This is a genomic window from Fibrobacter sp. UBA3718 (assembly GCF_002371935.1).
In the GTDB taxonomy this organism is placed as follows: domain Bacteria; phylum Fibrobacterota; class Fibrobacteria; order Fibrobacterales; family Fibrobacteraceae; genus Fibrobacter.
In genome coordinates this window covers 1-49,153 of the sequence record NZ_DFHR01000002.1, presented here as the reverse complement: position 1 = coordinate 49,153, position 49,153 = coordinate 1, and the positions used below count along the sequence as shown (strand labels likewise).

The following is a 49,153-nucleotide window of genomic DNA, read 5'->3' as shown; positions in this document are numbered from 1 at the left end:
GTAGTGCACCGTATTTTCGCCACCAAGCATTTCCACGGAATAGCCGTCGGCACGCAGGTACCACATGTCGCCACCGTTCCTAAAGACGAGCACCCAGTTGTTCCAGTTTTCGGCTCCGCTCTTTACCTTGTTCCTGAATTCAAATTCCGTGACAAAGTTCCCACTTACCTTCACGGACTCAAATTCGTCATAGGCATCCCATGCCGTGCTAAAGTCCTTTTTCCCAACGACCTTCACACTGTCGCCGTAATAGCGGGCATCCTGCAACACTTCGGTTTTCGGCACACGGTAACCCCAGAAGGCACGGTTCCCCGCCTTGTTCATCGCCGAGAACGTAAGCGTCCGCTTGCTCATATCGTTCTGCAACTGGTCAAGCACCACACCCTCGTAGACAGTTCCACCCAGAGTAAGCGTCACGTAGCTCCGGCCCTTCGCATAGTCGTAATCCCAGGTTCCCGTGTAGGCGCCTGTCACCGTACCGTCGGCATTGAGCTGCATGTTCTGTTCCTGGTTCACCGCCACGGAATCTTCCCAGGTCTGCGGATTGTTCCTGGGCGGGTTATGCATAATCACCTTGTACGGGCCCGCGATATCGCTGCGGTCGAGCGCACGCGCCGGTAGCCCGTAGCCCTCGTGATACTCGAAAGGTGCCGCCACAATCCAGCCCATCCTGTTAAAGAACAGCTGGTGAGTCTCGACATTGTGCCAACCCGTATGGTTGTTGAACTTGCGGTGATAAACCAGATACATGCCGCCATCGTCGTCGCGCAACAGCGAATTGTGCCCATCCGCAATTTCGGCCCGATCTTCGGCCCAGAAACTCCAGCGGTAATTCGCGACAATCGGGAATCCGCGGTCGGTATTGCCCCAATAGTTCAGGATAAACTTTTCAAAAATCGCAGGAGTCCCATCCACATCGACATAGGGTCCCTTCACGTCCTTGCTGCGGAACACGCGCATGGTGTAGCCGCCCTCGGGCGAATAGAACCCGTAACTCACGAACAGGTAGTAGTAGCCATTGCCATCCGCATCCTTGAAATACTGGATGTACGAACCCTCGCCACTCACATAATAACCGCCACCCACGTGGATGCCCATGTAAGGGTCCTCGAGCATCGAAGTCCCGCTCCACTTGGCAGCGCCATTGTTCCCGTACTTGTACGAATAGTCCCTGAGACCGGTAGACTCATCGAGCTTGACCAGGAAAAGCCCGCCGCTCCACGAACCGTACAGGAGCCACAGGTTTCCGTCCTCGTCGTAGAACACGTTCGGGTCGATGCAGCTGGAACCATAGCCGCCATCCCACTTGCCCAAATTAGTGACACCGTTGTTCGCGATATAGTAACGCTCGTCGATTGTCGAAGAACCGGTCACCTTCGCGTAGTCGGCATTGGCGGCAGAACCCGCCGTCTGCTTGTCCATCCCGCCGTAGACGACCGCACCCTTGTACTCGTACGGCCCCTCGATCTTGTCGGATGTCAGGAGTACAATGGAACTTTTCCAGTCCTCGCCCGCCATCGAAAAGTACAGGCACCACTTTTTCAGCTTCTTGTTCCACACGATATCGGGCGCCCACAGGTTCCCCTTGGCGGTCGCGGAATTCGTATGTTCCGCATAGTCGGCTTCCGCCTTGAACACGCTGTAGTAATCGTCCTTGGCCTCGTTGCCAGTGACATACACCGTGCCGCCCCTCGAAAGCTGCGGCGTAAACGGGGTCCAGTCCAGCATATCGCGAGAATATGCCGCTCCGTTCATTGTCCCGAATATGTAATAATACTTCGTCCGCGACTTGGCCGCATCGTTTTCAGGATACGAATTCCCGCCCGCGTCCTTATAGACCACAATGACGGAAGGATCGTGAACGGCGACCGAGGCCGCAAATGCGGCAACAGCCGCGAGAGATAAGGCGACACACGCCGCCCTGAATGTTTCCAATACACCCATACCACACTCCTTTCCAGAGAATATATAAAAAATCTACACTTTTTGCAATTAAAAGTCAATAGTTTTACAATATATTAGAATAATATGATGAGATTTTAACAACGTTTTGCATAAAAAAAGTCCACATTTCGCAAGATGTGCCACGAAAGGCGCCTTAAACGCCCGTTTATTCCCTTATAACCGCATATTGCAGGGCGTAGAAGAGCCGCATCCAGTTGTTGGACTGCGTACCGTCAAAGAAGAATACCTCGTCAATACCGCCGCGAAGCCCGCCGTAGCCGATCGAGGGGTTGAATGCGGCAGCAAAGCCTTCGCCCGAATCGAACTGCCTAGATTCCAGCAGCGTTCCGTCAATGAACGTGGTCACGCTATCGCCATGAATCTTGAACGAGTAGTTATGCCACTTACCGTCGAGCACCCCGTTTGCGCGGCCGAACAGGGCGTTATACGCCCCCGTCCTGGTATCGAGCCTGAGGTTCACCGCACCCGTAGCACCGCGCTTCTGCAGCGCAAAACCCGTACTGTCATTCTTGGCCGAGATAATCTGCGCGTACTCGCTCACCTGCATGGAATCGATATTGAACCAGATGGAAAGCCCCATGTAGCAGCCGTCTTCGGAGAAGGGCTTGAAATCGGGAATGTAGAACCAGTTGTCGGTAGAATCCACCCAGCGGGAATTCCCGAGCACAGACGCAAGCTCGTTGCCGGTAGCGAGCACCGCCTCGGAAGGTTCGAACGAATCAAAATGCTCCACATGACGTGCAAGCGCGAGGTCAATCCGGTCATTGGACTGGCACGATTCCACCACGTCGAGAGACATGGCATTGTTCTCATCGAAGGCAACCTGCGGCAGCACGCCCCAATAAACAGCAGAATCGGAAACCTTCGCCGTAGGGGCATCCGCAAGTTCGGCACGACTGAGGCGCACCATGTTGCCGTCAGCATCCAACAGGCATGGATTCTTTACTTCCGGGAGCCGGACCGCGAAGGGCACGCTTTCGAACACTTCATCCGACGAAGCCAAATCTTCGAACCCCTCGGGAAGCACGAGCGCGACAGCGCCCTTGAATTCCGCATCCAGCGCACGGTCGATATTCGTGGAATTTTCCTCGACATTCCAGGATACCGCCACGGAACGCACGTCACCTTCCAGAGGGTGCACCGAAACGGATTCGTAATCGCCCACGGGCAGGCTATCGAGCGACATCACGCCCGATGCGCACTCGATCGAGGTCGCCACATGCCTGTAGTCCACCGTATCTACATACAAAGTATCTCCCACGGTATCGGCACTCGCCTTGAACACCACGACCGTATCGCCCGCGACAACATCCAGATTTTCGGTAGAAACAAGAATCCGCGCAAGCCCCTTGTTACCGGTATTCGTCTCAATCAAAATCCCCGCGGAATCCGTAGAAGACGTATTGCTGCAGCCCGCAAAGAAGGCGAGCACGCACACCGCGGCAAAAGCGAACGCGAGTCGCCCCGCATCAAAGATATTCCTAAAGCATCCCATAAACGCCTTCCTCCCTACGCCTCGCCCGTTCCGGACGGTTTATTGTTTTCGCGGATGTTGCTGAACACGTGCAGGTTCACATGTTCCACGACGGTCGGCGTCTCGTTATCGGCCATCACGATCTGGCGCACCTGCGCCTTGAATTTTTCGGCAGCCTTTTCGACCTTCGCCTGCGCGGTTTTCGATACCGCAAACGTGAACGTGGTCATATCGCGGGACTCGCTCCCTTCGGATTCCAGCGCCTGCTTCGAAAGTTCCAGGCACTGCTTCTGGAACTGGAGCACCATCTGACTCTTGCTCTGCTGCACCGTGGCAAGGCTATCCTTCGTCGGCTTCCAGAACCCGCGTTCGTCCTTGCGCACGAGCGACATCTTCTGCATGAGTTCAAGGCTTGCCTTCAGGCGCTTCTCGGACACGGGCGGGAAAATCTTCGCCGCAAGTTCCGACACGTCATCGCCCACATCCATCACCTCGAGAATCGCGTAGACCGTGCTGTTGTACCAGTTGCCAAAGAACTCGTAGCTATCCGGGTCCACAATCGCCTGCGGGTTCTTGTTCAGGCGCATCATGGCATCGAACGCCGCCTCGCGCACCTGGGCAGTCTTCCCCTGGTCAAAATCGACCATCGCCTCGAAATACCTCGCCTCGTTCCCCTTGAGCCCGATGACATTTATAAAGCGTTCGCGCATGTTATCGGTCACGCGCTTGCCCTGCACCACGTCGTTGAAATAGCTGCGGGTATTCGGGAGCCCCAGCAAGTTGCAGAACTCGGTACGCGAAAACGAAGGCTCCGCTGCCTGACGGCGCTCCTGGTATTCGGCCAGGAACTTGCGGAACTTGGTAAACTCGAAAATGTTTACGAAGGTATTCATGATATTAAATATACATAAAAACATAGTACATGGTATAGTAAAAACAAAGATATATGCTATTTACCTTTTTTTTTTGCTAAAAATTGAGAATTATTTATTTTTTTTCTTGCATTTTATAAATTTTTATAGTACATTTTGTAGTACATTAACGATAAAAAGGTAGTACACTACGTAGTATCGTCATCAGGGATGTTAAAAAAAATCAAAAAGGAGTAACCCATGTTACGCAAGACCCTTCTCGCCACATGCATTGCCGGGGCAGGCATTGCAAGCGAATCTCTCGCCGCAGGCGAGGCTCTCGTCAAAAGGCAATTTGAATACCTGGACAGGGGCGTTGTCGCCGTACGGCAGAACAATTCCAGCGCACTTGTCAGCTGGCGAAGCCTCGCCACCGACGAAAGCGGCCTCGGATTCAACGTTTACCGAACAACCGACGGAAAAACCGTCAAGTTGAACCAGACCGTACTTACCAAGGGTACAAACTTCACCGACGGTACCGCCGACTTTTCGAAGGCCAACACCTACTCCGTCAAGAAGGTACTGAACGGCGTAGAACTCGGAACAAACGGCAGCTACACCATGCCCGCGAACAAGGGAATCGGAGCGTATGTCACCGTTCCCGTCCCAAATATCACATCCACCGTCCATTTCGTGTGGGTGGGCGACTTTGACGGGGATGGCGCTTACGACTACCTGCTCGACCAGCCCGCACTCGACCACCAGCAACTGCAGGCATACTCGAGCCAGGGAAAGCACCTGTGGACTCTTGATCTTGGCCCGAACAGCGAGAACAAGAACAACATTACACCGGGCGCATCAACGCTCGACGTGGGCATGTGGGACGGGGCAACCGTCTATGATATCGATTCCGACGGCTTTGCCGACGTTATCGTGCGAATAGCCGACGGCGTCACCTTCGGTGATGGCAAAAAATTCACGCTCAGTGGAACGAACGCCCAGGCCATAGCCGTCCTGGACGGGCGTACCGGCGCACTGAAAACATACGCTCCTGTCCCCGATGACTACATCTCGATCGGTCCGATGGCCTGCATGATGGAAATCGCCTATCTCGACGGAAAAACCCCGAGCGTCGTCACGTGGATAAAGAACAGGAACGCGGACAAGAGCTTCAACAGCATGACCGTCGCCTACCGCGTCGAGAAGGGAAAGCTCACGCAGCAGTGGAAGCACGATGCGCGCAAAAGCGGCGGCGGAGCCGAAGCGCACCAGATTAGAATCGCCGATGTGGATTACGACGGCAAGGACGAAGTGTTGCACATGGGCTACGCACTGAACGGCGACGGAAGCCTGCGCTACCAGATTTCCGAGGTCGTTCACGGTGACCGCTGGTACGTAGGGGCATTCAACAAGGACGACAAGGTGATGATGGGCTACGGAATACAGCAGGACCATCCGAAAAACCTGCTCGAATACTACTACAACGCCTCCACCGGCAAGGTCATCTGGACCCACTACGGCGACGAGTCCTGCGCAGGCCAGTGCGACGTCGCACGCGGGAACATCGGTGACATCGACCCCGATTACGACGGATTCGAAGTCTGGAGTTTCCAGGGAACCTACAACGGCGCCACCAACAAACTTATCGCCAGCAACTACCTGTACCCCGTACTCCGCTACTGGTGGGACGGGGATCTCGCGGCAGAAAGCTACAATGACGGAAAAATCGAAAAGTGGGATTACAAGAACAAGTCGGTTGGCCGCGTGGCAACCACATGGAAAATCTACGGCAGCAGCGGGAGCGAGAGGGGCGTGGGAATGTTCCACGGGGATATCTTCGGTGACTGGCGCGAAGAATCAATCCTCGTGAACTACGACACGAAGGAACTCGTGATATTCACGACAGACATCGCAAGCGAACACCGCTTCTACTCGCTGATGCAGAACCCCTGCTACCGCATGGGGACTACTGCGAAGGGCTACGTGCAGGCAAGCATGCTCGACTACTTCCTCGGCTACGGCATGGACATGCCCCCGAAACCGGATATCGAGATTATCGGAGGACTACGCGAAGAATCCTTCGCCGACGTCAACTCCTCAAGCGCAGAAATCGCCGGGCCACAGTCTTCCAGCGCAGCAGAAGGCATATCTTCCAGTGCGGAAGGAACCGAGGGCACCACCGCCGTCGAATCCTTGACACCGCGCAACGCAATTAGCGGCCATATCGACGGTAACACGCTCCTTCTTGAGGGCATCGACGGAGGCGCGCACGACATCAGCGTCTTCGACATGCAAGGCCACCGCATCGCGGAATTCCGCGCAGTGCAGGGGAGCGAACTCCACGTAACCCTACGGCAAGGCGCCTATCTCGTCAAGGTCGCGCAAGGCAACCGGACTCTCGGGATATTCAAGGCCGTAAGGCGATAACTCTCTCGCAACAACACACCTCCAAAAAATCCCCGGCCACCTCGGCTGGGGATTTTAGACTTTTGAGAATGACTGCGCGGGTTTAATGCGCCAAAAATGACCGCGAAGTTTACGGCACTTCCACAGAATCGAGAATCTTCTGCACGACGGTTTCGGCAGAAACTTCTTCCGCTTCGGCCTCGTAACTGAGGATAATGCGGTGGCGGAGCACTTCCATCGCAACGGCCTTCACGTCTTCCGGCGTCACGTAGGCGCGGCCCTGAATGAACGCATGAGCCTTCGAAGCCTGGGCAAGGCCGATAGAAGCACGCGGAGAAGCGCCCACTTCCACAAAGCCCACCAGGTCGCTACGCTTGATGCTGCCCGGATCGCGGGTCGCAAGCACCAGGTTCACGATGTATTCGCGCACGCGTTCGTCCACGTACACCTGCTTCACGAGCTGGCGGGCGGCAAGGATATCTTCCTTCGTGGCGACAGCCTGCGGCTGGCGCAGCCCCGCACCGGCAACGGCGTCGAGAATCTTCATTTCGTCGGCCTTGTTCGGGTAGCTGACCTTCACCTTCAACAGGAAACGGTCCACCTGGGCTTCGGGCAGCGGATACGTACCTTCCTGCTCGATGGGGTTCTGCGTGGCAAGCACCAGGAACGGCTCGTCCAGCTTGAACGTCTCGTCGCCAATCGTGATGTGGCGTTCCTGCATGGCTTCGAGGAGGGCGCTCTGCACCTTCGACGGAGCACGGTTAATTTCATCGGCGAGCACGAGGTTCGTGAAGAGCGGGCCCTTACGGGTTTCGAACTTCGCTTCCTTCGCGTTGTAAATCGTGGTACCCAGCAAGTCGGCCGGCAACAGGTCGGGAGTGAACTGGATGCGCTTGAAGTCCAGCGACACAGCATCGGCAAAAGCCTTCACCGCAGTCGTCTTGGCAAGGCCCGGCAAGCCTTCCAGCAGCACGTGACCGTCCGCCAAAATACCCGTCAGAATGCTTTCGACCAGAGCCTTCTGGCCAATCACCGTCCCTTCCACTTCACGCAGCAAATTCATGCAAAAAGCACTCTGCTGGCGCACCTTTTCCGAAAGTTCCTGAATATCCATTAGTGTACCTCCGTGAGCAAATTACAAATTTTTCGGATTTTAAGATACAAAATTCCACAAAAAAAGGCAAATGAGACTAGAAAGTGGTTAGTGATTAGTGATTGGTGGTTAGGAAAGGGGAAAGCCTCCCCCTGGTTCGCACTCCGTTGCTCTCCACCCCCACGCCTAAGGGGACACCCCCTAACACCCCCGCAATCAATCACTCTTCTGCTCCATTCTGTCTTTTCTCGTATTCTTCCAAGGACTCCAAATCCCTTTCCTTTTGGCGTTCTTCCGCAGCCTTTGTTTCCCTTTGCGTTTTTTCTTGTTTTTTTATTGAAGATTCAATAGACTTAGACGTACTTATAATACTTATCGTTACAGAAAACCTGTCCATTTTTGAGATTTTTTCGTACTTTCCCGAGTAATAACTATATTCCCTGCGTTCATATGTCAAGTCCCTTCCATAACGGAATTCTACACCTATCCTTAGCGATTCATTCGGTTTAAAGGAAGCATAACCACCACAACCAATCTCGTCGTAAAAGACAGGAGCCGACCGGCCCACTCCAATAACCATAGCCCCCTGCCTTGCCGTATTGGCTTCCCGCCCATTTCTAGACAAGTGCTGGGTCAGTCCTATCCGGAAATTATCCCCAATCGGCAATTGTTCTATCAGCGATACACCTCCGCCCCATTGGAAATACTTGTGTTCCACTTTTTCCAACTGCCACAACCATAAGTTGCTCCACCCCATCACACCGAAATAATCAGAAACAAAACCCGCCTGAACATAGGGTGTCAAAAAGTCAAAGCTCAAGCCGTACTTGAAATACCCCTTATTCCTTTGAAGAGAGAAGTTTCCTCCCAAAGACCATTCCTCGTTTCTATAATACCATTCGTCATGCCAGTCAACCGACCTTTCTACTTCCTTGATACCGTCGGCAACATAATCAACGCCAGCTTCATCATCGACAAGATCTCCAAAAAACGCCGAAGCAGAGGCCCCCACCACATAATCTCCGTCACTTTTTTCCATAAACGTAGCAGCAGATGGCGGATGTATAATGGCAACGCTGCACCCCGCAAGCAACAGGGCACACACCATCAAAGCAATCCATAAAATTCCGCGAGCCATTAAAAACTATCCGTCAAATTCAAATGAATAATTCACCATAAGATAAAAGCGATTTCTCGGTTCATCAATTTCCCGACCATACCGAAACTCTGCTGAAAAATCCTTATACGCCAAATAAATTCCGGTACCAAACTCATGATAAAAACCCGTAGCCGGAGAACCTAAACCAGCTTCATTCTTATCTACACCGTGGGCATTACGCGAAATGTGTTCACTTAGCCCCACTCTAAGATTTTTACTTACAGGATATTCTTCGATCAACATCAATCCGCCGTAAATAGGGACTTGCTTGTCAACCACTAAAACAGACATACCGAACCAGCCTTGAATTCCTACATATTCCCATCGGGAACCAGCAAGGCCGCTTATCGAATAAAGATTTTCCGAATAAAGTCCCAGAACCAAATGGCTGTATCTAAACAAAAGAGAAACATCTAAATCACCAAAGAGTTCTACATCAGAATAGTCACTCTGCAACCGATTCTTGCCTCGATGGAGGTCTCCGATTTTAGCGGTCCCTCCAACAACAATATCACCTTCGTCTTCTTTCACATTCATGAACTGCGCCGCAGAAGGCGGATGACTTGAGCACCCCGCAAGCAGCAGGGCGCACACCACCAACACAATCCATAAAATTCCGCGGGCCATTATCTATAAAATAGAATATCTAGGCAAAACCCGGATTCATCCCATCCAACAATTCGTGGACTTCATCAAATAAAACGGACTTACAAATACAATCCAAATCGGATGTCGCACTTGACGCCGGCAAAATCGGCGTAGTTCATCCACACGGCGCAACCGGCGCTCACGCCGTTGATAAGCACGTCCTCGTCCTCGATGATGTTCTTGCGGCTTTGCAGGGTATGCTCGTAGCGCACGCCCACTGAATAATGGTACAAGGGTTCAACATAATCGTCGCTATCGAACGGCTCATAAGACGTGACGCCAATACCGACTTCGGGCGCAATTTTCCAAATACCGTTCATGTCGATTGGCGGCCTGTAAAAGACGTTTGCATCGACAAATGCCATCGATAAATTAGTGCCGCCACCAAACGACATAAAAAGTTCACCAAACCGGGAAACAAAAGCCCAAACAAGTTCCGCACCTCCCGCCACATCTTTTTCTTCAGCAAAGAAAGGCATGGTCAGCGCAATTCCCAAGTAGCCCGTCTTGTAATTTCGATTCTTCTCGCGCCATTTTTTCTGATTTTCCTTGGCTCGGCGCGCATTTTCATCATTTTCGCGCTTGTGATATTCACCTTGGCGCTTTTTACAATCATAATCGTCGTCTCTGCACGAAGTCGCCCATTCGGCAATACCAAAAATCACATCCAGCACAGAAGGCTTATCATCACTGTTCGAATTCGAGGAACCCGCCCATGCCGGAAAAACAAGCATGCACACGCATGCTAGAACAATCCGCAAATTGTGTTTCGGCGAGAACATACCTAACCCCCATATCCATGAAGATATATTAACGCACTTGAAAATGAGCGTAGGTTATCAGCAAATTCCGTGCGTTCGTCAGGATTATAGATCCCCGCCTTCTCCCCAAAGAGGATAACTCTACTATGGCAACAAGTTGCCAAGTATCGTATAGCGGGGATGACAAGTAAAGCGGCGGGAATGACATTCTATCGGCTCTTCGAGCCTCCAGAATGACATCACTTCTTCTTTGATGGCTTTGCGGCGGGGAGTTCCGGCAACATCGCGTCAAGCAGGCGAACCAGCAAATCGCTGTCTTCAATCTGTTCGTTGGTCACGCGGAGCATGGGCTTCGCACCTTCGTAGGGTAACTGCTTTTTCGCGTTCGGCAACAGCTTAAGCGCCGCCGGCACGGGCTTCACCAGCAGGCGGTCATCGTAAATCCCGCCGAAGATTTTCCCGTCGGCATACAGAATGTACTCGCCCATCATCTTGCGGGTGGTCACGCGGAAACCACCTTCAAGCAGCTCCCCATTGAACTGCTCCAAAACGTGGTCACGAAACTTCTCTGAACTCGGCATGGTTACAATATAACAATTAATTTGTATATTCTCCCTATGCTCAACTACGTATTCCTTATCCTCGCCATTGTTGCGGAAGCCGCCGGCACCACACTGCTCAAGATGTCGGAACAGTTCACCAAACTCGTCCCTTCCATCGCATCGCTCGTCTGCTACGTGGCGTCGCTTTATCTGCTAAGCCTTTGCATGCGGACTATCCCCATCGGCATCGCATATGCCACCTGGTCGGCGCTCGGCATCGCGCTCATTACCGTCAGCGGCATTTTCTTTTTCAAGCAGATGCCGGATTTGGGCGCCATTATCGGGCTCGTCCTGATTATTTCCGGCGTTGCCGTGCTGAATCTTTTCTCGAAGATGGATATCCACTAGAGCTAGAATTCCGGCATGCTGAAATCGCCGTAAAGCTCGCGGCCGTCGAATACCCAGACAACCATCTTTTTGCCTTCCAGGAATTTTGAACGGCCCTTGAACAAGGTCGGTCCAAAATTGCCTCCACCGATTCGGCTGCGGGTAAAGGTCTTTATCCCTGTCGCCTGCGCTATGTAAGCGCCAATATTGGACGAACTGTTCCAGCCAAAATCGGCATTGCTGTCGCCGATAACCACGATGGGAGCGTCCTTGGAACCATGGTAGCGTTTACCTTCGGCATCTACGGTCTTCAGCACACGCACGTCGTAATCGGGATAGCTGTTATACTTCAGGTGGTAAAGATTCCCGGAGCCGGGAACAACCGTATCGCGCAGGAACCATTTTTCCCTCGGAACATCCAAGTCCATTTCGTTGATGGAATCGGCTATCATCTGGGCAAGAACCTGCCGGCCGGCACTTGTATAATGGCTTTCGTACGCTTCGAACATGGGCGTTTCCTCATTCTTTTCGAGAAACTCCTCTACCGCATCGACAACGACAACACCTTCGTCTTGCAACGCATCTACCCATTCCTCATATTGCGGGGCGACAATCCCTCCCGACAATTCTTCCGAATAATGTTCCGCCTCGATTTGCAGTTTATCCGGAACAGGCACCACAACCAGTTTGATACCACGCGCTTCCAGTGAATCATTGAAGGCGACAAAAGAATTCAAGTTTTCTTTCCAGTCCACCACCAGATTGACAAGACTTTCCTGCAAGAAAATCCAGCCGTCTTCGCCACTTACCGCACAGCGGGCCTCTTTCAGTTCACCGCCGCATTTTTCAAGATCGTCTTCAATCTGTTCCTGAACTTCCGGTGGGATTTCGGGGCGCAAAGACCACCAAGCCGTGACAAGCATCGCCGCCACCGTCGCAAGCCCCAAGGCTACCATCAGACATTTTCGAGAAACCATTGCAGTGTCAAATTTAGTTTTTATATTTGTTTATTGCACACAAAATACTTGTAGGAGAAGATAATATGAACTTCAAACGCTCCAGCAGCATTGTAATCGCGGCTCTTGCCTTCGGGATTGCGCTTGTCGCCTGCGATTCCGATTCGTCTTCCGGCCCGCAAAATGACCCCGCCTCTTCGAATGCGTATGACCGTGCCAGCGATGGCCCTACTAGTTATGGCGAAATTATTTTGGTTTCAAGTTCCAGCGCCACACCGAAGGACGTCGTTCTGAGTAGTAGCGAAAAATCGAGCAGCAGCGAGACAAGTGTGTCCAGTTCATCTAGCGCAGCCGTCTCGAACGTGGAATACGGCACGTTCACCGATGCGCGCGACGGCAAGAGCTACAAGACCGTGAAAATCGGCAACCTCACGTGGATGGCCGAGAACCTGAACTTTGACAACAGTGCTACTGCCACGGGTTCCATCGATTCCAGCTTCTGCTACGACGGTATTCCCGCGAACTGCGAAAAGTACGGCCGCCTCTACCAGGAATACGCCGCGACGGCCGTGTGCCCCGAGGGTTGGCGCCTCCCCACTGCGGACGACTGGCGCGACCTGACCACTACGGCGAAGAGCGAATTCGGCGACAACAACGGCTCCCTGCGTGCCGTGGGTGAGTGGGAAGACACGATTTTTGGGGACAACGTAACGGCTACTAACGCAAGCGGATTCTCCGCCCTCCCGGCTGGTTACCGCGCCAAGACCGGCGAATGCGACGGCGAGGGCACCAAGGCCTATTTCTGGGGCGAAGACAACATGAATCACTACGCCTGGATACTCTCGAACCAGTACGACATGGAGAAGGAATCCCTGCAGCGCGGGTACTTCGCCTACGCCGTGCGTTGCGTCAAGGACTAGTAAATCAGGAAGCGCGGACTAGGAACCGCGTTTCATCTCGGCCATGACCATTCCCGCGACAATCGCTACCGCACCCGCGATGGCGACAGGCGTGATGCGTTCCCCGAGGGCGATGACCGCCGTGATGATGGTGACGAGCGGGATGGCGTAGATGTAGTTGCTTGCGAGCACCGTGCCGAGCTGCTTCAGCACCTTGTTCCATGCGAGGTAGCCGAGCAGCGACGAGAAAACCGTGAGGCAGACGAAGTTGAACAATACGACCGGCTCCGCGAAGTTCTGCCACGGGATATCGAACGTTTTGTGGATATCGCCGCCCGCCTCGAAGAATAGCGCGGGTAGCGACATGAGCGCCCCGTAAAAGAACATCTTGCGGGTTATGAACAAAGTAGAATACACGCCGTTGAACTGGCGCACGACCAGCGAATAGATGGCCCACATGACGGACGAGGTGAACGCGAGCATGTCGCCTACGGGCGAAAGCTTCAGGATGAACTTGCCGTTCAGCACCACGAGCACCATCCCGACAAACGTAATCAGGCACCCGAGAACCTGCCGCTTGCCGAGGCGCTCCGCCTTGTACAGGATGCCCCCGAAAATCATGGTGAGCAACGGGTTCGTGCACACGATAAGCGAGACGTTGCTGCTGGGTGAAAGCGAGAGCGCCGTGTTCTCGGCCCAGAAGTAGAGCGTACAGCCCGTGATACCGCAGATGAACAGGATGAATTCGTGCTTCCAGTTTTGGCAGCGGAATTGCTTGTGGGATGCCGCGAGCAGGATAAGGTAGGTGACCGCGAACCGCAACGTAAAAATCTGCACGGCGCTGAATCCGTGGTTCAGCAGCACCTTCGTGCTCACGAAACTCGTGCCCCAGAACGCAATCGTCGCGATGGCGAGGATATGCCAGAGGGCCATGTTGTTGCGCGCGGGTGTCATCGCAGCCAAAGATAGAAAAAGGGATGCTTCGCCGTCGGTCGATTTTAAATTTATGCAAATATTTGCATAAATGCATTGACAAGGTATAGTCTTTTTCTATATTTACCTACCGAAATGATATGCTAAGGCGGCCTTTTTCGAAGACCTTGTTGGTAAGAACATCTATAGTCTTTCGTCTGCCGTCTTTCGTCTATCTATATTTTAAGGCTATAACAAACAAGAGGCAAATATGTCCAAGATCGAAACTTTGTGCGTACAGGGCGGCTGGCAGCCGAAAAACGGCGAACCGCGCGTCCTTCCCATCTACCAGAGCACCACTTTCAAGTACGAGTCCAGCAACGCGATGGCCGACCTGTTCGACCTGAAGGCCAGCGGCTACTTCTACACGCGCCTGCAGAACCCGACCAACGATGCCGTGGCGTCCAAGATTGCGGCTATGGAAGGCGGTGTCGCTGCGATGCTCACGAGTTCCGGTCAGGCGGCGAACTTCTTCGCCGTGTTCAACATCTGCGAGGCGGGCGACCACTTCATCAGCACCAGCGCTATTTACGGTGGTACCAGCAACCTCTTCAGCGTTACCATGAAGAAGCTCGGCATTGAGTGCACGTTCGTGGACCAGGATGCGAGCGATGAGGAAATCGAGAAGGCTTTCCGCCCGAACACCAAGTGCTTCTTTGGCGAGACGGTGGCTAACCCCGCCGGCAAGATTCTGGACCTGGAACGTTTCGCGAAGCTTGCCCACAAGCACGGCGTGCCGATGATTGTGGACAACACGTTCCCGACTCCGATTCTTTGCCGCCCGATTGAATTCGGCGTGGACATCGTGACTCACTCCACCACCAAGTACATGGACGGTCACGCGATGGCTGTGGGTGGCTGCATCGTGGATAGCGGTAACTTTGACTGGGAAGCCCATCACGACAAGTTCAAGGGTCTCACCGAACCGGACCCGAGCTACCACGGCCTTGCCTACACGAAGGCTTTCGGCAAGGGCGCCTTCATCACGAAGGCTACGGCCCAGCTGATGCGTGACCTCGGCAGCATCCAGGCTCCGCAGAACGCGTTCCTCCTGAACGTTGGCCTTGAAACGCTCCATCTGCGCATGCCGCGCCACTGCGAAAACGCTCTCGCCTGCGCGAAGTTCCTGCAGAACCACCCGAAGGTGGCCTGGGTCGATTACGCGGGCCTCGAGGGCAACAAGTACCACGAACTTGCCAAGAAGCAGTTCAAGGGCGGGCTCCCGTGTGGCGTGCTCACCTTCGGTATCAAGGGTGGCCGCGAAAAGAGCATCCAGTTCATGGACAACCTCAAGATGATCTGCATCGTGACCCATGTGGCCGATGCCCGCAGCTGCGTGCTGCATCCGGCAAGCCACACGCACCGTCAGCTCAGCGACGAACAGTTGATCGAGGCAGGCGTTGCTCCGGACCTGATCCGCTTCAGCGTCGGTATCGAAAACGTCGAAGACATCATCGCGGACCTCACGCAGGCTTTGGACAAGGTGTAATTCCCGAAGATGAGAACCTCCTTCGTAAAGGTAATCGCGAATATCTGCGCCGTGGCTCTGGCCACGGCCAGTTTCGCGTTTGCAAAAGGGAACGCACAGGCGGCCGAAGACATCAAGATTGTCAAGATAAACGACAGCAACTTCGAGAAAGAAATCCTGCAGTCGAAAAAGCCAGTGATTCTGGACATCACTTCCACAAGCTGCCCGCCCTGCCTCATCATGATTCCGACCCTCATCGGCATCGCCAAAAATTACAGCGACATCAAGATTGCGACCGTGGGAATCGACGAGCCGAACATAGACAAGATAAAGGCTTCACTCCCGATTCAAGCGTTTCCGACATTCTTCTTCATCCGCGACGGAAAGTTTATCAACCAGCTCGTCGGGGCCGTCAAGGAAGAAGACCTGCTGAACGCCCTGCAGTATACGCCGGACCCGAAAGCGAAGGCAAATGCGGCAAAGCCGAAAAAGGTCAAGAACACGCAGAAGAATCTCGTCTGCAAGGTAAACGGCCAGTTCAACGGTCTCAAGAATCTCGTCACCATTTCGTTCGTGTTCGGTGACTACGAAATCAAGAATGTCGACATCGTCACCGACGTGTTCGTGCCGCCCGAACTGAGCGACAGGCGCGAACAGATGATAGAACACGTGCGTGCAAGCGGCAAGGGCGAGGTCGAGCCGACCATGACTGGATTCCGCATGCACATCGACAACGATTGCCGATTCATGAAGGCGATGGACATGAAACGCACTTCGACCTATGGCGAAATGCGTGCCGGTCTCGAATTGCAGGGTTTTTCCTGCAAGTAGCGGCGCAGGGCTATTTTCCCGTTTCGTTTCCAGTAAAATAATATAGATTTGAAGAGCGTATGCCAAAAAGAAAGACGAACCAGACTCTTCTCGCAGGCATCAGCTCCGTCATGCTGATGCTCACGATGGTCGCCACCGTGGCCATCATCAAGCTTTCCTCCGTTCTGGGAGCGTCCGCCTACCTCCTCTTCATCGCGCTCGTCCTCATTATCTCCGTAACCGGGTTCCTCCTGTGGACCCGCTACCGTTCCACCGAGACGGCGCAGCAGGTTGCCGACCTGATGAAAGAGGTGATGACATCCCCGATGGAGAAGAATCTTTCGGGAGATTCGCAGTATGCCGTTGCCGTGAAGCCGAACGGCCAGATAGACCCGAGGCTCACGAAATACATGACGAAGCTTGCGCCCACGGTAAACGCCATCGCAAGTTTCTTCAAGGATTTCATATATTACGACGGCGTGGCCGAAAAGTTGCGCAACCACTTTGAACTGGGCGAAGGCAGCGACACGTTCCAGGAACTTTCGACCATATTCCTCTCGGACATCAACTACCTTTCCGAAAAGCTCGGCCACGAAATGAGCCTCGACTCGTTCGAGTCCTGCGGTTTTGTTTCGCTACTGCTGCGCCTGCGGACAAACGCACCCGCCACGACGGACTGGAACCGCCTTGTTCTCCAGTCATTCGTCGACAAAGAAATCGAGATGGGTCCCCTGGTGCAAAACCTGGAAAGGAACCACGCCCAGATAGAGACCACCGGAGAGATATTCCTGTTCAGTTCGATATTCGGAGGATTTTCTCCCGATGCCGTCCGCAAGTACTCACGGCTCCTTTATGACTATTCCGCGGCGCTTGCAAACATCGACGGCAAGCTCACTCCGGACGAGGTGCAATGGCTGCAGTACCTGGAAAGGCACATCGGGAACAACCGCTCGGCAGCATGGCGCCCGGGATTCGTGAAGTGCTCGACGCGACCGGTGAACTACAAGAACACGCCTCTAAAAGAAGCCGTCTCGCGCAACATGCGACCCGCAAAGGAAGAACGCGTCCCGCAGGGCGAAGCGGTGAAGCAGCTCGATTCGCTCATCGGCCTTTCGTCGGTGAAGAAGGAAGTCGTCACGTTCTACAACTTTATCCGCGTGCAGAACGAACGCAAGAAGAAAGGGCTTTCCGTTCCGCCGACCTCGTACCACCTGGTGTTCTCCGGAAATCCCGGCACGGGCAAGACGACGATCGCGCGCATCATGGCCGAAATTTTCAAGGACCTGGGCGTTCTCCGCAAAGGCCACCTGGTAGAGGCGACGCGGGCAGACCTGGTCGCGGGCTACATGGGACAGACGGCCATCAAGACAAACAAAGTAATAGACGATGCCCTGGACGGAGTCCTGTTTATCGACGAAGCCTACACACTCGCGCGGAGCGCCGAAAACGACTACGGGCAGGAGGCCATCGACACGCTCCTCAAGCGCATGGAAGATGACCGTGACAGGCTCGTGGTCATCATCGCCGGCTACACGGACGAAATCAAGCGTTTCGTGAACTCGAATCCCGGCCTCTCTTCGCGATTCAACAGGTACATCAACTTCCCCGACTATTCGGAAGACGAGCTCGCGCAGATTTTCAGGTCGTTCCTCGCGAAATACGACTACAAGATAGGCAAAGCCGCAGAGGCCGCCATGAAACGCTGCATCGCCGATGCCGTCAGCAAGAAAGACAGCCGGTTCGGAAACGGACGCTACGTGCGCAACCTGTTCGAAAAAGTCATCGAGAAGCAGGCCAACCGCCTTGCAGCCTCCCCGGATCTTGGTAGGGTCGACGTAAGCGACCTCATCGCGACCGATTTCGAGCAGGCCGCCGCCGAAAAATAAAGTTATTTCCCGACAATGACCTTATAGAATTCAAGGAACTGCGAAGGCGAAAGTTCCTCGGCACGGACCGTCGTAGGATAATCCAGGAGTTCGATGGCTTCCTGGATTTTCTTCTTGTCGTAGGCGCGACCGAAGGAATTCGCGAGCGTCTTCCTCTTCTGCGTAAACGCGGCCCGCACGAAGTCGAAGTAACCCTCGGGGGCCTGTAACGGGCATTCCTTGGGCGTGAGGAGCATCGTGGCGCTATCCACGTTCGGACGCGGCGTAAAATGTTCAGGGCCGATCTTCCTCAGTATCTGCGTGTCGGCGAACGCGGACACGAGCACGGAGAGGCTTCCGTAATTGCTGCTGCAGGGCATGGCGCAGATGCGTTCAGCGACTTCGAGCTGCACCATCCCCATGAATCCCCTGGTCAGATGAAGCTTCGGCATGAGCCCCGCGATAATCGCCGTGGAAACGTTGTACGGGAGATTGCCGGTGACCCACGGTTTTGCGTGCGCATCCAGGAATCCCTGCAGGTCGAACTTCAGGAAGTCGATATTCTCGATGCGGAAGTTTTCCCGGCCCCGGAATTTCTGTTCCAGAAATTCCACGCACTGCTCGTCGATCTCGACGGCAGTGAGTTGCACGGCGCGCTCGAGCAGGTGCTCGGTCAGCGCCCCGTGCCCGGGGCCAATTTCAAGCACGTAGTCTCCCGCCTCTGCAGGCAGGTCCCCCGCAATCATCTGCGCGGTAGGTACATCCAGAAAATTCTGGCCGAATTTACGGCGGCGTGCTCTATCCATACCGAAAAATTAGCAATTCGAATCCGGCGGAGCAATCCTATTCCTGCGCAAAGCGGAACACATGGCGGTTGCAGCTCGTGGTAAGCAGGTAATGCTTGTCGCGCTGGACCTTCATGAACATGTTCACGAGGTAGGCACGAAGTCCCGTCACCGAACGCTCCAGGTCCGTCAGGTCCATGAGTTTCCCGTCGTCCTTGATGACAAGCAGGAATTCGCCCTGCAGCACCTGCAGCGAGACTTCCATGTAAACCTTCCGTCCCGCATTGCTCTCGTAGACGGTCATGCCGAGTTCCTCGAGCAGGAGCATCGCCTTCACGATTCCGGCGTCATCCACGGACGCATCCTTCAGCTTCTTCCCGATGATATCGCGGTACTTGACCAGGTTTTCGGGATTCAGCAACAGATCGTACATATACCAGTGTCCCGTTTCTTCAGTTTCTTCGAGAAGGAGCGGGAAGCCGGATCTACCGTAGAGCACGAGCTGGACGATGCAACACACGGCAAAAGCAACAAACGGAGAAACGCCAAATCCGAGCCACACATTACCATCGCCCCAGAGCGGCACACCGCCCAGGACACAGGCTACCGGGCCGAGGAACACCGCGACAAAGATGAACAGGAACGAGAGAATCGGCTTTTCGTGGACATGATAGGCCGCATATATCTTCACAAAAGCGAGCGGACACAGCCCGACAGCGCAGGCGCGAATCGCAAAGGCGAGTTCGTCCGCGGCGCTTGCCGAACTGATGTGGAACAGGCGCGCGAGCAGGGGCGCAAACGCCAGCAGAAGCGCGGTAGCGACCAGAGTCTCCTTGATCGACACCCAGTTCACGAATTCCATCATCTGCGCGACCCCGTTGCCGTTTTCCTCGCCTCGGTAGATGTTGATAATCGGCTCGGCCGCCATCCAGATGCCATTGAATACGACGCTGAGTTCAAGGATTTCGTAAATAACCGAGAGGATGGCAATCCTGTCGCTGCCGAAATGGGTGACGAAGTAGAAGTTCATGACTGCGGCAAACAGCGCGAAGAAAAGATACTCGCACGCTTCCGCCATGCTGAACCGGACAACCTTCGCGACATCGCGGATCTTGAAATACCACACAAACTTGAGCGTATTGCCCTTCCGCATAAAGTGCGAACAAAGCACAAGGATGCTGAGAACAACGGAAAGCACCGTCCCGAGCGCGATTCCCGACATTCCCCAGAACATGCAGAACACGCACGAGAAGACCAGGTTTCCAAGCAGCAGCACCGCATACGAGATATTGCATGTCTTCATGTCACCGTCGACATACACCATCTCCTGCAAGATATTGTTCAGCGGGATTACGAAGGCAAGTCCCAGGAACCATCCGTAAAACTCGTTCACGAATTTCAGCTGTTCGGCATCTATTCCCGACGTGTCGAGGAACAGGCGCCCGACAGCAAAAAGAGCCACCATCAGGATCCCGACCGCAAAAGAAAGGATTATCCCCTGTCCGAAAAAACGGTCCGCACGGTGCTTGTTCAGGCGCCCCAGCTCAATCGAATAGCAGACGAGGCTCCCCACCATGACCATCGCGCTCAGAAACAGGATGAACGAGAACATCGGCGTGAAGAAGGATATCGCCGCCAGCGCATTTTCGCCCAGGAACCGGGCCGCGACCACCTTGTCGATGAAGATGTTCACGAGTTCAGCACAGACCGAAAACGATGCCGTAAAGAGCATCGACGTAAACCGCCTTCCGCAAAATGTCTGGCTGATGCGCATACGGAATGAAATAATAGAATTTTTACTTCAGGCCGCGCAAGGTCTTCTTCTGCGCATCGGTAATGCGGTAGCTTTCGCACGCCTTCTGGATCGACTTCGCATGAATCCACGGCGAAAGCTTTCGGCCCTTGATGTAGGGGAACGTCGCATCCCACTGCTTGGCAAGCGCGGTCGCGAAATACCAGGCGATAACCATCTGCACGTAGTAGCGATCGGTGGGGCATTCCGCGCGGCCGTCGTCATTAAACAGAGATTCATCAATAGCCGCGACCCACTTCAAAAACTTCTTGTCGAATCGCACGTCCAAAAAGAACGTCATGAGCATGTTCACGCCGAAGCGCACCGTGTAGGGCTCGCGCGACTTGAGCCATTTTTCGATGCACGACACGAACCGTTTTTCGTCCTTGAGCAATGCCTTGGGCGATTTGCCATCGCATACGGCCCAGTTGTCAATGTAGGGCAAGAACTGTTCGATGCGGTACAGGCATTCATCCGCATCCTTGATGCGTTCGACCACGAAGAGGTGAACCTGGTTTTCTTCAAAGTACTTGTGCGGCAGTTTGTCCAAAAACTTGGCGACATCGGCCGCCGCGAACTCCTTCGCAATCTTTCGCATGGTAGGCACGCGCACGCCGATAATCGATTTCTTGTCGATGTTCGGCAACAGCGATGCGTGAAAGTCGCGGTACTTCAGGTCCTGTTCGGCCTGCAGTCGCTTTAGGAGTTCGGCATGGGTCATGGGCTACCTTTTTAGCATCAGCGTCTTTCCGGCGACGCGGCCGTTCACCTGCAACACGCCCACGTAGCGCCCGCGCGCAATCGCACCGGCATCGAGCGCTTCGCTATACGCACCCGCGGCACGCAGCCCCAGGTTGAACGTGCGCACCACGCGGCCCTGCATATCCATGAGCGCGAACTTCACCGCACCCGCGGCAGGAACATCGAAGCGGAGCGCGACATGCGGGCCACGGAATGCGGCACCGAACCCGAGTCCAGACGCAACCGCAATTTCGGGGTTCCCGACCGTCTTCTCGATTTCAAGCTGCATCGTAGCGGGCTTGCTCCAGAGCGTGTCGGATCCGAGCAAAACGCCCACGCGGTAGGAGACTTCGAACTTCCCGGACGGCGCCTTGGCATTTTCGAGCGAATCGAGCAGAGCCTCGCTTGCAGAATCCAGCGCGAGAACCTTCGTTGCCGCCGTATCCATCACGAAGGCATCTTCGAGAAGCTTGGCGCGGACATTCTTTGCAATCCCGGTGTTGCTATTGTACACGGCATTCTCTTCTGCAAGCATCGGCGGGTTCGGCATGCCGCGCAGCAGCGGATAGCTCACACCCTCCTTGATGTACCACACGGAATCGAAATCGAACGCGGAGAAGAACTTCTGCCTACGCATTGCCGAGGGAGAAAGCCCGGTACTCGTCGCCAGTGTATCGATACAGCCGTCGGCAAGGTAGTAGAACTCATCCGAAGGCATCGACCCTCTGGGCAAGTCAACGCAAAAACGGTTTCCGTCCTTAACGGCCGTTCCGGAAGCATACCCCCTCACCTTCGTAGCGCTACCGTTGACACTGGCAAATCCAAAGCCATATGGCGTTTCATTCGCCGACACATCGCCCGTCGAATAGCAATCTTCAATTACAGCCTGATTGATATTGGCAAAACCGCCAGCCTCCTCTACATTTCCCGTAGAATAGGACCGCCTGATAGTTCCATCATTTTCGCCGACAAAACCGGCAGCCGCGCTTGCATTCCCCATCGCAAACGAACGCTCAATCACGCCTTCGTTCTTGCCGACAAATGCTCCAGAATAGGAATAATTTCCACTCCCCTTGACATTTCCGGCAGCATAGCTTTCAGAAATAGTCGCCTGGTTCAAGCCCACAAAGCCACCGACACAATACATGCCCCCAACATCGACAGACGCATGCAGCCCTTTCAATTCCTTGCTATAAGCTTTAGCGATCAGGCCACCGACATAGGCCCCATCCTTCGCGTCAATAACGCCCGTTGCAGCAGAGTTCGTAATAGTCCCGCTATCAATCGCGACAAGGCCACCTATTCCATCAATATAAAAATCCTCGTATTCGTAATCCTTTATTTTGTGGTCAACATAATAATACACGCCGCGTTCTTGGATAATCTGTTTCGCATCAATATTTACAGATGCGTCGACTATACGCCCGGTTCCCGTATTCATGGCGGCAATTCCACCAATCGGGCCACGGCCATTATTCAACGACACCTTGGCAGACGAAAGCTTGATAAGTCCCCTGTTGACAAGAGCAATTCCACCAACGAGTCCCGAGCTATCGCTCCAGACAGCATCAACATTCACGTTGAGGACATCGCCATCGTTTATCACGGAAATACCCGCCAAAGATGACCCGCCAAAAATTCCCTTGACTGAACAATTTTCTATAAGCCCCTTGTTATCGTAAACAAGACCCGCACCGTCAAAAGTTTTCTTGAACAAAACATCCATATCAACATGGCTTACAGTCCCCATGTTCACGCCGGCCAAGGCGCCAACTTTATTTACATTTCCTTCTTCTCTGCTTATCTCATACCTCTTGAAGGACAAGCTATCGATTACACCTGTTTTTGCAATCGTATCCACAAGCCCAGTGGGTTCACTGTCCCAGAAGTCCATATAAAGGTCGCTGATACTGTGACCGCCGCCGTGAATTTTTCCAGTAAACAATCTCGAGGTATCCTGCGGTATATATCCGCCCAAAACAACACCATAGCAATTGCAAAAATCTTCGAGTATTTCAATCTTGCCAATAGGGTTGAATCCAATGCCTCGCCCGCTGAAAAGGGTTTGGGTCTTTGAGGCAGAAGCATCGATATCATTAGCCACACGATAGACGGACGAAAGCTTGTACTTTCCGTACCCGATTGATTTCAAGTCACCGTACGTCTTGATCAGGAACGGATCGCTCTCAGTACCGGAGCCAGCCATTTTGAGCATCGTTTGGTCAACATCCAGATTCGGATAGACTTTTTCCTTCATTGTTTTGGATATACGGTAAGCCGAAGTAAACCAAGACAAATAGGGATAGGTTGTATCTGCAGCAATGCTCCAAGTTGAATCGAAATCCCAATCCTTGTAATTTTCCTTCGTAACCATCTGCCGCGTAGTGCGGAGTTCCCCACCAGCCGTTACATTAATAAACCAAAGAGAGCTATCGCCATACACCGACGTATAAGTCGACTTGTCGGCATCCCCTGCAACAACTCCCCATTTAGAAGACCCCACTACACGGCCTGCGGCAAAGGAGTTTTTCACAGCCGCATTGTCGGAGTAGCCAAACAGGCCACCGATATTCTTTGTACCCACGACATTCGCAATCGAATAGCAATCCGCTACGCTAGCCGCGCCCAAATGCCCTACGAGGCCGCCCACATTTTCGTTTCCCGAAACGAGGAACCTGGATGCGCTCTTTGCGAGAGATCCCGAAGATTTCTTACCGACAACGGAGCCTACGTAATTTTCGCCAGAAACATCATACTTTACAAAGATTTTTTCGAGCGTAGCACCTTTATCGACACCGGCGAGGGTACCGACATAGTTCTTGCCATGGATGGCACCCCTAGTATCCGCAGGCCCATACGAATTATCTTTTCCAAGATACGAAGCCGTATCAAAGACGACGCCGCTCACCTTGGCACCCGCCGCCAGAGCCCGGAAAAGCCCTACGGAATCCTCGTCGGGGCGGTTGATGTTCAAGCCCGCAATAAACTTGTTATTCCCGTCAAACCCGCCACTGAATTCGCCAATCGGTTCGAAGCCCTTGCAAAGAGTGCTGTCGGCATTGCAGTTTTCCTTGAACGAAGACGATGCATTGATATTGCTCATCAGCTTGTAATACTTGTCAAGCCCGTATTCGTACTTGCCGATATACTTGAGGTCATCGTAATCATAAATCTTGTAGGGGTTCCTTTCGGTACCGGTACCAGCGAGCATATTTACCGTCCCGTCGTCTTCGAGCGTGCCCGGCAATATCGGGTCCATGCCCTTGAAGTACGGGTAAGAAACGCCTTCCTGGATAGCCCACACGGTATCGAAGTTGAAACCTTCGTATGTTGACTGTTTCAACATTTCTTCGGTGGTATTTCCTCCGTACACGTTTCCTGTAACAGTACTGTCGAAATAACATGATTTCTTGTGTTCGCCCGACCCGAAGAAGTTTCCTCCGATAATTCCTTCCGGGTCGGGAGCCTTCAGGATACTCGCAGAATAGATGTTCTGTTGCAAGGTGCCCGATGAAAACTCATCCGAAATGCCCATAACGCCACCCACGTTCTCGTAACCCTTGACGACATTCACCGAGAACGCGTCTACGACCCTCGAAGCGGAAGCGCCAAAAATTCCACCGACAATATCGCCCGACGTTACATAGCCGGTAGTCCCGACCACATGGATTTCACTTATGCGGGTAGCACCCATCAATCCGCCGACAAACGACATCCCCGACACGTTCCCGTTCAAGGAGACAACGTTAGTGACACGGGAGTTATCGATTTCACCCGCCAGCGCACCGACATACCAATCCCCTTCGACTTTCGCGTTTTCAAGTTTCAGGTTCTTGATGTCAGCGCCATCCGCCACCCCGAACATTCCCGCAAAGTCACGATACGGGTCGACAATCGTCAGGTTCTTGATGGTATGGTTTTTTCCGTCGAAGACTCCCGCGAACACATGCACGCTATCGCCGATGGGCCTAAAATTGACCCCGGCAGCATCGATATCGGCAGTCAGTTCGTAACTTGCCACCAGCGGGTAGGCCATGTCGTTTCCGATTTTCTGGAGTTCCGCAAGTGTAGAAATCTTTATCCCGTTGGGTACAGCCACGTAGCTCGACGTTCCCCAGACGGTATCGCCTTCGTTTACCACGCCGATTCTATAGCCATAATAGAGCGTATCTCTCCTTAATATAAAACTTGTATAATCGCCACTAACGGTATCATATTTATCGCCCAGATTCACCCAGCCAAGCCACTTGCCGACAAGTTCGCCATCGACCTCGGTAAGCGAGGCAACAGGCGGCTGCTCTTGCCACTTTGCCGCCACAGTCGGAGTCGCAATCGGGATAAACGACTTTTGCGAATAGGGATTGAGCGCTAGATACGGAAAAGACTTGCCTTCGTCTATTTTCCAGATATTGACGTAGCTACCCGTAGCATGATGGCAGTATCCAAAAAGCAAATAGGAATCGCATGTATCCAGATAAACCGGAATGAAGCCATCGTAACCCAGAGTGTCCCAGCCCGCAAACGACGAGAGTTTCATCATCTTCGCGGTAGAAAGCCCCGTGCCGCCTGCACTCGTATCGAGTCCCGAAATTTCGGTATTCCAGTAAGAGCTAAAAATTGTATCGGGCGAATATCCAATAAGCCCGCCTACAAGCGAATCGCCCAAGACCTTGTTTGCCGCATAGGAATTGAAAATGGAAGCACCGGAGCCTGCAACGCCACCGACCTTGTTGTTTCCGCGCACCTCGCCCATGGCGAACGAACTCTGTACAAAGCCACCGCTCCCGACAACACCACCCACATAGCGTTCTCCTTCTACCTTTCCGATGGCATACGAATGGGATACCGTTCCCTTATCGTTATCGCCAACAATGCCGCCAATATCTTCATCAAATTCATAGCCGTAACGTACCAAGTCCATTGTAGACACGCACATTTGAACATCACCTTCGGATTCTCCGGCGATGCCACCGACATTATTCACATCGGATTCTCCCGGGACAATCGTTCCCTTGGAACGGCTGTTAGTAATACGCCCGTCATTGAACCCGACAACACCGCCGACACGCCCGTCCATAGCAATGATATTCACATCGGCAACGGCGCTATCGATTGTCGCCTCGTCTGTTTCACCCACAATTCCGCCAACCCGTTCCGTACCCTTGATTTCTCCTTGGAACGAAACATCCTTCAAGGCGGGAATCATACCGGAATACCCGATAGCCCTCATCGCAGCACCCACAATGCCGCCGACACGCTTCTTCCCTTGAACAAAACCGTTCGTCACATGCACATTTTCAATCGTACCGACAAGCCTTGCGACAACGCCACCCACATGGTCGGTTTCGCTCACCCTCCCCGTCACATGGAGATGGTCAAAATTCAAGTTCTTGACAGAACCGACAAGTGCGTAGATAAAGCCCACATTCTGTTCACAGGGTAGCCAGATTGTTAAATTGAGAATCGTGTGGTTCTGGCCGTCGATAGTTCCCCAAAACGCCACGCTGTCGGCTGCATCCTTGTTCTTGCCGATAGGGATAAAGCCGTTGCAGCCGCCCTCGTCACTGCACATCTCGTGCGCCGAGGCCGAAGCGTCGATATCGGCAGTCAGCACGTAGTTCGAAGAATAGAGGTAAGTGCCCTTGCCTATCGCCTTCAGGTCTTCGTAATCCTCAATCTGGAAAGGCTTTTCGGCGGAACCATCACCCTTCATGGTGCCGTTCGCCGCGAACGAATGGATCGCAAGCAGCGACAGAACGGCAGCGAAAACAAAACGTAACTTCATCATCTTTCTCTCTCCTAGTCTCTAGCCATCAAAACTTTTTCCATCACCTTGCCGTTCACCTGCAACACGCCGATGTAGCGGCCTCGGGCAATCGCACCGGCATCGAGCGTTTCGCTATACGCACCCGCGGCACGGTTGCCCAGGTTGAACGTGCGGACGACACGGCCCTGCATGTCCATGAGCATAAACTTCACGGCACCCGCGGCAGGAATTTCGAAACGGAGCGCCACATTCGAGCCTCGGAAGGCGGCACCGAAGCGGGCTCCCGACGGGGTGGCAACCTTGCTCAAGCCAACCGACTTCAGGACACCGAGTCTAGCTACGGCTTCGTCGCTCCAAATCGTATCCTTGCCGAGTACCATGCCCACGCTGTACAAAATCTCAAACATCCCGGAAGGGTTCTCCGCCTTTTCCAGAGAATCAATCAGGAAGATACTCGTAACATCCAGATGGACCACCTTCGTCATCGTCGAATCCATCACGATGGCATCTTCGAGTATCTTGGCGCGGATCCTATTTTCGAGGGACCCGTTCCCTTCAAGCTTCAGATTCACACTCGCAGGGAATGGCATGTTCGGCAAACCGCGCAGCATCGGTGTCGAGAAGCCTTCCTTGATGTACCACACGGAATCAAAATCGAAACCGCGGTACTCATCCTGCATGTACATGGAGCCCATGGTAGTTCCCTGGGGCGTATGGTAATTCGTACCATCGACAGGCTTCCCGTTGTCGGACTGTTCCACAAAATACCTCGTCTTGAGAGCATACGAATTTTCGATGGAACCCTTGTTCTCGTATGCAAAGGCGCGATAGCCCTTTCCGACAGAATAAGACTTGCTGATGACACCCGTATTCAGATAAACAGCCGAATAGGCGGAATCGTTCATTCCGAGCACATCACCCATCGAGAACGAATTTTCGATTGTCCCGTGGTTCTCCACGGCAAAGCCAGCTATGACATACGGCATATCCCGTTCGACATCCGCATTAACGTAGCATTCCGATATGGTTCCCTCGTTGATATAGACCAGGCCACCCCCGCGAGGGCCGAAACGCCCGTAACCGCCAAAGAACCCCTCGAAGGAACTCTGCCGGATGGTACCCTCGTTCCGGTAGACAAGCCCCACATCGGCCTCCAGATTGTCGCACTTGACATTTACGTTGTCTACAATTCCCTTGTTCACATAGGCAAGGCCTGCTGTAACGCCGGAGAACTCCACAAACCTTATTTCAAGGCTATCCACGATTGCCGAAGAATCGATAGCAAGGAAGAATCCCGAATTGCGGTACGCTTGGAGCGTACAGATATACAGGTCATGTATCACGTGGCCGTTCCCGTGGAATTTGCCCGTAAAGGTCGTATCCGTCCCGTGTTCGTAGGAACCCCCGAACAGGCCCTTGGAATTTTCGCGATACTTCCCGATAGACGGGAAACCGATGGTGAAATTCAGCTGCGGATGGCTGGCAGAATCCACATAATATAATTCATCCGAGGAGGCCGACGCATCGATATCGTTTGCAAGACGGTAAACCGCCGAGAGCTTGTATTTCCCATAGCCTATCGCCTTGAGGTCGTCGTATGTCTTGACGAGGAACGGGTCTTCCTCGGTGCCGGAACCTTCCATCTGGAATTTCACATCGTGTGTCCTGACAGGGTAAATCAACTTGACACCGTCTGTCCATGCGAGGATGGGATAGGCATCTGCGGCATGTTTCAGCCACACCGTCCCGAATTCCCAGCCCTCGTAAGAAGCCGAATCCAGCATTTCGGCCGTCGTGAGCGACTTTCCGACACTGCTGTTGTCGAACTGCCACACTTCGCCATCGTAGTAGACCGACTTGTAGGTCGACTTCTCGCTTGATCCCGCCAGGTTCCCGACATTTTCGTTTCCGCGCACTTGGCTTATGCTGTAGATGTTCGTGTACGCCGAAGCGGAATCGATACCGACAAAGCCGCCGACATTGGCATTGCCCTGAACACTCGCCCAGGAAAGGTTGTCTGTATAGGAAGCGTTCTTGGAGCTTCCGGCAAAGGATCCGACATAATCGTTGCCTTCAACCGTACCGTTGACATGGTCGTACTTCGCGGTACCACCTTCCTTCGCCCCGACAACCATACCGACATAGTTGTTGCCGCGAACGACCAGGTCGCGTTCCGTACCCATGCTCTCAAGGTCGGCACCCTTGTCCAGCCCGGCAATACCACCCACATAGTTCCTGCCGATAATGGTGCTCTCGCCCAACCCTATTCCCGAAACCTTGGCACCGGGATTGAGTTTCGTGAACAAGCCGACGTAATCCTCGTCGGGGCGGTTGATGGTCAGCTTGAAAATGCCGTCCCTGTGTCCGATGAACGTCCCGCTGAAACCTTCGGTTCCGCCGATGGGTTCAAAACCGGCACACACGCCGTCGACGCAGTTGTCCGTCGCGGATTCGCTTGCATAAAATCCCTGCAATTCGTAATGGGCGTCCAGGCCGAATTCATGCTTGCCGACATTCTTGAGGTCATCGTAGCTGGTAATCTGGAACGGTTTTTCCGCCGTACCTTCGCCCACCAGGGCATAGCTCGTTCCGTCATCGACCAATGTTCCCGGAAGCGAGGGGTCCATTCCCTTGAAATAAGGATACGACACGCCTTCCTGGATAGTCCACACGGACTCAAAGTCGAACCCCTTGAACGTGGCCCGCTTCAGCAGGGAATCAGTCGGGAGCGCTTCACCCAACTCGTACCGATCGACCTGCCATTCGGAAGGCATAAGCGTGCTGTCGAAGTATATGTCCGCATACTTCTCGTCGTAGTAGGAATTCTCCACGGATCCGGCAATTCCCTCGATACGCTTGCGGGGGCCCTTCACAAGGCTCGCGGAGTAAACATTGAGGACGGTATCGGCATTATGGAAATCCAAATTCGCACCGCCCATAACGCCCCCAACCCAATAATGACCCTTGACGACATTCACGGAATAGGCATCTGTCAACTTCGACGCGAACGCCCCGAAAAGACCTCCGACACAGGTATCTCCCGTGACGGCGCCCGTACTTGCAAGGCGCTCCATGTCGTTTGAGAACGCGATACCGATAAGCCCACCGACATTGCTATGGCCATTGACCGTTGCGTCATACGAGACAACGTTGCTCACAATCGACCCGTCAATCTGGCCCGCAAGCACGCCAACTATTTTCTTACCATTGACATTTGCGTTCCTGAAAACAATGTTCCTGAAGACAGCCTTTTCCGCCTTCCCGAAGAGTCCGGAATAATCCTTCTTGCGGCCATCAATCCTGAATCCACTGATGGTATGGTTCTTGCCGTCGAAGCCACCCGTAAACAAGACACGCTCGTCACCGATAGGTTCGAAATCAACCCCGGACGCATCGATATCGGCCGTCAGCTCGTAATTTGCAAACAGCGGGAAGCCGACATGCCTGCCAATCTTCTGCAGGTCTTCGAGAGTCGCAATCTCGATACGGTTCGGGACCGCCATGTAGCTCGACGTACTCCAGACGGTATCGGATTCCTTGACGTAGCCAATCTTGTAGCCGTAGTAGATGGAATCGCGCGCCGCATTCAGGTAGTTCGCGCCAGTCCATTTGCCGAACAATTCACGGCCGGTATCGTCTTTCGCGGCGACAACCGGATTTTCCTGCCACTTCGCTGCCGTCGTGGGAATCGCATAGACGACAGCATCGGGCTTCTTGCCGAACACAGCCAGGTAGGGGTACGATTCCCCCTCGTCGATAGTCCAGATTTCGGTGTCCCATCCGAAAAAGCTTTCGAACTTTTTCATGGCGGCATCGGAAAGTCCCGTCCCGCCGCTGCTTGTATCCAATCCGGAAAATTCCACGTTCCAGTAGGAGCTGTCCGCATCTCCCCAACCAATCAGGCCGCCTACCTCCTCGACTTCCGTCGTATCAAAAATTTCAACAGGCCCGACCGAGTACGACGTGCTTACCGCTCCCGATGCATCGCCAACGAGTCCGCCTACATACCTATTCCCCCTCACCGCTCCCGTAGCAAAGCAATTACGGATAGTCCCATCATAGTTCTTACCGACCAGGCCGCCAATATCGAACTCGCTCCCAGTGACGCTGCCCGTAGCATACGACTGCTCAATAGAACCATAGTTGGCTCCGATCAGACCGCCCAATTTGCTTTTGGGAACCGCAGTAGTCAAAGGCAGAATATCCACAGATGCCCTGGATGTAGTGATGTAGCCACCGCTTATGTTATACCCCACAAGCCCGCCGACTTCGGTGATTGAACTTCCGGCAATGGGGAGGATTAAACCAGCCGCTTCGCTTTTTTCAATATCTCCTTTATTTTCGCCAACAAGGCCACCAATATCGCTTCCCTTCGCATAAATCTCGACATCTGCATTGCTATCGGTAATCCTACCACGGGATCTTCCGGCCAGCCCCCCTACACTGGATCCGCCCCGGACAACGCCCTCATACGAGACATTATCCAAATTGGCCGTCGTCTTTTCCATGTCGCCCACGATACCGCCCACATACTCACGGCCCTGCACTTCGCCTTTTGTAACGTGCACATCGAGGATATACCCGGTAGCCGTGCCCGCAACGGCGCCGACATATTTCGAATGGGGCGCATAGATATCATCCAGGCCGCCCCACACCACAAGGGAATCAAAGTACAAATTTGAGACCAGTCCACCCAGGTTCGCGAAAAAACCCACGTTGTGCGCACAGGGCGTCCATATGCGCATATTCCTGATCGTAAATCCGTGCCCCCAAAAATAGCCCGTAAAAACGGAAGCGTCCGCAGCATCCTTCTCAAGTCCCAAGGGAATGAACCCGTTGCACACGCCTTCACTGCACCATTCGCCATACGAGGCCGAAGCGTCGATATCGGCAGTCAGCATATAGGCCGAAGAATACAGGTAGGCACCCTTGCCTATCATCTTCAGGTCTTCGTAGTCATCGACCAGGAACGGGCTTTCGATAGTACCTTCGCCCTTCATGGTACCGTTCGCCGCGAACGAATAAGCCGCAAGCAGCGACAGGATTACTGTAGAAATGAACCTCTTCATGATACTTCTCGCCTCAACCCTTTTAATCAATATATATTATCCTAGTCCTTGACGCAACGTACCGAATGCCCGTTGTTGCCAGGAGAACTCTTCAAAGTGACCGAATTTCCGCTCCCGAAAAGCACCGCGTAGCCCGCAAAGCCGCTTTCGTCCTGCGCTTCGGCGGAACTCCAGAAATAGGCCTTGAGCCCCTCGGAATCGAACGAGCCGCTACGGTAGCGTTCCCCGCCCGCGACCGCCGAGAATCCCGAGCTGTTCGTGCCGCTCCCGTCGTCCCAGCTTCCCTGCGACTTGAGCGCAGCGGCATCGCCGTCCACTGCGGCAATCAGGGCGTTCCATTCCGTCGTATCGGGCAGATGCCAGCCGTCGGGGCAGACCGATTTCATAGCCACGACCCAGGCGTAGAGGCGGCCTTTCGTCGCGCACGTCGCGGGGTTCTTGTCGTAGCACCAGCTGCTGTCCTTGAGTCCGGGCACCGCCACGGTATCGAAGTAGTTCAGGTTCTCGGCCATCCACGTCTGGCCACCGATTTTTATCGTCGCGTAGGCATGGCCGTCGCGGGCATCCACGAGCGTCCCGTATTCCACTTCGGGGTTTAGGTAGGGGTTCCTGGAAACTTCCTCGACAATCTCGTCCACGTAGCTTTCGAACGACGGCGCCACGCCGCCCTCGCTCCAGCTTTCGACATTCCTGCGGATAGCATCGAGCTCGCCGTTCGCTTCGGCCGCGCGCGCCCAGCCTGCCATAGCCTTCTTCGTTTCGGCATCTTCCCACGAGCCAGCCGCGACAAATGCGTCATCGAACTTGTCGAGGCGTTCGGCCAGTTCCGCGACACCGCCATCGGCCTGCATCATCACGCTCACGGCAAGCAGGGCCGCATTGCCATCTCCCGGTTCTGCGATGTTCATGTCCTCGAACTCTTCAAGTTCGCCCGCAATTCCGAACGCCGCCAGAACTTCGGCCTCGGCCTGTTCCTTCGCGTCGTCAAAGTCCATGCCCTTCGCGGTCACCAGGCGCACCACGCGTCCATATTCCATGTGGGTGAACAGGTTCACGTTCACGCTGTTGCGGTCCGTAAGCCTTGTCACCGCGCGAAGAGTAAACTTGTCCGCAGTCCGCTCGCCCGTCAGTTCGTTCAGGTAATAGCCCGTCGCCTCGAATATGGCGCACGATGTAGACAAAGTAAGTTTCGCGAAATTGAATTCGCCCCTGCTGTTCGCGATCGAGCCCTCGGCAATCTCGCCCGTCGGTTCGAGAGTCTCGCAGTCAACGCCCTTCACCTTCACGGGAGTCCCCTCGACAAACGGGCCCTTCTGGAACACGCCCGATACGTCGGCGACAATGCCCGCATCTTCTGTAACGCCGCCCGCAACCTCGCTGTCGCCACAACCCACAACTACAAACGACAAAATGGCCAGAGGCAGCAACAAGACCGGCAATACGCCACCGACACACTTAAACAGTTTTCTTTTCATCATCCGTCCAGCCCCTTTTCAAATAGTCCTTGTCCTTGATGTTTTCGCTCACCGGGAACAGCTGCATGTTCAGGCGATACACCCGCTCCGTCTCGTCGTCTTCCACGACAATGGCCATAATGCGCTTGCGGCATTCCGCAAGTTCGTTCTTTATGCGCTCGTAGGCACGGCTCGTTATCCCCATGGTAAGCCCCGACATGTCGCGTTCCGATAGCGGCAAATCCAATGCACTAACCGCAAACTCCCCCATTTGCCTTTGCATCTCGCGAGCCGCCACCGGAACCGCGTCCACCTTCCCCATGGAGATGGCCTTGTCTGTCTGCTGGTAGTTACCGCTCCCGTCCTTCTTCAGGAGTTTCGCCTTCACCAAAAAATCGAGCGTCTCCGCAACCTCCGCCGCAGAAATCTTCTGCTTGCAGGCACGCGCGATATCGAGCGGCTTCGCGCCGGGCATGTGCGATGCGAGTTCACGGATCACCGGGTTTTTCCACGACTTGAAATAGTCGAATTCCTCGTTGCCCAGAACGCGCACCTTGTGCGCCATCGCGAGCGCGCACCGCTGTTCGAACGCCGCACGCTTCGCCTTGTCGTTTTTCGCGTGCGCATACGAGACCATGAGCACAAAATATTCGGCCTCGAAACCGACAAGCCCCATGGCGCGCGCGACCGAACCCGCAGCCGACACGCTCAGGTTCTTTTTCCCCTCGCTGACATACTTCAGGTACACCGCCGACGAAAAACCGACATCCCGGGCAAAATCTCGCCAGGTAAATGCCGAACTCCGCTTGCGTTCCTCGTAGTAGTCACGAATGAACTTGCGATAATCAGTGTATTCTACAATCGCATTCATCACTACAAATATAGCCTTTTTCCGGGGCTGTGCAACGGAATAGAGCACAAAAATGCCGTTTTTACTTCAAATTTTACACTTTTTGAGAAATCATATAAAATTTCAGCATTCTAGAACACAAAAGCGTGTTCTTGGAACACGGCTGTATTCCTAGAACACAAAAAAGGGCACATAAAACTAGGGATTTTTCTTTTCCTGGCCGCGGAGCATCCGTTCGCGGGTCTTTTCGCGGCTCATCCAAGTGAGCACCAGGTTCTGCCAGATAACGTAACAGGTCGGTGCGAGCGCCACCACCGGGCCTGCGTACAAAGTAGAAACCCAGATGACAAGCGTCGTGTTCTTCTGCCCCATGCTCTGCGACCCCTCGATGGGGCGGCGCTTGCGTTCACAGAACCAGCCGAGCCAGAACAGCAAAATGCAGAGCACCAGCGAGACCCCCGCCATCATCGGGAGCTTGCCGCTGTTCCACAAGTCGGTGAACCCCATCTCGCGGATATCGAAACTCGCCTTCGAAATGATGACGAACACCGAGAACGTCCAGATGAACATCGTGTACTTCTGGAATTTCGCGGCGCGGTCGGCAAGCTCCGGGTAGAACGCGCGCAGGCCCAGCGCAAACGCGAGCGGTATGCTGATGATGGGCTGGATGGTATTGAAAATCTTCATCGCGATTTCGGAGAGGCTCGCATCGGCGCCGGTAAGGTACCCGAAAATGACGGGGATCGAAAAGCACGCGAGCAAGTTCCCGCTCAAAAAAATCTTGAGCGCGAGCGAAGCCGATCCGCCGAGCATCTTGGCCATCGTGGGGGCGGCATTCGCAGGCGGGCAGAGAGCGATGATGGCACCGCCCAGCAGCACCTCGCGCGGGAGCCCGAACAGTTCCACGATACCCCACAGGGCGGCAATCAGCACAAGGCTTGCGACAAACGCGCGGGCCTCGATCTTGAACGTGTAGCCGTGAGTCTGCGGCGGGATCTTCGTGACAAACGTCAGGAACATCATCGAGCCGATAAGGAAGGGCATCATAGGCGAAAGCACGTGCGCCTGCGGGAGCAGAATCCCGAGAACAATCGCCAGCGGCATCAATATGGACCGCAAATTCCTCATAGCGTGCCCAAATGTAGAAAATTGCTACATTTCGCTCCATGCTTCGTTCCAAGTACCAAGCCTTCTCGGATACGACGTCCGAGAACGTCTTCAAACCGAAAAAACAGGCAAACCCGATTACCCTGGTGGTGCTCGGTTATCTTATGCTTATAACCGTCGGCGCGGTACTCCTGCGCCTGCCGGTCTCCACCCGCGAGCCCATCGACTTTCTCCAGGCGCTCTTCACGGCCACATCCGCAGTGTGCGTGACAGGCCTTTCCGTCATCGACATCAGCTCGACCTTCTCGACATTCGGCAACTGGGTGCTCGTCGTCCTCATGCAGCTGGGCGGCCTCGGCATCATGACCGTGTCTACCGTGCTTATCCTGCTTGCGGGCATGCACCCGGGCTTTAACCACCAGTCCGTGCTGCTCGCCGACTTCACGCAAGAGGGAAACGTCGACGCGAAGCGCATCCTCATGGCCGTCCTCCCCTTCACGTTCATACTGGAAGCCATCGGCGGCGTGCTCTACTTTACGCAGTTTGGAGACATGGAGCTCCACGACCGCATCTTCTGCTCGCTATTCCAGGCAGTCAGTTCGTTCTGTAACGTCGGGTTCACGCTGTTCCCCGACTCGCTCGTACAGTTCCAGCTGAACCCGGTCATGAACATCACCACCTGCATCCTCGCGCTGGCCGGGGGCTTCGGGTTCCTCGCCATAACCGAGTTGCAGTATTCCTTCGACTTCAAGCAGCGCAAGTTCCGCAAGATTTCGCTCCATACCCGCATCGCGACGTTCTGCACGTTCGTCATCATCGGCGCAAGCATCGTCGCCTTCATGATAACCGAATGGGGCAACACGCTCGACGGCTTAAGCTTCTTCGACAAGCTCCAGACCACGTTCTTCATGGCCTTCACGAGCCGCACCGCGGGCCTCAACACGGTAGACACCCCGGCCCTGTGCGCAAGCTCCCTGTTCTTCTTCGCCATCATCATGTTCATCGGCGCAAACCCCGGAAGCTGCGGCGGCGGCATCAAGGTAACGACCGCGGCGGTCATCGGGCTGCTCGGGTTCAACCGCCTGCTCGGTCGCGAAAAGACCCAGGTCATGGGCCGTACCATCCCCGAAACCACAGTCGACAAGGCCGTGCGAATCTTCGTGGTCGCCATCGTCGTTATAGCGCTTGCAACGATGGTCCTCCTCATCACCGAGATTCCGGCGGGCACCGGGTTCAACGAGAACGGCACCCCCTTCCTCAAGATCCTCTTCGAGGTCATCAGCGCCTACAGCACCTGCGGACTCTCGATGGGGCTTACCGGCGAACTTTCCACCGTGGGCCAGATTGTCATCTGCTGCGTGATGTTTATCGGCCGTATGGGCCCGCTTTTCCTCATTTCGGCGGTCGCCGGCAGGGTCCAGAACACTACCTGGTATGCCGAAGAAGACATCATGGTGGGCTAATCCTCAATTGATAATTGATAATTAGGGATTGATTACTAAATTATAGCTCATGGCATCGAAGCAGTACATCATCATCGGGCTCGGCAACTCCGCCATCTTTCTGGCCCGTCACCTGACCAGTCTCGGCCACGACGTGCTCGTTGTGGACAACCACCCCGAAAAGGTGCAGGACATCTCCAGCACCGTATCGCAGGCCATGGTCGCCGACTCCACACGCAAGAAGCAGCTCGCGAGCATCCCGCTCCAGAAGGCGGACTCCGTCATCGTCTGTATCGGCGAGAACCTGGAAGCAAGCCTCCTTACCGTACTGAACCTGAAGGAACTCGGCGTAAAGCACATCATCGCGAAGTCCTCTAGCGCCGCCCACTCGAGCATCCTCGAGAAGCTCGGCGTATCCGACATCTTCCACCCGGAACGCGACAGCGCCATCGCGCTCGCCGAACGCCTGAACAGGCCGAACATGCTCGACTTCCTGCCGTTCATGGAAGGCTTCTCCATCGTCGAGGTCGTGTGCCCCGAAAAGTTCCAGGGCAAGACCCTCAAGGACCTCTCGCTCACGCACAAGTACGGCATCCAGGTCATCGCCATCCGCGACCCGCTCGAGACCAAGCCCAAGATAGGCAACCTCGCCGACTACGTGCTCAAGGAAAACGACGTGCTGTTCCTCATGGGCCCGAACGACGCCCTCGACGACTTCAAGGGCTAGCAGGGACCCGCCGCAAGCCGAAAAAACAGAATTCCTGTAATAATTACAAAAATTTATAACAAAACGATTGACAAAGCGCGATCGTGATTTTATAATTTCCATAATCACAGTTACAAACACCCAAACCCCCGCCAAGCGGGACAGGAGACACAAATGAAAGTATGGGTTTGCAAAGTCTGCGGTTATGTCCACATGGGCCCCGAGGCTCCGGACGAATGCCCCCAGTGCCACGCTCCCAAGAGCAAGTTCTTCGAAAAGGAGGACAAGTCTAGCGGCAAGATCGTATGGGCCGACGAACACAAGATCGGAGTCGCCCAGGGTCTCGATGCCGAGGTCGTCCAGGGACTGCGCGAGAATTTCGCAGGCGAATGCACCGAAGTCGGCATGTATCTCGCCATGAGCCGCCAGGCCGACCGCGAAGGGTTCCCCGAAGTCGCCGAGGCCTACAAGCGCATCGCCTTCGAGGAAGCCGAACATGCCGCCAAGTTCGCAGAACTCCTCGGCGAAGTCGTCTACCCCGACACCAAGAAGAACCTCGAACTCCGCGTCGCCGCCGAAGCGGGCGCCACCGAAGGCAAGCTCGCCCTCGCGAAGCGTGCGAAGGAACTCGGCTACGACGCCATCCACGATACCGTCCACGAAATGTGCAAAGACGAGGCCCGCCACGGCGGAGCCTTCCAGGGCCTGCTCGGACGCTACTTCAAGTAAGCGATGGCATCCGCTTCCGTCATGCTTCAAGAATGCGGGATCCGCCCGTCGCTACAGCGGGTCCTCATTCTCGACTACCTGAAAAGCGTCCATTCGCACCCGTCGGTGGATTCCATCTACCAGGCGCTGCTGCCAGGCAATCCCGGGCTCTCGCGGACGACCGTCTACAACACGCTCGAACTGTTCGCGGAAAAAGGGCTCGCCCTCTCGCTGGACTTCGGCGAAGGGTTCCTGCGCTACGACGGCGAGACCAAACCGCACAGCCATTTCCGATGCGAAAAATGCGGCAGGGTCATCGACATCGACAGCGTCCCGGAAGGTTGCGAACAGATGCTCCCCGAAGGCTGTTCGCTCACCGGAGCGTCGCTCTACATGTTCGGGCTCTGCCCGCAGTGCAACAGGGACCGCGACGTGTGACAAAGTTTACATAAGTTTATTTTTTTTCAGAACAAAATAACAAACCCCGCATAGGCGGGGTTTTCTTTTTAACTTATTATCTATCTTAGACTTAGGGGCGAGGTCCGACCTAGAACACCGGCTGGTCGCTTCCCTTTTCCTTGCCCTTCTTCTGCGCGAGCCCTTCCTTCGCGAGGGTGCGGTGCTCCACGTAGCCAAGAACGAAATAGCGGTTGGACTTGCCGACGACAGCCGTAAAGGCGTTCAGGACCTTGACCCCGAACCATTCCTGGTAGTTGTTGCGGCCTTCCTTGATGGCGGATTCAACAAGCGTCGGCGCCTGCGAAGGCTTGCCGTACTTGAGCGTAAACTGTTCCGACATGTATTCCGCAGCCTCGATGGCCTTGAACCTGCGGCTCGCCTCCACCTTGCCCGTGCGGATTTCAAAAGCGTAGAACTTGTCGTTCGCGTTAAAGATGAAAGAAACCTGAACCGGCAGTTCGCCGAAATTGAACATGGGAAGCACAACCCGCTCACCCTTGCCCATCTGGCCGAAGGGCTCGTAGCCCATCTTCATCACCTCTTCAATCACTGTCTCGCGCGAGGCGCCAAAGGGGATACCGGCAAATTCGAGTTCGCCATTGCGCTGCGCGAACGCTTCCATGGAAAGCGCCAGCAGCAACAAGACGATGATATTTCTAAACATGGACACGGACTATCTCCTAAAACCTTTGTAAAAGATAGTAAACTTTCAGCAAAAATGGGCCGTCCGGACGGTTTTAGGGCCTCTTTATCTATATTTTGCAACATGGCTAGCACTTTTGGCAAAATTTTCAGCGTGACGACCTGGGGCGAATCCCACGGTCCGGCAGTAGGCGCCGTCGTGGACGGATGCCCGGCAGGGCTTCCCCTCTGCGAAGAAGACATCCAGTTTTACCTCGACCGCAGGCGCCCGGGGCAGGGCGCGATGACCACCGCCCGCGACGAAAAGGACAAGGTCAGGATCCTGAGCGGCGTTTTCGAAGGCAAGACGACCGGGACTCCCATCTCGTTCGCCGTATTCAACGAGGACCAGCGAAGCCATGACTACGCGGATATCGAGAAATGGTACAGACCGGGACATGCCGACCTCTGCTACGACATGAAGTACGGGTTCCGCGACTACCGCGGCGGCGGACGCAGTTCCGCACGCGAAACCATCGGCAGGGTCTGCGCGGGCGCCGTCGCACGCAAGTTCCTCGCACAGGTCGCCGGAACAGAATTTATCGCGTGGGTCGATTCCGTCGGCAACATCGACTGCCCCGAATTCGACATCGGTACACTCACGCACGAATCTATCGAAGCCTCTCCCGTCCGCTGTCCCGTTCCCGAAGCGGGCATGAAAATGGAAGAAGAAATCCTCGACGCGAAGAAGAACGCCGACAGCATCGGCGGCACGGTGCGGCTGCTGGTGCGCGGCGTCCCCGCCGCACTCGGCGAACCCGTGTTCGACAGGCTCGACGCGCTGCTCGCCCAGGCGATGCTCAGCATCCCCGCCTGCAAGGGTTTCGAGATCGGCAGCGGGTTCGCCGCCGCGCGCATGCGCGGCAGCCGCCACAACGACGAAATCTACTTCGACGGCAAGCAATACCGCACGCGCACAAACAACGCGGGCGGCTGCGTCGGAGGAATCAGCAACGGCGAAGACATCCTCTGCCGCATGGCGTTCAAGCCCACCGCGACAATCGCGCAAGCGCAGAAGACCGCCGGCCGCGGAGGGGAGAACGGAGAACTCGCCGCCAAAGGCCGCCACGACCCGTGCGTCGCGGTACGCGCGCCGGTCATCGTCGAAAGCATGGCCGCTATCGTGCTTGCCGACCTCTACCTGCAGCAGAAACGCCACTGCCTGTAGCATGGCCTACGGCCAGGACGCCGCAACGACATGAACACAATAACGCGCCTCCCGCTCACATGCCTTGCCGCCTTTTACCATGCCGCATACCGGCTCCACCACCGCCTTTGCCTCAAGCCCGGGCAGCCGCTCCAAAATTCTAGCTTGTATGTAATAGGAAGCTTCCGCATCGGGGGCGCGGGCAAGAGTCCGTTCACCGCGTGGTTCGTCCGTTTCCTCCGCGAACAGGGCGCCGGGCGTATCGCTGTCCTTTGCCATGCGAAAGCCCGCGACGAAGCGCAAATGCTACGGCAGCGGCTCGCGCAATTGCCGCAGGTCCAGGTATTCTCGACAGGCAACCGCTACCGCACCGCCCACGAACTCGACGGCGAATTCGATGCGATCGTCTGCGACGACGGATTCGAGGACACCCGACTTTCCGGTGCCATAGTCATCCGCCTCGACTGGGAAGACCCGCCCGTGCACACCGAAAGCCTCGTGCCCGCGGGCATGTTCCGGAGCATGGCAACGGATCATGCGGCGCCCGCAATCGCGCTCCGTTGCGCGAGCACGCATACGGGCGCCGATGCCGATGTCACCTTCGGCATCGCGGGCATCAAGAACGCAGCGGGCAATTCCCTCAGCCGCGACCCGGTCCTCCTCTGCGGCATAGCCGACCCGTCCCGGTTCGCAAGCGACGTCGCCGCTTCGGGAATCCGCGCGACCCGCACCATCGCGCTCCGCGACCACGACAGGCGCCTGCGGCGTATCCTCGAGGCCCTTCTCCGCGATGGCGAACAAGTCGTCATCACCGAGAAGGACTTCGCAAGGCTCCCCCCGGAACTCCAAAATGAACATGCAGTCTTTATCGCCCGCCAGCGGGTTCTCGTCTCGGACTCCGCCAAAAACGCGCTTATCGCAGCCCGCGCGAACACAGGGCGCTAAACGGATGGCCTCACGTTATTATTTTTTATGCAACGCGCAAACCGCAAGAAGGAATAGAAAATGAATCTCTCTACGCGTATTAAGGATTTGATGAACGCCCTCTCCGCAGGCATCCCCGAACGCGAATTCTGTATCGAACTAGCCTTTCTCACGACCATCGTCCGTGAACCGTTCTACCTCTACGGCCGCTCCGGCTCCGGCAAGGCCATCGTCATCGACAGGCTCGTCGCCGCATTCAAGAACGCCAAGGCGCTCCGCATCGGCAGGCGCGTCCAGGAAATTCCCTCCAAGCTCAGCGACTATAACCTTATCGTATTCCAGAGCTACGACGTCACGAACGAGCGCCAAAAAGAGAGCGTGCAGATTGCGCTCCAGGATCGCGCCGGCACGCCGGTCATCATTTCGGGCGACCTGCGCCCCGAAGTGGCCCTGACCCGCGGTGAGATTGTAGACAAGATAGCGCTCACCGTCGCCCTCCCCGACAGCATCTCGGCAAGCGCCCTCTGTCAGCTGCTCACGACCCCCCGCGATGTGACCCTGACCGACATCCCCGCAGAACTCACCATCACGCCAGAAGAATCCGCGGAATGGAAAGAGAAAATCAACAAGATTGCATTCTCTGCCGATGCGCTCGACATGATCGGCAAGCTCGCCGAACTCTGCGACTCAAACAACATCTACGTCTCCATCAAGAAATGGATGGTCCTAAGCAACATCGCAAAGGCCGCCGCCTTCTTCAACGGGCGCACCGAAGCCAGCCTCATGGACACCTTCTTCCTCGGCACAAACATCTGGGGCCGCACCATTTCGAACAAGATTATTGTCGAAGGCTACAAGAAGATAGCCCTCGAAATCCTCCTGAAAAACATCCCGGAAATCCATGAAAAGCGCTACGATGCCGACGACCTCCTCGCCCGCATCGACAGGCTGCTGAACAGCAGCAACAACAAATACGACACCAGGGAATTCAACAACGAAGCCTGCGTTATGTACAAAGTTACAATCGCCGGCGAATCCACGCCGCTCTATGTTCCGCTCCGCTATATCGAAACGGACGGCGACTTCAACCCGTACAACGAACTGCGCCAGGTCGAAAAGCGCGTGCGCTGCAACTATCACGGCACTTCCAACTGTTCCATCGCCATCGACTCCGCAGTCAAGGGCATCGGGCTGCGCACCAACGTGGTCCGTTCCAGCAACAGCACCCTCAAGACAGGCAAGTTCGAAGATTACGCAACGCTCCCGACCTATATCCTGAGCGAAAACGACCCCGATATCATCGCGCAAAAGAAAATCCAGCGCGAAGAAATCCGGAAGGAAGTCAACGCCTCCATGGAACGCGAATCCAAGACGCTCCTGAGCCTGCGCGATACCTACCGCAACCTCAAGCAGAACCGCAACGAGCTGTTCTGCAATCAGCAGCTCTTCGACGAGATTCTCGGACAAATCAAGGAAGAATTCGACGCGACTTCCGTCCTGATTTCCAAAATCAAGGAAGCGCACGCCAAACTCGACGGCAAGGCGTCCTAGAGGTTGTCGATACTGTCGGGAATCTCGTTGCGCATCACGAGCAGGATCGCATTCTGCCCGACGATGACATACTTTTCGCCGTTGATTTCTATTTCGGTCCCGCTTGCGTGCAGGTAGAGCGCCTCGTCGCCTTCATGGACCTGTAGCGGCACATAGTTCACCGTATCTTCCCTTTCACCCGTAAAGATGGAATCCGGGTCACGGTTCGCAGGAATCGGGTATCCAGGCCCGACCCGCATCACGAGCCCCGCATGCACGGCGTCATGGTCCTTCACGCTCGGCGGCAAGTATAGCCCGCTCCCCGTTCGGTTCGACGCCTCCAGGGGCTTTATCAACACTCGGTCGCCAATTACAACAACATTTTTCAAAGCATCCATCATGGGCGCTAAAATAGAATTTATATTGCAGCTGTGGTCATCGCAATTCTCATAGCGCTCTGGTTTGCCATATCCATCGGCATACTCGGTATCGTCCTCTCGACACCGAAAGGGAGGGCCATGCTGAAAATCCTGTGGCGCAGCCGCAAAATTCGCATCGCATGCGCCGCGGCCGTCGTAGCTATCATCGCCATCGCCACCATCTTCGTGCTCCATCCGGAGCCAGCCGCCCCCGAACCGCTGGACGCAAGGCACATATTCGAGAGCTACTCCCGCACGCTCGTCTCCGCAATGGAATCAAGCGGAGCCGTCGCGATCGATCCCCGGTGCAACCTCGAAAGGCCGAAGCCCGAACTTGCGCACACGCTCCACGTCCTCGTCGAAGTCTACCACGAAATGGTCAACAGGCCCACCACGGCAAGGCTCGTGCGCCTCGACGACACGCTCGTCCTCTCCTTCGACGGCTACAAGCAATTCAAGAACAGGACCATCAAGATTACGAAGGGCGTGCAAAAAAGACTCGGCCCGCGCTATTCCATAAGGATGCAAAGCAAGGGCGAAAGCCACGAGCTCGAAATCACATACAGGGGAAGCCCCTGGGACAACGAACAGCTCTGCGCCCTTCCCGTCCTGGAAGCAAGCCTCCGCGAAAAGGTCGACCCCGCCATGCTCATGTCCATCATCCGCCACATTTCGGGATTCGACTTCAACTACGAAGGCGAAAAGACCGGACGCGGCCTGCTCGCACTGGATTCAGGAGACGGTCTCGCGCAAATCCGCACCGGGGCGCGCATGCTGAAGGCAGCCCTCGATACCGCCAAGAGCGAAGAAGACGCCATCGCCGCATTCTATCCCGAAAACAGCATCCAGGGGCTAAACGCCGAGTGGCGCAAGAGCCCGCTCAAGAACGGCTGGGTACAGGATGTCCTTGCCGACATCCCCTTCTACAGGAACAACGGATTGTCCCACGCGCAGGTCGGACGCTAGGCTACTTCCCGCGCTTTACCCCCATCGTGAACGTGTCGTCGCGCTTGCCGACAGTCTCGCGCCCCGCCTTCACGCGCCATTCGAGCTTCGATACATACGCGCCCGTGCCCACGAGCCTTCCATTCTCGCTGCGGGCGTTCCATGCGAGGAATACCTTCGCCGGATTCGAGCGGCAGTCTCCATTGAACACCGCAGTGTCGGAACAAGCCACGGAACCCTTCGCCCGGTTCACAAACTGGCCAAGGTTCGAAAAATAGCTCACTTCCCATTCGATGCGGATAGAATCGATGGACACCGAATCGCTCGCCGTAAGGCCCAGTTCCTGCAAATCGTAGTTCAAAAGCTGCCCCGGAAGGCCCGTCTGTTCCACGGCATCCTTCAAGGACATCTCGGGCGGAATAGCGAACGTGTGCACGCCGCCTTCCCAGGATGCAGTCTGTTCCGCAGTCTCCTGCGAAAGCGTAACCACGCCCGGCACGTCCACCAGCAATCTCTGGCCGCCAATGACCCTCACCCACGGATTGTTCGCATGGGGCACGTTCCCGCCCAGGTCCCGGATCGCGCCCGGCATGAGCCGCACCGAATCACCCACGGCAGGCAGCACCTCGTCTTCGCCGCCATAGAAGTAAAGGTCATAGCGCACGCCATTCTGCAACCTGGTCCTGCGTGGCGATACCATCTGCGCCGACGCCTGTTCGCCCATCCGCCAAATCCTGAAATCGAACAAGTCCTCCGCGGCGAGATTCGTATCGAGTGATCCCTCACTCAACAGGAGCGTCAACGTCGTCATCTTGTCCTTGCCCGGATTCACTATGGCGCTCAACAGCACGGGTCCGACCCTGTCCTCTACCATACCGTTCATCGAAAGCGAAATCGAGTCTCCCTTGTCCTCGTCCCAGTAGGTGTAATGGTAATGCAAGCCTCCCTGGTAGATTTCCTTGTTTCCGCCGGTAAAAACCTTGTCGAGCAGGGAATCCGCCGTCACTACGATATCGGACGCGTTCTCGATTTTCGTGCGGACACTTTCAACCCCCACGATTCTGCTCCAGGCCGAATCACCGAACGACCATGCAAGCGTATCGGGAATGTCGGAATCGAAGGCCTCGCTGAAGGGAATGTGCAGACTGTCGGGAACGCCGTCGCCATCTCGGTCGAACATGTAGCCCTTGCTCGCAAACGGCACGGGCGGTTCCATCATGTTGATGTTCTCCCACACGATCTTGTTCGCAACCTGCGAACCGGAAACCGTGAACGAGGCATTGTTGACCGCCGCAAGGCCCATCACGTTGAATATCGCATAGCCCGTAGAATCGGTCGTGACACTCGTGATCGGCTGTCCGTTAGCGTCCAGGAACGAAAGCGAATCCGCAGTCGTGAGGTCCACCGATACGATACAGTCGGCGCAGACCTGCCCGATATACATCACCATGATGCGTACCGGGTAAGACACAAAAGCCATCAGCGTATCCTTGCCGCCATTGTCACCCGGGACCCCCATCGGTTCGAGCAGCAAGTTGTAGCCTTTCGGGTCAAACGGTTCGCCCGCCGCATCCGCAAACGCGATATCCGGAAGCGGGTACTCCGGCACCTCGAAATACACCTGCGAACGCTGCGAGGGGTCGGCCACCAGGTAAAAATCGAGCATGTACATTCCCGGCGGGAGCGCACGCGCACGCACGATCGCCGCCGTATCGATAACAAAGCCCGCCATGTTCTCGTTGACGGTAATGCCGCCGTAGTTCACGCCCGGCTTCAGCACCTCGCCCTCCTGCAATGCAGTCTGCCCGTACAGAATGAAGGACGATTCCGCAAGCGTCGTATCCACCTTCCCCACGCTCGAAATGTCGCAGGTCAGGTTCTCTTCCGTAAGAATCTGCAGAATCACGTACTCGATGGTTCCGTCATCCGTATGCTGTTCCACCGGGAAGTAGCGCTTTTCCGTCTGCAGGTTGATGGAGGTGCGCATCTTGAAGTTCGAGCCCGTCGCGTTCCTTTCCGAGAAGAAAATATGGAACGGATAGATCTTGCCTTCCTCGAGCCCCATCGTGTCGAGATTCACCGCGCCTTCCACCGGGTTGTGGCATCCGCCGATATCCACCGCAAGGCGGTTGTCGATAAACACCCACACGTCATCGTCACCGCGGAACTCGAAGTACTGCCCCGGAATGTATTGGAACTGCGCCGAAATCTTCATCGCGAAGCTGTAGTTGTGCCTACAGCCGCTCACGTTCCAGTCAAATTTCGGGTTCTTCACCGTCTTCGCGGAATCCAGGTACTCAAAATCGTCAATCGGATAGAATCCCGGATTCAGCGTGTCGTTGCAGTCGTTCTCGTTCGTAAAGTCCGCAAGCCAGAACCCTTCCTCGTCGAGCGTGAGGTCGATATCGCGGCAAGTCGCATTCGTGTATTCCTTGCCCCCGGCATCGGTCGCCACTACCTGCGGCACAAACCATTTTTCAATCTCGTGCGCCGCGGAACACTGGTTCCACGGATAAACTAACGAATCCACGCGCGCAGGCAAGCCGTTCACTAGTTTATCCTGAACCATTCCCAACACGTGACCGCCACAGGTCTTGAGCGAATCGAGTTCGCCATTCTGGTTCTTCTCCCACACCGTCGTATAGGGGTTACCGTTATAGATGTTGCCGAAGTCCACGTCAATCGCGTCCGCATACGATTCTCCGGCCCAGTCCACCACCATCGCCGAAATCTTCATCTCGGGGCAACGTCCCAAGTGGTTCGGGAACGTCACGTCCAGCAGCGGGGCACTGCTCGAAACCGGGTAAGGGTGCACCCACACCGTATCGCGCACCTTCAGCACCGAATCAAGACGCACCATCTCGCCCAGATCCTTGCCCTCGACCGCAATGCCGCCCATGCTGTAGTAATCCATGCCGAACGTCTGCTTAAAATAGACGCCCCAGTCATCCACATGCTTGTAGTAGGTACCCTCGTACCAGCCGCAGGTATCCTTCTGGCGATCCATCGGCAGCGGGCCCATCTTTACCGTATCGTCCATCGAAACCACGAGCATCGAGGGCGACATGTCGTCCCACGGCGAAAGCAGGCGCACCACCTTCGGTTCGGGCGGGTAGTACACGAAATCCTTTACATGCAAAGACGTACTCGCGAACATCCACGTCTCGTAAATGCCGGCAGGGAACAGGTCCGTGGCCAGCGGGCGTTCCGCATCGTCAAAATACTTGTGCTGTGGCCACTCGTTCTGCCCGCGATAGAACTGCACCCACGCCCACGTCGAATTCCACTTCGGCGAACTCACCAGCGAATCGTCAAAACTGATATGCCGCCAGTACTTGTATTCGCCCTCGGCCGTGAGCGGAGTCGGCTGGTTCATGATGTTGTTGTCCACCGAGATGTAGAAGGCGCTGTCGCGGTAACTCGTGTTGGTGCGCCACGGGTGATAAACGTGAAGTACCCGCGTCGGGTCAAAGCATTCGCCCCTGCTCCCGATTTCAAGCGCCGCCTCGGGTGCGTCCGCCGTCCCGTCGACAAATACCGTGTCGGCGGTCGCAAGTGCCGCAGCAAGTTCCACGACGGCGGCACTGTCTGCCGGGAATGTATACCACGGGGCCTTGTAGCGGACAAAGTAAGCACTCTGTATCGGGTTAGCCGCCATCATCGCGGGCGTAACCGAGCCGTAGAACCACCCGCACTTCGAGGCATCGCCCGGAATGAACCGCATCAGCACGGAATCCGCACCGAAAATCATCTGCGGCAAGGACTTGTTACCCCACGGGCTCTTGAACCACACAATTTTCGAACCCGGAGCCATGAACGACTTCTCGTAGGTACCGTCAGCCTTCGTGTATAGCCAGAGCTCCGTCTCCGCGCCAAAGAACTCGCCCATCTTGAATTCGTTCGAGCCCCACGTGACGCAGTTGTTCTGGTTAAAATTATAGTCGGCAGTATTCGGGCAGGCCTTGATGTTGAAGCTCATCCAGTCCTGAAAATCGGCAAGCGTCTTGCCCACCCAAATGTAGGTGAACCAGCCGTCGCCATCGCTCTTCATCATCGTCGAGGAATTTGCGTCGAAATGCGGGTTGTAGTCGCCACCCGCACCGCCCAGTACATGCGGCACATAATCGCTCCGGGTCGCATCGTCACGCCACGGTGACTGGAAATGCAGAATAAGGTCGGCCCAGGCAGCAGATCCGAACAAAAAAAGCAAACAGACACCCAAACAAATGCGCTTCATACCAACTCCTTTCCGAGCGCAATAAACAACTATAGGTAATGTATATTCAAAAAGCGGAAAAAGAGCGTCTAGCAATCGCAAAAAGCGGAAAGCGTTGTCTTAAACGCAATAAAAAAAGCCCGCGGGAATGTGGC

Annotated in this window: 35 protein-coding genes; 14 read left to right on the top strand and 21 right to left on the bottom strand. The window is 55.1% G+C overall.

Translation table 11 applies throughout. From position 1 onward, the window contains the following. From B4A77_RS00380 to B4A77_RS00370, 3 genes are all read right to left on the bottom strand, one after another. A partial coding sequence (locus tag B4A77_RS00380) for a glycoside hydrolase family 43 protein (RefSeq protein WP_290737291.1) occupies nt 1-1,944 on the bottom strand: 1,944 nt, incomplete at its 3' end. A gap of 166 nt (nt 1,945-2,110) precedes the next feature. Next, nucleotides 2,111-3,460, bottom strand: coding sequence for a LamG-like jellyroll fold domain-containing protein (locus B4A77_RS00375; protein ID WP_290737289.1), 1,350 nt, complete (start codon nt 3,458-3,460; stop codon nt 2,111-2,113). A gap of 14 nt (nt 3,461-3,474) precedes the next feature. Continuing rightward, nucleotides 3,475-4,332 (bottom strand): TIGR02147 family protein, encoded by an 858-nt coding sequence (locus tag B4A77_RS00370; RefSeq protein ID WP_290737287.1) that lies wholly within the window; start codon nt 4,330-4,332, stop codon nt 3,475-3,477. A 219-nt stretch (nt 4,333-4,551) separates the two neighbouring features. Here B4A77_RS00370 and B4A77_RS00365 point away from each other — a divergent pair, with 219 nt between their 5' ends. Beyond that, nucleotides 4,552-6,717 (top strand): hypothetical protein, encoded by a 2,166-nt coding sequence (locus B4A77_RS00365; protein ID WP_290737285.1) that lies wholly within the window; start codon nt 4,552-4,554, stop codon nt 6,715-6,717. A gap of 109 nt (nt 6,718-6,826) precedes the next feature. Here the strand turns inward: B4A77_RS00365 and B4A77_RS00360 are convergent, their stop codons facing one another. The 5 genes from B4A77_RS00360 to B4A77_RS00340 all read right to left on the bottom strand — a co-directional run bounded on the left by B4A77_RS00360 (nt 6,827) and on the right by B4A77_RS00340 (nt 10,938). After that, on the bottom strand, nt 6,827-7,810 hold the full coding sequence (locus B4A77_RS00360) for an AAA family ATPase (protein WP_072807678.1): 984 nt from the start codon (nt 7,808-7,810) through the stop codon (nt 6,827-6,829). Nucleotides 7,811-8,009: 199 nt separating this feature from the next. Then, a complete protein-coding gene (locus tag B4A77_RS00355) occupies nt 8,010-8,927 on the bottom strand; it encodes a hypothetical protein (protein WP_290737283.1) in 918 nt (305 codons plus the stop codon). Between the two features lie 6 nt (nt 8,928-8,933). Further along, the gene (locus B4A77_RS00350; RefSeq protein ID WP_290737281.1) at nt 8,934-9,575 is read right to left on the bottom strand and encodes a hypothetical protein; all 642 of its coding nucleotides are present in this window, start codon (nt 9,573-9,575) and stop codon (nt 8,934-8,936) included. 80 nt (nt 9,576-9,655) lie between these two features. Then, nucleotides 9,656-10,378: a hypothetical protein gene (locus tag B4A77_RS00345; protein ID WP_290737279.1), complete on the bottom strand. Its 723-nt coding sequence runs from the start codon at nt 10,376-10,378 to the stop codon at nt 9,656-9,658. Nucleotides 10,379-10,596: 218 nt separating this feature from the next. Next, complete coding sequence (locus B4A77_RS00340) at nt 10,597-10,938, bottom strand: TfoX/Sxy family protein (protein WP_290737277.1); 342 nt, start codon at nt 10,936-10,938, stop codon at nt 10,597-10,599. A gap of 36 nt (nt 10,939-10,974) precedes the next feature. On the opposite strand from B4A77_RS00340, the gene B4A77_RS00335 reads away from it, so the two are divergent. Next, the gene (locus B4A77_RS00335; RefSeq protein ID WP_290729731.1) at nt 10,975-11,307 is read left to right on the top strand and encodes a DMT family transporter; all 333 of its coding nucleotides are present in this window, start codon (nt 10,975-10,977) and stop codon (nt 11,305-11,307) included. A 2-nt stretch (nt 11,308-11,309) separates the two neighbouring features. Here B4A77_RS00335 and B4A77_RS00330 read toward each other — a convergent pair whose 3' ends face one another. Beyond that, nucleotides 11,310-12,263: an alginate O-acetyltransferase AlgX-related protein gene (locus B4A77_RS00330; protein ID WP_290737275.1), complete on the bottom strand. Its 954-nt coding sequence runs from the start codon at nt 12,261-12,263 to the stop codon at nt 11,310-11,312. A gap of 65 nt (nt 12,264-12,328) precedes the next feature. Here B4A77_RS00330 and B4A77_RS00325 point away from each other — a divergent pair, with 65 nt between their 5' ends. Further along, nucleotides 12,329-13,162 (top strand): FISUMP domain-containing protein, encoded by an 834-nt coding sequence (locus B4A77_RS00325; RefSeq protein ID WP_290737273.1) that lies wholly within the window; start codon nt 12,329-12,331, stop codon nt 13,160-13,162. An 18-nt stretch (nt 13,163-13,180) separates the two neighbouring features. On the opposite strand, the gene B4A77_RS00320 is transcribed toward B4A77_RS00325, so the two are convergent. Then, complete coding sequence (locus B4A77_RS00320) at nt 13,181-14,095, bottom strand: DMT family transporter (RefSeq protein ID WP_290737271.1); 915 nt, start codon at nt 14,093-14,095, stop codon at nt 13,181-13,183. 229 nt (nt 14,096-14,324) lie between these two features. Between B4A77_RS00320 and B4A77_RS00315 the strand changes: the two genes are divergently transcribed. From B4A77_RS00315 to B4A77_RS00305, 3 genes are read left to right on the top strand one after another with little or no spacing between them, the layout of a single operon-like run. Continuing rightward, nucleotides 14,325-15,602: an O-acetylhomoserine aminocarboxypropyltransferase/cysteine synthase family protein gene (locus B4A77_RS00315; RefSeq protein ID WP_073114155.1), complete on the top strand. Its 1,278-nt coding sequence runs from the start codon at nt 14,325-14,327 to the stop codon at nt 15,600-15,602. A gap of 9 nt (nt 15,603-15,611) precedes the next feature. Then, nucleotides 15,612-16,412, top strand: coding sequence for a thioredoxin family protein (locus B4A77_RS00310; protein ID WP_290737269.1), 801 nt, complete (start codon nt 15,612-15,614; stop codon nt 16,410-16,412). Nucleotides 16,413-16,471: 59 nt separating this feature from the next. Beyond that, nucleotides 16,472-18,277, top strand: coding sequence for an AAA family ATPase (locus B4A77_RS00305; protein ID WP_290729746.1), 1,806 nt, complete (start codon nt 16,472-16,474; stop codon nt 18,275-18,277). Nucleotides 18,278-18,279: 2 nt separating this feature from the next. On the opposite strand, the gene rsmA is transcribed toward B4A77_RS00305, so the two are convergent. The 8 genes from rsmA to B4A77_RS00265 all read right to left on the bottom strand — a co-directional run bounded on the left by rsmA (nt 18,280) and on the right by B4A77_RS00265 (nt 35,842). Next, nucleotides 18,280-19,062, bottom strand: coding sequence for a 16S rRNA (adenine(1518)-N(6)/adenine(1519)-N(6))-dimethyltransferase RsmA (gene rsmA, locus B4A77_RS00300; protein WP_290737268.1), 783 nt, complete (start codon nt 19,060-19,062; stop codon nt 18,280-18,282). Nucleotides 19,063-19,099: 37 nt separating this feature from the next. After that, nucleotides 19,100-20,815: an MATE family efflux transporter gene (locus tag B4A77_RS00295; protein ID WP_290737266.1), complete on the bottom strand. Its 1,716-nt coding sequence runs from the start codon at nt 20,813-20,815 to the stop codon at nt 19,100-19,102. A 22-nt stretch (nt 20,816-20,837) separates the two neighbouring features. Then, nucleotides 20,838-21,554, bottom strand: coding sequence for a DNA alkylation repair protein (locus B4A77_RS00290; protein ID WP_290737264.1), 717 nt, complete (start codon nt 21,552-21,554; stop codon nt 20,838-20,840). A gap of 3 nt (nt 21,555-21,557) precedes the next feature. Beyond that, nucleotides 21,558-27,362, bottom strand: a complete 5,805-nt coding sequence (locus B4A77_RS00285; RefSeq protein ID WP_290737262.1) for a GLUG motif-containing protein — start codon at nt 27,360-27,362, stop codon at nt 21,558-21,560. 11 nt (nt 27,363-27,373) lie between these two features. After that, nucleotides 27,374-32,410 (bottom strand): GLUG motif-containing protein, encoded by a 5,037-nt coding sequence (locus tag B4A77_RS00280; protein WP_290737260.1) that lies wholly within the window; start codon nt 32,408-32,410, stop codon nt 27,374-27,376. Nucleotides 32,411-32,451: 41 nt separating this feature from the next. Further along, nucleotides 32,452-33,888, bottom strand: coding sequence for a fibrobacter succinogenes major paralogous domain-containing protein (locus tag B4A77_RS00275; RefSeq protein ID WP_290737258.1), 1,437 nt, complete (start codon nt 33,886-33,888; stop codon nt 32,452-32,454). Then, nucleotides 33,866-34,735 carry a TIGR02147 family protein gene (locus B4A77_RS00270; RefSeq protein WP_290729767.1) on the bottom strand — a complete coding sequence of 290 codons (870 nt, stop codon included), beginning with the start codon at nt 34,733-34,735 and terminating at the stop codon, nt 33,866-33,868. The genes B4A77_RS00275 and B4A77_RS00270 overlap by 23 nt, the downstream gene beginning before the upstream one ends. Before the next feature lie 177 nt (nt 34,736-34,912). Further along, on the bottom strand, nt 34,913-35,842 hold the full coding sequence (locus B4A77_RS00265) for a bile acid:sodium symporter family protein (protein WP_290737256.1): 930 nt from the start codon (nt 35,840-35,842) through the stop codon (nt 34,913-34,915). A 38-nt stretch (nt 35,843-35,880) separates the two neighbouring features. Here B4A77_RS00265 and B4A77_RS00260 point away from each other — a divergent pair, with 38 nt between their 5' ends. The 4 genes from B4A77_RS00260 (at nt 35,881) to B4A77_RS00245 (ending at nt 39,115) form a co-directional block, all read left to right on the top strand. Beyond that, nucleotides 35,881-37,284 carry a TrkH family potassium uptake protein gene (locus B4A77_RS00260; protein ID WP_173381590.1) on the top strand — a complete coding sequence of 468 codons (1,404 nt, stop codon included), beginning with the start codon at nt 35,881-35,883 and terminating at the stop codon, nt 37,282-37,284. A gap of 49 nt (nt 37,285-37,333) precedes the next feature. After that, nucleotides 37,334-37,990: a potassium channel family protein gene (locus B4A77_RS00255; protein WP_173381589.1), complete on the top strand. Its 657-nt coding sequence runs from the start codon at nt 37,334-37,336 to the stop codon at nt 37,988-37,990. A gap of 153 nt (nt 37,991-38,143) precedes the next feature. Next, nucleotides 38,144-38,698, top strand: coding sequence for an NADH peroxidase (locus B4A77_RS00250; RefSeq protein WP_173366272.1), 555 nt, complete (start codon nt 38,144-38,146; stop codon nt 38,696-38,698). A 3-nt stretch (nt 38,699-38,701) separates the two neighbouring features. Continuing rightward, nucleotides 38,702-39,115 (top strand): Fur family transcriptional regulator, encoded by a 414-nt coding sequence (locus B4A77_RS00245; RefSeq protein WP_173381588.1) that lies wholly within the window; start codon nt 38,702-38,704, stop codon nt 39,113-39,115. A 109-nt stretch (nt 39,116-39,224) separates the two neighbouring features. Here B4A77_RS00245 and B4A77_RS00240 read toward each other — a convergent pair whose 3' ends face one another. Continuing rightward, complete coding sequence (locus tag B4A77_RS00240; RefSeq protein ID WP_290725814.1) at nt 39,225-39,800, bottom strand: hypothetical protein; 576 nt, start codon at nt 39,798-39,800, stop codon at nt 39,225-39,227. Between the two features lie 102 nt (nt 39,801-39,902). Here B4A77_RS00240 and aroC point away from each other — a divergent pair, with 102 nt between their 5' ends. The 3 genes from aroC to B4A77_RS00225 are packed head-to-tail and all read left to right on the top strand — an operon-like array spanning nt 39,903 to nt 43,439. Further along, entirely contained in the window at nt 39,903-40,985 is a 1,083-nt protein-coding gene (aroC, locus tag B4A77_RS00235) for a chorismate synthase (RefSeq protein ID WP_173381586.1), read from the top strand. A 30-nt stretch (nt 40,986-41,015) separates the two neighbouring features. After that, nucleotides 41,016-41,909 carry a tetraacyldisaccharide 4'-kinase gene (locus B4A77_RS00230; RefSeq protein WP_290737254.1) on the top strand — a complete coding sequence of 298 codons (894 nt, stop codon included), beginning with the start codon at nt 41,016-41,018 and terminating at the stop codon, nt 41,907-41,909. A gap of 60 nt (nt 41,910-41,969) precedes the next feature. Continuing rightward, on the top strand, nt 41,970-43,439 hold the full coding sequence (locus tag B4A77_RS00225) for a hypothetical protein (protein ID WP_290737252.1): 1,470 nt from the start codon (nt 41,970-41,972) through the stop codon (nt 43,437-43,439). On the opposite strand, the gene B4A77_RS00220 is transcribed toward B4A77_RS00225, so the two are convergent. Then, a complete protein-coding gene (locus tag B4A77_RS00220; RefSeq protein ID WP_173366278.1) occupies nt 43,436-43,819 on the bottom strand; it encodes a co-chaperone GroES in 384 nt (127 codons plus the stop codon). The genes B4A77_RS00225 and B4A77_RS00220 overlap by 4 nt on opposite strands. 30 nt (nt 43,820-43,849) lie before the next feature. Between B4A77_RS00220 and B4A77_RS00215 the strand changes: the two genes are divergently transcribed. Continuing rightward, a complete protein-coding gene (locus tag B4A77_RS00215) occupies nt 43,850-44,803 on the top strand; it encodes a hypothetical protein (RefSeq protein ID WP_290737250.1) in 954 nt (317 codons plus the stop codon). A 1-nt stretch (nt 44,804) separates the two neighbouring features. Here B4A77_RS00215 and B4A77_RS00210 read toward each other — a convergent pair whose 3' ends face one another. After that, nucleotides 44,805-49,019, bottom strand: a complete 4,215-nt coding sequence (locus B4A77_RS00210; protein WP_290737248.1) for a fibro-slime domain-containing protein — start codon at nt 49,017-49,019, stop codon at nt 44,805-44,807. Between the last annotated feature and the right edge of the window lie 134 nt (nt 49,020-49,153).

What these genes read in the sequence shown, in the direction of transcription:
- B4A77_RS00285 (WP_290737262.1), bottom strand. Translation starts at nt 27,362, where the DNA reads ATGATGAAGTTACGTTTTGTTTTCGCTGCCGTTCTGTCGCTGCTTGCG.
- B4A77_RS00305 (WP_290729746.1), top strand. Translation starts at nt 16,472, where the DNA reads ATGCCAAAAAGAAAGACGAACCAGACTCTTCTCGCAGGCATCAGCTCC.
- B4A77_RS00330 (WP_290737275.1), bottom strand. Translation starts at nt 12,263, where the DNA reads ATGGTTTCTCGAAAATGTCTGATGGTAGCCTTGGGGCTTGCGACGGTG.
- B4A77_RS00255 (WP_173381589.1), top strand. Translation starts at nt 37,334, where the DNA reads ATGGCATCGAAGCAGTACATCATCATCGGGCTCGGCAACTCCGCCATC.
- B4A77_RS00275 (WP_290737258.1), bottom strand. Translation starts at nt 33,888, where the DNA reads ATGATGAAAAGAAAACTGTTTAAGTGTGTCGGTGGCGTATTGCCGGTC.
- B4A77_RS00280 (WP_290737260.1), bottom strand. Translation starts at nt 32,410, where the DNA reads ATGAAGAGGTTCATTTCTACAGTAATCCTGTCGCTGCTTGCGGCTTAT.
- B4A77_RS00370 (WP_290737287.1), bottom strand. Translation starts at nt 4,332, where the DNA reads ATGAATACCTTCGTAAACATTTTCGAGTTTACCAAGTTCCGCAAGTTC.
- B4A77_RS00365 (WP_290737285.1), top strand. Translation starts at nt 4,552, where the DNA reads ATGTTACGCAAGACCCTTCTCGCCACATGCATTGCCGGGGCAGGCATT.
- B4A77_RS00350 (WP_290737281.1), bottom strand. Translation starts at nt 9,575, where the DNA reads ATGGCCCGCGGAATTTTATGGATTGTGTTGGTGGTGTGCGCCCTGCTG.
- B4A77_RS00340 (WP_290737277.1), bottom strand. Translation starts at nt 10,938, where the DNA reads ATGCCGAGTTCAGAGAAGTTTCGTGACCACGTTTTGGAGCAGTTCAAT.
- B4A77_RS00345 (WP_290737279.1), bottom strand. Translation starts at nt 10,378, where the DNA reads ATGTTCTCGCCGAAACACAATTTGCGGATTGTTCTAGCATGCGTGTGC.
- B4A77_RS00375 (WP_290737289.1), bottom strand. Translation starts at nt 3,460, where the DNA reads ATGGGATGCTTTAGGAATATCTTTGATGCGGGGCGACTCGCGTTCGCT.
- B4A77_RS00310 (WP_290737269.1), top strand. Translation starts at nt 15,612, where the DNA reads ATGAGAACCTCCTTCGTAAAGGTAATCGCGAATATCTGCGCCGTGGCT.
- B4A77_RS00270 (WP_290729767.1), bottom strand. Translation starts at nt 34,735, where the DNA reads ATGAATGCGATTGTAGAATACACTGATTATCGCAAGTTCATTCGTGAC.
- B4A77_RS00245 (WP_173381588.1), top strand. Translation starts at nt 38,702, where the DNA reads ATGGCATCCGCTTCCGTCATGCTTCAAGAATGCGGGATCCGCCCGTCG.
- B4A77_RS00240 (WP_290725814.1), bottom strand. Translation starts at nt 39,800, where the DNA reads ATGTTTAGAAATATCATCGTCTTGTTGCTGCTGGCGCTTTCCATGGAA.
- B4A77_RS00320 (WP_290737271.1), bottom strand. Translation starts at nt 14,095, where the DNA reads ATGACACCCGCGCGCAACAACATGGCCCTCTGGCATATCCTCGCCATC.
- B4A77_RS00260 (WP_173381590.1), top strand. Translation starts at nt 35,881, where the DNA reads ATGCTTCGTTCCAAGTACCAAGCCTTCTCGGATACGACGTCCGAGAAC.
- B4A77_RS00265 (WP_290737256.1), bottom strand. Translation starts at nt 35,842, where the DNA reads ATGAGGAATTTGCGGTCCATATTGATGCCGCTGGCGATTGTTCTCGGG.
- B4A77_RS00355 (WP_290737283.1), bottom strand. Translation starts at nt 8,927, where the DNA reads ATGGCTCGCGGAATTTTATGGATTGCTTTGATGGTGTGTGCCCTGTTG.
- B4A77_RS00290 (WP_290737264.1), bottom strand. Translation starts at nt 21,554, where the DNA reads ATGACCCATGCCGAACTCCTAAAGCGACTGCAGGCCGAACAGGACCTG.
- rsmA (WP_290737268.1), bottom strand. Translation starts at nt 19,062, where the DNA reads ATGGATAGAGCACGCCGCCGTAAATTCGGCCAGAATTTTCTGGATGTA.
- B4A77_RS00230 (WP_290737254.1), top strand. Translation starts at nt 41,016, where the DNA reads ATGAACACAATAACGCGCCTCCCGCTCACATGCCTTGCCGCCTTTTAC.
- aroC (WP_173381586.1), top strand. Translation starts at nt 39,903, where the DNA reads ATGGCTAGCACTTTTGGCAAAATTTTCAGCGTGACGACCTGGGGCGAA.
- B4A77_RS00335 (WP_290729731.1), top strand. Translation starts at nt 10,975, where the DNA reads ATGCTCAACTACGTATTCCTTATCCTCGCCATTGTTGCGGAAGCCGCC.
- B4A77_RS00220 (WP_173366278.1), bottom strand. Translation starts at nt 43,819, where the DNA reads ATGATGGATGCTTTGAAAAATGTTGTTGTAATTGGCGACCGAGTGTTG.
- B4A77_RS00250 (WP_173366272.1), top strand. Translation starts at nt 38,144, where the DNA reads ATGAAAGTATGGGTTTGCAAAGTCTGCGGTTATGTCCACATGGGCCCC.
- B4A77_RS00295 (WP_290737266.1), bottom strand. Translation starts at nt 20,815, where the DNA reads ATGCGCATCAGCCAGACATTTTGCGGAAGGCGGTTTACGTCGATGCTC.
- B4A77_RS00210 (WP_290737248.1), bottom strand. Translation starts at nt 49,019, where the DNA reads ATGAAGCGCATTTGTTTGGGTGTCTGTTTGCTTTTTTTGTTCGGATCT.
- B4A77_RS00325 (WP_290737273.1), top strand. Translation starts at nt 12,329, where the DNA reads ATGAACTTCAAACGCTCCAGCAGCATTGTAATCGCGGCTCTTGCCTTC.
- B4A77_RS00315 (WP_073114155.1), top strand. Translation starts at nt 14,325, where the DNA reads ATGTCCAAGATCGAAACTTTGTGCGTACAGGGCGGCTGGCAGCCGAAA.
- B4A77_RS00225 (WP_290737252.1), top strand. Translation starts at nt 41,970, where the DNA reads ATGAATCTCTCTACGCGTATTAAGGATTTGATGAACGCCCTCTCCGCA.
- B4A77_RS00360 (WP_072807678.1), bottom strand. Translation starts at nt 7,810, where the DNA reads ATGGATATTCAGGAACTTTCGGAAAAGGTGCGCCAGCAGAGTGCTTTT.